At 31.7% G+C, this 57,671-nt stretch carries 52 protein-coding genes, 1 tRNA gene and 1 pseudogene (1 of these 54 only partly in view); 14 read left to right on the top strand and 40 right to left on the bottom strand.

Going from position 1 to position 57,671, the window contains the following annotated elements; genetic code table 11:
• Window positions 1-787: the 5' portion of a zinc-dependent peptidase gene (locus tag NHF47_RS05855; protein WP_252764050.1), read on the bottom strand. 11 nt of this gene lie to the left of the window's left edge; the window shows 787 of its 798 coding nt (coding positions 1-787); it begins with the start codon at window positions 785-787; its stop codon lies off the left edge, out of view.
• A gap of 159 nt (window positions 788-946) precedes the next feature.
• Complete coding sequence (locus NHF47_RS05850) at window positions 947-1,312, bottom strand: MotA/TolQ/ExbB proton channel family protein (protein WP_252764049.1); 366 nt, start codon at window positions 1,310-1,312, stop codon at window positions 947-949.
• A 214-nt stretch (window positions 1,313-1,526) separates the two neighbouring features.
• Between NHF47_RS05850 and NHF47_RS05845 the strand changes: the two genes are divergently transcribed.
• From NHF47_RS05845 to NHF47_RS05835, 3 genes are all read left to right on the top strand, one after another.
• Window positions 1,527-2,576 (top strand): sensor histidine kinase, encoded by a 1,050-nt coding sequence (locus NHF47_RS05845; RefSeq protein WP_252764048.1) that lies wholly within the window; start codon window positions 1,527-1,529, stop codon window positions 2,574-2,576.
• Between the two features lies 1 nt (window position 2,577).
• Window positions 2,578-3,291 carry a LytTR family DNA-binding domain-containing protein gene (locus NHF47_RS05840; protein WP_252764047.1) on the top strand — a complete coding sequence of 238 codons (714 nt, stop codon included), beginning with the start codon at window positions 2,578-2,580 and terminating at the stop codon, window positions 3,289-3,291.
• A 246-nt stretch (window positions 3,292-3,537) separates the two neighbouring features.
• Window positions 3,538-3,999 carry a hypothetical protein gene (locus NHF47_RS05835; protein WP_252764046.1) on the top strand — a complete coding sequence of 154 codons (462 nt, stop codon included), beginning with the start codon at window positions 3,538-3,540 and terminating at the stop codon, window positions 3,997-3,999.
• Window positions 4,000-4,010: 11 nt separating this feature from the next.
• Here the strand turns inward: NHF47_RS05835 and NHF47_RS05830 are convergent, their stop codons facing one another.
• Window positions 4,011-4,526 carry a helix-turn-helix transcriptional regulator gene (locus tag NHF47_RS05830; protein ID WP_252764045.1) on the bottom strand — a complete coding sequence of 172 codons (516 nt, stop codon included), beginning with the start codon at window positions 4,524-4,526 and terminating at the stop codon, window positions 4,011-4,013.
• A gap of 243 nt (window positions 4,527-4,769) precedes the next feature.
• On the opposite strand from NHF47_RS05830, the gene NHF47_RS05825 reads away from it, so the two are divergent.
• Both NHF47_RS05825 and NHF47_RS05820 read left to right on the top strand, forming a co-directional pair.
• Entirely contained in the window at window positions 4,770-5,288 is a 519-nt protein-coding gene (locus NHF47_RS05825; RefSeq protein WP_252764044.1) for a contractile injection system tape measure protein, read from the top strand.
• A 76-nt stretch (window positions 5,289-5,364) separates the two neighbouring features.
• Window positions 5,365-5,775 carry a hypothetical protein gene (locus NHF47_RS05820; protein ID WP_252764043.1) on the top strand — a complete coding sequence of 137 codons (411 nt, stop codon included), beginning with the start codon at window positions 5,365-5,367 and terminating at the stop codon, window positions 5,773-5,775.
• Window positions 5,776-5,902: 127 nt separating this feature from the next.
• Here the strand turns inward: NHF47_RS05820 and NHF47_RS05815 are convergent, their stop codons facing one another.
• The 4 genes from NHF47_RS05815 to NHF47_RS05800 form a co-directional block, all read right to left on the bottom strand.
• The gene (locus tag NHF47_RS05815; RefSeq protein WP_252764042.1) at window positions 5,903-8,014 is read right to left on the bottom strand and encodes a DEAD/DEAH box helicase; all 2,112 of its coding nucleotides are present in this window, start codon (window positions 8,012-8,014) and stop codon (window positions 5,903-5,905) included.
• 1 nt (window position 8,015) lies between these two features.
• Window positions 8,016-8,930: a DUF1837 domain-containing protein gene (locus NHF47_RS05810; protein ID WP_252764041.1), complete on the bottom strand. Its 915-nt coding sequence runs from the start codon at window positions 8,928-8,930 to the stop codon at window positions 8,016-8,018.
• Window positions 8,931-9,540: 610 nt separating this feature from the next.
• Window positions 9,541-9,614 (bottom strand) — tRNA-Arg (locus NHF47_RS05805).
• 107 nt (window positions 9,615-9,721) lie between these two features.
• On the bottom strand, window positions 9,722-10,360 hold the full coding sequence (locus NHF47_RS05800) for a response regulator transcription factor (protein WP_181369146.1): 639 nt from the start codon (window positions 10,358-10,360) through the stop codon (window positions 9,722-9,724).
• A 355-nt stretch (window positions 10,361-10,715) separates the two neighbouring features.
• Here NHF47_RS05800 and NHF47_RS05795 point away from each other — a divergent pair, with 355 nt between their 5' ends.
• Window positions 10,716-11,666, top strand: a complete 951-nt coding sequence (locus NHF47_RS05795) for a hypothetical protein (RefSeq protein ID WP_252764040.1) — start codon at window positions 10,716-10,718, stop codon at window positions 11,664-11,666.
• Between the two features lie 164 nt (window positions 11,667-11,830).
• Window positions 11,831-13,726, top strand: a complete 1,896-nt coding sequence (locus tag NHF47_RS05790) for a sensor histidine kinase (RefSeq protein WP_252764039.1) — start codon at window positions 11,831-11,833, stop codon at window positions 13,724-13,726.
• A 252-nt stretch (window positions 13,727-13,978) separates the two neighbouring features.
• On the opposite strand, the gene NHF47_RS05785 is transcribed toward NHF47_RS05790, so the two are convergent.
• The 14 genes from NHF47_RS05785 to mraZ form a co-directional block, all read right to left on the bottom strand.
• A complete protein-coding gene (locus NHF47_RS05785) occupies window positions 13,979-14,428 on the bottom strand; it encodes a GatB/YqeY domain-containing protein (RefSeq protein ID WP_252764038.1) in 450 nt (149 codons plus the stop codon).
• A gap of 178 nt (window positions 14,429-14,606) precedes the next feature.
• Window positions 14,607-16,574 carry a cell division protein FtsZ gene (gene ftsZ, locus NHF47_RS05780; protein ID WP_252764037.1) on the bottom strand — a complete coding sequence of 656 codons (1,968 nt, stop codon included), beginning with the start codon at window positions 16,572-16,574 and terminating at the stop codon, window positions 14,607-14,609.
• An 11-nt stretch (window positions 16,575-16,585) separates the two neighbouring features.
• Window positions 16,586-17,944 carry a cell division protein FtsA gene (gene ftsA, locus NHF47_RS05775; RefSeq protein ID WP_140997060.1) on the bottom strand — a complete coding sequence of 453 codons (1,359 nt, stop codon included), beginning with the start codon at window positions 17,942-17,944 and terminating at the stop codon, window positions 16,586-16,588.
• Between the two features lie 9 nt (window positions 17,945-17,953).
• Window positions 17,954-18,679 carry a cell division protein FtsQ/DivIB gene (locus tag NHF47_RS05770; RefSeq protein ID WP_252764036.1) on the bottom strand — a complete coding sequence of 242 codons (726 nt, stop codon included), beginning with the start codon at window positions 18,677-18,679 and terminating at the stop codon, window positions 17,954-17,956.
• Window positions 18,666-20,015, bottom strand: a complete 1,350-nt coding sequence (murC, locus tag NHF47_RS05765) for a UDP-N-acetylmuramate--L-alanine ligase (RefSeq protein WP_252764035.1) — start codon at window positions 20,013-20,015, stop codon at window positions 18,666-18,668. The genes NHF47_RS05770 and murC overlap by 14 nt, the downstream gene beginning before the upstream one ends.
• Window positions 20,016-20,055: 40 nt before the next feature.
• Complete coding sequence (gene murG, locus NHF47_RS05760) at window positions 20,056-21,147, bottom strand: undecaprenyldiphospho-muramoylpentapeptide beta-N-acetylglucosaminyltransferase (protein ID WP_252764034.1); 1,092 nt, start codon at window positions 21,145-21,147, stop codon at window positions 20,056-20,058.
• A 1-nt stretch (window position 21,148) separates the two neighbouring features.
• On the bottom strand, window positions 21,149-22,429 hold the full coding sequence (locus tag NHF47_RS05755; RefSeq protein ID WP_252764033.1) for an FtsW/RodA/SpoVE family cell cycle protein: 1,281 nt from the start codon (window positions 22,427-22,429) through the stop codon (window positions 21,149-21,151).
• Window positions 22,430-22,435: 6 nt separating this feature from the next.
• Window positions 22,436-23,767 carry a UDP-N-acetylmuramoyl-L-alanine--D-glutamate ligase gene (murD, locus tag NHF47_RS05750; RefSeq protein ID WP_252764032.1) on the bottom strand — a complete coding sequence of 444 codons (1,332 nt, stop codon included), beginning with the start codon at window positions 23,765-23,767 and terminating at the stop codon, window positions 22,436-22,438.
• Between the two features lies 1 nt (window position 23,768).
• Window positions 23,769-24,986: a phospho-N-acetylmuramoyl-pentapeptide-transferase gene (mraY, locus tag NHF47_RS05745; protein ID WP_252764031.1), complete on the bottom strand. Its 1,218-nt coding sequence runs from the start codon at window positions 24,984-24,986 to the stop codon at window positions 23,769-23,771.
• Window positions 24,987-25,016: 30 nt separating this feature from the next.
• Window positions 25,017-26,480: a UDP-N-acetylmuramoyl-L-alanyl-D-glutamate--2,6-diaminopimelate ligase gene (locus NHF47_RS05740; protein WP_252764030.1), complete on the bottom strand. Its 1,464-nt coding sequence runs from the start codon at window positions 26,478-26,480 to the stop codon at window positions 25,017-25,019.
• Complete coding sequence (locus tag NHF47_RS05735; protein ID WP_252764029.1) at window positions 26,477-28,459, bottom strand: penicillin-binding protein; 1,983 nt, start codon at window positions 28,457-28,459, stop codon at window positions 26,477-26,479. Before NHF47_RS05735 ends, NHF47_RS05740 begins: the two co-directional genes overlap by 4 nt.
• Complete coding sequence (locus NHF47_RS05730) at window positions 28,450-28,809, bottom strand: FtsL-like putative cell division protein (RefSeq protein ID WP_252764028.1); 360 nt, start codon at window positions 28,807-28,809, stop codon at window positions 28,450-28,452. Before NHF47_RS05730 ends, NHF47_RS05735 begins: the two co-directional genes overlap by 10 nt.
• A 25-nt stretch (window positions 28,810-28,834) precedes the next feature.
• Window positions 28,835-29,743: a 16S rRNA (cytosine(1402)-N(4))-methyltransferase RsmH gene (gene rsmH, locus NHF47_RS05725; protein ID WP_252764027.1), complete on the bottom strand. Its 909-nt coding sequence runs from the start codon at window positions 29,741-29,743 to the stop codon at window positions 28,835-28,837.
• Entirely contained in the window at window positions 29,718-30,188 is a 471-nt protein-coding gene (gene mraZ, locus NHF47_RS05720; protein ID WP_252764026.1) for a division/cell wall cluster transcriptional repressor MraZ, read from the bottom strand. Before mraZ ends, rsmH begins: the two co-directional genes overlap by 26 nt.
• A 362-nt stretch (window positions 30,189-30,550) precedes the next feature.
• On the opposite strand from mraZ, the gene NHF47_RS05715 reads away from it, so the two are divergent.
• Window positions 30,551-31,306 carry an alpha/beta fold hydrolase gene (locus tag NHF47_RS05715; protein WP_252764025.1) on the top strand — a complete coding sequence of 252 codons (756 nt, stop codon included), beginning with the start codon at window positions 30,551-30,553 and terminating at the stop codon, window positions 31,304-31,306.
• Window positions 31,307-31,344: 38 nt separating this feature from the next.
• Window positions 31,345-31,965, top strand: a complete 621-nt coding sequence (gene yihA, locus NHF47_RS05710; protein ID WP_140997073.1) for a ribosome biogenesis GTP-binding protein YihA/YsxC — start codon at window positions 31,345-31,347, stop codon at window positions 31,963-31,965.
• Window positions 31,966-31,998: 33 nt separating this feature from the next.
• Here the strand turns inward: yihA and gldC are convergent, their stop codons facing one another.
• Together gldC and gldB are read right to left on the bottom strand one after the other, a co-directional pair.
• Window positions 31,999-32,331, bottom strand: coding sequence for a gliding motility protein GldC (gldC, locus tag NHF47_RS05705; RefSeq protein WP_157504181.1), 333 nt, complete (start codon window positions 32,329-32,331; stop codon window positions 31,999-32,001).
• Window positions 32,331-33,287, bottom strand: coding sequence for a gliding motility lipoprotein GldB (gldB, locus tag NHF47_RS05700; protein WP_252764024.1), 957 nt, complete (start codon window positions 33,285-33,287; stop codon window positions 32,331-32,333). The genes gldC and gldB overlap by 1 nt, the downstream gene beginning before the upstream one ends.
• Before the next feature lie 100 nt (window positions 33,288-33,387).
• Here gldB and nadE point away from each other — a divergent pair.
• Window positions 33,388-34,195: pseudogene (gene nadE, locus NHF47_RS05695) on the top strand (NAD(+) synthase).
• Between the two features lie 96 nt (window positions 34,196-34,291).
• Window positions 34,292-34,921, top strand: a complete 630-nt coding sequence (locus tag NHF47_RS05690) for a response regulator transcription factor (protein WP_252764023.1) — start codon at window positions 34,292-34,294, stop codon at window positions 34,919-34,921.
• On the opposite strand, the gene dnaG is transcribed toward NHF47_RS05690, so the two are convergent.
• The 9 genes from dnaG to NHF47_RS05645 form a co-directional block, all read right to left on the bottom strand.
• Window positions 34,918-36,900: a DNA primase gene (gene dnaG / locus NHF47_RS05685; protein ID WP_252764022.1), complete on the bottom strand. Its 1,983-nt coding sequence runs from the start codon at window positions 36,898-36,900 to the stop codon at window positions 34,918-34,920. The genes NHF47_RS05690 and dnaG overlap by 4 nt on opposite strands.
• Window positions 36,901-37,004: 104 nt before the next feature.
• Window positions 37,005-38,291 carry a hypothetical protein gene (locus NHF47_RS05680; RefSeq protein ID WP_252764021.1) on the bottom strand — a complete coding sequence of 429 codons (1,287 nt, stop codon included), beginning with the start codon at window positions 38,289-38,291 and terminating at the stop codon, window positions 37,005-37,007.
• Window positions 38,292-38,573: 282 nt separating this feature from the next.
• Complete coding sequence (locus NHF47_RS05675) at window positions 38,574-39,857, bottom strand: hypothetical protein (RefSeq protein ID WP_252764020.1); 1,284 nt, start codon at window positions 39,855-39,857, stop codon at window positions 38,574-38,576.
• A 338-nt stretch (window positions 39,858-40,195) separates the two neighbouring features.
• Window positions 40,196-41,476, bottom strand: coding sequence for a hypothetical protein (locus NHF47_RS05670; RefSeq protein ID WP_252764019.1), 1,281 nt, complete (start codon window positions 41,474-41,476; stop codon window positions 40,196-40,198).
• 178 nt (window positions 41,477-41,654) lie between these two features.
• Window positions 41,655-42,758 (bottom strand): hypothetical protein, encoded by a 1,104-nt coding sequence (locus tag NHF47_RS05665; protein WP_252764018.1) that lies wholly within the window; start codon window positions 42,756-42,758, stop codon window positions 41,655-41,657.
• Window positions 42,759-42,800: 42 nt separating this feature from the next.
• Window positions 42,801-43,538, bottom strand: coding sequence for a hypothetical protein (locus NHF47_RS05660; RefSeq protein WP_252764017.1), 738 nt, complete (start codon window positions 43,536-43,538; stop codon window positions 42,801-42,803).
• Window positions 43,525-44,094 carry an RNA polymerase sigma factor gene (locus NHF47_RS05655; protein WP_252764016.1) on the bottom strand — a complete coding sequence of 190 codons (570 nt, stop codon included), beginning with the start codon at window positions 44,092-44,094 and terminating at the stop codon, window positions 43,525-43,527. Before NHF47_RS05655 ends, NHF47_RS05660 begins: the two co-directional genes overlap by 14 nt.
• Window positions 44,095-44,459: 365 nt before the next feature.
• The gene (locus NHF47_RS05650) at window positions 44,460-45,443 is read right to left on the bottom strand and encodes a polyprenyl synthetase family protein (protein ID WP_252764015.1); all 984 of its coding nucleotides are present in this window, start codon (window positions 45,441-45,443) and stop codon (window positions 44,460-44,462) included.
• Window positions 45,444-45,523: 80 nt separating this feature from the next.
• Window positions 45,524-47,011, bottom strand: coding sequence for a hypothetical protein (locus tag NHF47_RS05645; RefSeq protein WP_252764014.1), 1,488 nt, complete (start codon window positions 47,009-47,011; stop codon window positions 45,524-45,526).
• Window positions 47,012-47,098: 87 nt separating this feature from the next.
• Here NHF47_RS05645 and NHF47_RS05640 point away from each other — a divergent pair, with 87 nt between their 5' ends.
• Window positions 47,099-47,830: a DUF3575 domain-containing protein gene (locus NHF47_RS05640; protein WP_252764013.1), complete on the top strand. Its 732-nt coding sequence runs from the start codon at window positions 47,099-47,101 to the stop codon at window positions 47,828-47,830.
• A 55-nt stretch (window positions 47,831-47,885) separates the two neighbouring features.
• On the opposite strand, the gene rlmN is transcribed toward NHF47_RS05640, so the two are convergent.
• On the bottom strand, window positions 47,886-48,926 hold the full coding sequence (gene rlmN / locus NHF47_RS05635) for a 23S rRNA (adenine(2503)-C(2))-methyltransferase RlmN (RefSeq protein WP_252764012.1): 1,041 nt from the start codon (window positions 48,924-48,926) through the stop codon (window positions 47,886-47,888).
• 50 nt (window positions 48,927-48,976) lie between these two features.
• Window positions 48,977-50,677, bottom strand: a complete 1,701-nt coding sequence (locus NHF47_RS05630) for a carbamoyltransferase C-terminal domain-containing protein (protein ID WP_252764011.1) — start codon at window positions 50,675-50,677, stop codon at window positions 48,977-48,979.
• 79 nt (window positions 50,678-50,756) lie between these two features.
• Between NHF47_RS05630 and NHF47_RS05625 the strand changes: the two genes are divergently transcribed.
• Window positions 50,757-51,401 carry an O-methyltransferase gene (locus tag NHF47_RS05625; protein WP_252764010.1) on the top strand — a complete coding sequence of 215 codons (645 nt, stop codon included), beginning with the start codon at window positions 50,757-50,759 and terminating at the stop codon, window positions 51,399-51,401.
• Here the strand turns inward: NHF47_RS05625 and NHF47_RS05620 are convergent.
• The 6 genes from NHF47_RS05620 to NHF47_RS05595 all read right to left on the bottom strand — a co-directional run bounded on the left by NHF47_RS05620 (window position 51,398) and on the right by NHF47_RS05595 (window position 56,823).
• Window positions 51,398-51,973 carry a phosphatase PAP2 family protein gene (locus NHF47_RS05620; RefSeq protein ID WP_252764009.1) on the bottom strand — a complete coding sequence of 192 codons (576 nt, stop codon included), beginning with the start codon at window positions 51,971-51,973 and terminating at the stop codon, window positions 51,398-51,400. The two genes, NHF47_RS05625 and NHF47_RS05620, sit on opposite strands and share 4 nt — an antisense overlap.
• Entirely contained in the window at window positions 51,973-52,332 is a 360-nt protein-coding gene (locus NHF47_RS05615; protein ID WP_252766062.1) for a twin-arginine translocase TatA/TatE family subunit, read from the bottom strand. Before NHF47_RS05615 ends, NHF47_RS05620 begins: the two co-directional genes overlap by 1 nt.
• Window positions 52,333-52,431: 99 nt before the next feature.
• The gene (locus NHF47_RS05610) at window positions 52,432-54,699 is read right to left on the bottom strand and encodes a M1 family metallopeptidase (protein ID WP_252764008.1); all 2,268 of its coding nucleotides are present in this window, start codon (window positions 54,697-54,699) and stop codon (window positions 52,432-52,434) included.
• Between the two features lie 16 nt (window positions 54,700-54,715).
• On the bottom strand, window positions 54,716-55,219 hold the full coding sequence (locus NHF47_RS05605; RefSeq protein WP_252764007.1) for a DUF6702 family protein: 504 nt from the start codon (window positions 55,217-55,219) through the stop codon (window positions 54,716-54,718).
• A complete protein-coding gene (locus tag NHF47_RS05600) occupies window positions 55,209-56,060 on the bottom strand; it encodes a carboxypeptidase-like regulatory domain-containing protein (RefSeq protein ID WP_252764006.1) in 852 nt (283 codons plus the stop codon). The genes NHF47_RS05605 and NHF47_RS05600 overlap by 11 nt, the downstream gene beginning before the upstream one ends.
• Window positions 56,047-56,823: a hypothetical protein gene (locus tag NHF47_RS05595; protein ID WP_252764005.1), complete on the bottom strand. Its 777-nt coding sequence runs from the start codon at window positions 56,821-56,823 to the stop codon at window positions 56,047-56,049. The genes NHF47_RS05600 and NHF47_RS05595 overlap by 14 nt, the downstream gene beginning before the upstream one ends.
• Window positions 56,824-56,937: 114 nt before the next feature.
• Between NHF47_RS05595 and pepE the strand changes: the two genes are divergently transcribed.
• Complete coding sequence (gene pepE / locus NHF47_RS05590) at window positions 56,938-57,645, top strand: dipeptidase PepE (protein WP_252764004.1); 708 nt, start codon at window positions 56,938-56,940, stop codon at window positions 57,643-57,645.
• Window positions 57,646-57,671: the final 26 nt, after the last annotated feature.

The raw sequence follows: 57,671 nt of genomic DNA, 5'->3' as shown, positions 1-57,671 counted from the left end.
TAAAATTAATCATCACTTTAACTTTTTCAAATAAGGGAGGAAATTCTTTCTTGAATTCTTCGGGTGTTTCAAAGAAATGTTCCAAGATCACAGCGATAAACTCAAATTCATTGGTATAGGCATAAATTCTAAAATAATTGGATTGCAATAATTTAGAATAATTGGCAGGATATTTTACTTCTTTAATAATTTGCTCATAGGTAACGGCAAAAATGGTAGCCGAAGTATCGGAACTTTTTAATCCTTGATAATGCAATACGTGACCAAATTCATGCAATCCTAAATTCAAATTATCGTTACTAATTTGGTAACCTTCTAAAAAATGCTTCCAAGAAAAAACAATAGCTTTCATTCTCGGATTGAATTCTCCTTTATGATACTCTTGGTTAAAAGTTGAATAATACACATCGGGATAAATAATAATTTTATCAATAACCGTAAACAAATAATTTCGCATACCAAAGGTCAACATCACAGCTGTTGCTGCAATAAGTACCTTCATTTCATCGGTTACTTCCAATCCCTCTTTTCCAATAAAAGGATAATTTTGAATAAAAGTAGCGACTCGGTGTTCAAAATACTTTTGTTGAAGTGGTGGTAATTTTTGATAAAAATCAAATTGGTCATGCAAAATTTGCATTTGCGGTAAGCTTAACTTTTTAGGAAACCAATACCAATGCACATAAATGGGCTTTCTAAAAAAGAAAGCATAGATGGGCTCAATAATTACATTATAAGCAAATACTAAAAAAAAGACAATTCCTAAAGCAAGTAATATATAAGCCACTAGTTGAGATTTGGGAAAAACGAATATACAGAATATAACCTAATTACAAAAAAAGAAAGCCTCCTATTCTTTCAAACGGGACACTTTCCTTTTTCTTTTTGACTTTTGACTTTCGACTTTTGACTTTCGACTTTTGACTTTCGACTTTTGACTTTCGACTTACCCCTTCTGACTTTTATCTAAAACCGTTAAGATAATAATCCCTACACGGCCTATCAAAAACGTAAACATCCCAAACACCACGGTCAAAAAAGTGACTTTCAAACCACCTGCCAACATTTCATTAGTTATACTTCCCATCGATTGTATGGCATCAAAAGCACCTATTAATCCGATGGCCTGACCTAAAAATCCCCAAACCAAAACAAAAAGACTTAAGGAGGCAATCAACTCTTTACACTTGTGGAGGTTTTCTCTTTTCAATAAGGCCCAAACCAACAAAACTAAAATGGCAATTAGAATAAAAACAATTGGCACCATAAAAAAAGGACCGCCTTCATAAATTCTGTCTAAAATAACTTTCATAATTCTATATTTTTTTGGATTTATAACATCACAAAGCTATTTTTTAAAACAAATCTTTAACTTTTTATGCGACGTATGAACCTTTTCCTTCCCTTTTTAACCAAATTGAAACGTGAAAAATACAATTTAAGATTTATTTTGACAAATAGGGTTCGAAACCGGTTATCTGTCGCAATTTTAAAAACATCACAAATATTTAGTTTATCTTGCTACCATGTTTTCAAATTGGTTCCAAACAACAAAATCCCTACTCCTCCATTGCTTCTTTTGGATTGGAGTTTGGTTCTTTTTTGTGTATTTCTTTAGTTATAATTCAAACGATACGGTTTATATTACTTGGTTCTCCAGCTTACTATTACCCATAACGCTTCTCACTACTTACATTACCATTTATGTGCTTATCCCAAAATACTTGCTTACAAAAAAATATGCGCAGTTATTCTTATATGGTTTTTATACTCTAGCTATGAGTGTTTATCTGATTACTATGGCTATTTATGGAAGTTTTATTTTCATTACCAAGCTCGATATTGCCAAAGTACCTCCTATGGGTCGGAATTTTATTTTCATTCTTATTTTAGTGTACCTCATTGTGGCTGTCATTAGCTTTGTGTATATCTTAAATCATAATTTCAATGTGCAATCGCAGTTTAAAGCTTTGGAAAACAAAATATTGGAAACCAATTTACAAATCAAACAACAAGAACTCAATTATTTAAAAAAACAAATACATCCGCATTTTTTATTCAACACCTTAAATACGATTTACGGTTTGTCTTTGAAAAAATCGGAATACACACCCGATGTTATCTTAAAACTTTCCAACTTACTCGATTATATTTTGTACCAAGTTCAGAAACCTAAAGTCGTCCTTTCAGAAGAAGTAGCACACATTCATGAATATATCGATTTGGAAAAAATACGGTTTCAAGATCGGTTGAAAGTTGATTTTACTACTGCAATTGAAAATGAAACCCTTTTGATTCCGCCCATGCTGTTTTTGCCCTTTATTGAAAATGCTTTTAAACACGGTAATATTATCAACCATTTTTTAACTGTTTCTATTCGATTGCAAGCTACAAAGGACCAACTGAACTTTTATTGTAGCAATAGTGCCTATTTAAAAGAACAAGAAAGCAGCACAGGCATTGGTTTGGAAAACATAAAAAAAAGATTGGCTTTGCTGTATCCTGAAAAGCACGAATTGAATATCGTAACCACAACAGATAACTTTGCTGTTGCTTTAGAAATTAAATTGGAGTAAGATGAATACCTACAATTGTTTGATTATAGATGATGAAATTACCGCACGTGAAATTTTAGAATCGCATGTGGCTAAAATTAATGCATTTCAGTTGTGTGGCAGTTGCAAAAATGCACTGGAAGCTTTTCACCTCATCAATACACAGAAAATTGATTTGATTTTTTTAGACATCAACATGCCTGAAATTAACGGTTTATCTTTTGCCAAATCGATTAATAAAAACATCAAAATTATTTTTACTACCGCTTATCGCGAATATGCCATAGCCGGTTTCGATTTACAAGCGGTGGATTATTTATTGAAACCCATTTCGTTTGAACGCTTCTTACAAGCCGTGAATAAATATTTAGACGAAAATATTCAAATAGACGTTACTCCTATTACGGAAAACCTATCCTTTGAAACGGATTTTATTTTTGTAAAATCGGACCGTAAAATGGTTAAAATCAATTTCGACGACATCTTATACATTGAAAGTGTGAGCGATTATTTAAAAATCGTAACTACCCAAAAAAACTGTATTACTCGAGAAACCATTTCCAATATAGAAGCTAAGTTGCCCCAACACAAATTTTTACGCATTCATCGTTCGTTTTTGGTTTCAGTAAGTAAAATTGATTCTTTTACCAATGAATATGTGGAAGTACATCAAAAAGCATTACCCATTAGCCGAAGTTATAAAAAAGGCGTTTTGGAACAATTAGAAAAGTTATAATGGGTTTTTATTTTGGGTTTTCACCAATGCAAATTGAGTTATTACTCTATCAAAGAGAAACCACAAAAGCACCTTCATGAGAGAAAATTCTTTCAGCAATTGCGGTTGTAAGAAAAAAATCTTAAAAAAATCTTAAAATTTTCTCGTTTTAGTGAATTTATAAAGCCAACTTTCTAAAAAAAGAAGTACTTTAGAGATTGCTATTACCAAAGGAACACAGTTGTAACCATTTGTAATACTAGCATCATGAACTTACCAGAAATCCCTCGTCTTGGAAAAGCCTCATCCAAACGTTTTCCTAAAGCGTTCCGTTTTTCAAAATATGTAAAAACCGTGGGGTTATTATCACTTATGATTTATGTTTTCATGGGATTTACCACCTTATCTACATCCGAATGCGACATTGCCCACGAAGGAACTTTTATTTACTATTTTGAAGGCAAAGAAGTGAAAGTTAGTATTCACAAAGACCTGCATACCGAATACCATGAAGGAGGTAAATACATCATTCAATCGAAACTGGTATGGGTCAACGATTGCGAATTCATTGCAACTTGCATTAAAAACACCTTTCCCAATCCAGCATACACGTTAGAAGACCAAATGTATGTGAAAATTGAATATGTGTATGATAACGAAATTTATTTTACCTCCACTATTAACCGTTTTGAATGGAAAGGAAAAATGATTAAGGTGAAGCAAGGTTAATAAATTGCAACTTACTTTATTTCTTTTTCCAATTGTTTTTGGTAGGATTTAAGAGCGCGCAAGTGGCGTTGGTATTGGGCCTGCAAGTGTAGACCATTTTTTTCAACTTGAGTCAGGGCTCTATTTTTTACATTTTGCAGGATACAAACTTCTTGTTCGTTGAAATCTCCCAGATTTTCATGCACGCTTATAAACTGAAGCGTGTTTTCGGCTTCTTGAAACTGCTTTTGCATTTTTGCTAATTTCCTTTCTACCACTTCCGTTTCCCATTTGTTTTTTGCCAATTCTTCTTGTAGCATCTTTTTTTTCTTACCTTCTTGAACGGTTCTATGAGAAAGCTCTAGAGTAGCCAACGGCAATTGTGCTGCACTTTGTAGCAGTTTGGCTAATTTTAGGGTGGCTTCAGTAGGAATACTACGTAAACCCGAAACATACATCGACCAGCTACTTCGCGTAATCCCTAACAATAAAGCCATTTCTTCTTGAGAAAATAATAAAGGCGTTTTAAAAATTTTTCTATCTTTCATAGCGTAATCCTATAAATTAAAAACAGCATAACGTTGTGTCAATTTTTTTGTGTCATTTTATTTGACACAAATAGTTTGCCACACTTTTTGTGGCAATGGTTTTTTTAAAAAAAATTTGACACAGAAACTAATAAAACCTCAAAAATCACTAACTGCACCACCCTATTTTAAAATGCAATATTCTTTCTATCTTAGCAAAAAGTAGTTTTTTACAAACAACACTTTCACATTAAAGTTAATCCTATGGCTCTTGTTCAAATTTTTCCAATTAAAAATGCAGGAATTGTAATTCTAAATAATTACATTCAAATGTTGTTTAAACGGTTGCAATTAACAACAGAAGACCAATTTGTAACTCCAACTGCTCAAGAAAAAGCCGTCTTTTGTCTACAATATCTTGCCACTGGACTAACAGATACGGAAGAAATTTTCCTACCGCTAAACAAAATCCTCTGTGGCTTACCCTTAACCACTCCACTTCACAACACAGCTATCACGCTAACCGATACCGAACAACAACTAATAGAAAGTCTATTTCAAGCAGTTATTGGTCATTGGCCTGCCATTGGTTCTACTTCTATAGAAGGTTTTAGAGGAAATTGGTTGGTACGTGACGGGAAATTACAAGAAAACGAAGAGCGTTGGGAAATGACGGTTGAAAAGAGAGCCTATGATCTCTTATTGAACCAATCACCTTTTTCTTTTTCTATCCTAAAATTCCCATGGATGCCAAAACCTTTACATGTTACATGGTCGTATTAACTAGAATGTTAAAATAGAAATTGGGTTTTGAAAAATAATGTGTAATTTCGTTTACCAATGCTAATTTGATTCTGCCATGCAAGACCACTATGCTTTTTCGGATACTGCTTTTGAAGCCCAATTTAAAGCAGGCACTTTTCCAGCTGAATTATTCACACATGAAGCACATTTTCGATTGGCCTGGATTCACATTCACCGCTATGGTGTAGTGCAAGCGGAAGAAAACATTGTACAACAATTGCAAGACTATGTCGCGCATTTGGGTGCTACAGATAAATTTAACATGACGCTCACGGTGGCAGCGATTAAAGCAGTCGCGCATTTTAAAGCGAAAGCCAACCACACCCGTTTTAAGGATTTTATCACAGCCTTTCCTCGTTTGCAAACGCATTTTAAGGAATTATTGGCACAGCATTATCAAAAGGTGAATTACACTTCTGAAGAAGCGAAAAGGGTGTTTGTGGAATCTGATGTGATGGGGTTTTGAGGGGTTAGAGTATTTGTAAGGCTAAGCTTTATTAATATAAAAACAATCAACTAATTATCCAAGTAACAATAGAAACTATATTCCCTTCTTCGTCCATAGTTTCATCAAATTGATTTGAAACAAAAATCTATACTATTAAATTATTATTTATCTTGATTCCATCATAAAAATAATCCAAAATATATTTATCAAACTCATCAAGATTAACCTTTTCTTTAATTACTTCAACCCCTATTTCATTAAATATTTCAATTGTTCTATGTATAGTAAGTTCTCTATCATAAAAGTTAATTATTTTGGCTGCATGAATTTTTTTTGAAATTATTCTTGGAAGTCCATATTCTTCAAGCTGAAAAACAACTGAAGGCAAAAAGGCATGGGAAACATAAGTTACAAAGGGAGAGATGTCATAGTTTTTACTTTTCAATATTTCCTTTTGAAGTGTATTTACATCTTTTACAAGAGAAGAAAATTTGAATGATACATTTCTTTCTAATTTAAAAAAATCATCTATACCAACATTATGAGGTTCTAATGATTTTAATAATTCGGGTATGCTCTTGAACCAATTATCCCTAAGAACTTTGATAAACGCAACAAAAGTACTGCTTTTAGTTTCCCAGTAACCTGGTTTTAAATTTATTATTCTATATATACTTTTATCCCATTTATCTCTGTTGGAAGAATTCAAATATGAAAGCCCATTCCATTCGCTTGGATTATTTGCCATATCTACAGCAATATCTTTAATAAATTCTGAATCACTTGATTGAAAAACTCCTTCGTTTTTTAGCTTTTTATAAATATCAACACCTAAAATATTTGACATTTCTTCTTGATAGTATTGAATTTTAGCAACTTGTTCTTTTGTCAAAACTCCTATGTCATTTTCAGAATCTAACCCACCTAAAATTTCTTCTGGAAATGGCAAATCTAATTTTGTTTGCTCACTTGCAGGTGGCTTGTCCAATATATAAATCTTTCCTATAAAATGTCGAAACATTCTACCACCTCTACCAATAATATTTCGATATGTAAAATCATTTAATCCTGAACGTCCATTTTTATTCATCCAAAGAATTACGTTTTCAGCTGAAGTATTTACACCTTCAATAATAGATGAAGTTGAGATTATATTATTAAGTCCGTCTTCTTCTTCAAATAACTTTACTTGTATTTGACTAAGTGAACGATGTAGACGCCCATTATGTATACCTGTTCCTCTTTTTACAGAATTTGTTAGTGACCAATTATAACTGTAATTTTTAGAAAGCCAATTTGAAAAGTTATTGAGTAGTACACTGTTTTTTTCTTCAAAACGAATATTGATAATATTTGACAAAACATCAATATTAGAATATGTACCAGCATAAATTAAAGACTTTGTATCTTGTGCTTTTAATATACCTATAAGTTTTTCAGTTTTCAATTCTTCATTCTTTCCTATTTCTAGATATATCTCATTTACTTCTAGGAAAACAGTATTGAAATCAAGTTTAATAAATTCCATTTCTCTTGTAAATGGATTCTCCTCCAATGACGAGATGTTTGGCGCTAAAAAATATCTTTGTTTTGATTTATTTCCAAGTTGTATAATCGCTTTTATCAAACTTGGAGATCGTTCTTTGTCAAAGTTTTTACTTGCTTTATAAAACTCATCTATTATCATAATATCAAAGCTTTCAACTTTATTTAAATAATTGATTGCTCGTTCTTGTGGAAAGATAAAAATATTCTTTTCAGCTAATTCAACTTCTGTAGTTGTAATTATTTTATACTCAGATGCAAACTTCTTGTACAAACGCCTTCTTGTTTCATCAGTTAAAGCAATTGTTGGCACAATAATTAAGACATTTTTAGGCTTTTTAATTTTTATAAAAGCATCAATTACAAAACTTTTTCCAAAACTCGTTGGTGCGCTTACAGCAATATTTTTGCCATCTAAAAGTTTTTTAAGAAGTAATGATTGTTCCCGATGAAGGGTTAATGGTTTTTCTTCACCAACATCTACTTTAAAAACATCAAAAACAAACCTTTCCTCCCAATTAGATGTTTTAGGTTCTAGATAAGGAAAAAGACCTGTTTCTCTAATTAGATGATTTAAAAGTGGTGTGTATTCTATTTTATTTGATTCATGAAAATCAAGAAGTCTAATAAGCTCTTGTCTTGCTTCATTCTCTTTTTCAGCAATCAATAAATTATTCACAATTTGACAACGTTCAAAAACTATATCTTCCATATTATATCCTATGAGCTTTCGCTTTTAAAATGAATGTTTCAACAATCTTTTCCTTATCAGCAACAGGGAAAAGGATAATGTGGAAATTGATTTTTTCATACAGGTGAATTTCTTTACATTTCTCAATTTGTCTTTTAAAATATGCTGTTGCTCTATTCTTATGATTTTCAATAATATTTTTTTTATATTCATCTGTCATTGACTTTTGCTTTTTAGTTTCTCCACATTCATATAAAAGTAAGATTGGAATATTCAAAATTGGTTTTATTTTGTCAATTGATTCATCTTGAGACAAGCTTGATTTGATTTTAATTTTCAGCTCTTCAGAAATTTCCTCAAAATCATTAATATCACTCAAATTAGTAATTATACTATTTTCCTTTTTTAATTTATCTAGACTTATTGAATCATTTACGGATTTAACAATTTCATCTAGTCTTGCGTTTTCAATATTATTATAAAATTTAGATTCACCAAACCATAAAGAAAAAGAGTCTTCTGATTCAACAACAATATGAATGCTGTCAGCTCCTTTGGCTTCATCCTTTTTGTTTTGCTTATAAAATATTTTAGGTACAATTGGTAAAGCATTGTAATGTCTTCGCATAATTCCATATAGCACTATTTCTCCAATTTCACTACCACGTGCATTTGTAGTTTCAATTAGTCTAAGATTTTTTGCAGATTCAGACAAAATAGAACCTTCTCCTTTATCTATTAATGATTTTCTTTCTTTTTGACTTAAAGCAGTTTCTTTTATATTATCCCATATGAAATTCTGAAATTTATCAAATCTCCAACTACCATTTTCAAAATCATTAATAAATCCAAGAACTTTTTTATTCAGAGTCGGAGTTAAATATGAATCAAGCTTAAGGTTATCAAATAAGTCATTTACTAATATTTCAAATTTCATTCTTTTAAATCATTTATTATTATTTATGTAATTATTGTCAATATATACTTGACATAATTTAGACATACCCACCTTAATCAAAGATAAATGTCTAATAAATACTATTTCAATTTCTCAAATTTAACCCTTCAAATGTTAAATTCCTATACGTATAAATACGTATTTTGAGCTCTTTTTTGTACGTATTTATACGTAGTTTTTAACAAATACTACAAATTATCTATACAAATTGTAAAAAAGAGAGAAAGACTAAATAAGATGTGAATGTTTTTTAAACGCTGTCACGAAGCAGGGTTGACTCCGTCTTCCCTGTAAAGCTCCACTTTGAGAATAAAACAAAAGCTAAAAAACATTTAAAGTAAACTTAGTATTAGTACTAGTAAGTTATTACGAAGCAGGGTTGACTCCGTCTTCCCTGTAAAGCTCCGCTTTGAGAATAAAACAAGGGCTAAAAAAACATTTAAAGTAAACTTAGTATTAGTACTAGTAAGTTATCACGAAGCAGGGTTGACTCCGTCTTCCCTGTAAAGCTCCGCTTTGAGAATACTTTAAAAATAAAAAAAACAGCTTAAGCGAGCTTGCTGTTTTTCATTTTTAAAGTATTCATTCGTGACCTCGGCAGGGTTCGAACCTGCAACCAACGGAGCCGAAATCCGCCATTCTATCCAGTTGAACTACGAGGCCATTGCAATTGTGGTCGCAAAAATACCAAATTATATGGGCTGTTGTATGGCTTCAACTATTTTTTTATTTCGATTTTATATAGAATATTGATAGTCAACCGAATACCCTTACCAAGTTACTAAAGCGTTTTCCACAGCATACCGCACTAAACCCACTACATTTTTGGAACCCGTTTTGCCAAACATGCTGCTTCTATGGGTTTCAATCGTACTCACACTTATAAATAGCTTTTCGGAAATTTCTTTATTGGAATACTCCTTGCAAATCAAATCTAAAATTTCCATTTCTCGAGTGGTTAAATAATTGGAAGACACATTACTTTCCGAACTGTTTTTAATAAGCTCCATCATAATAGCGGTAATTTCACTACTATAATACGTGCCTCCATTGACAATCTTTTGTATGGCTTTGCACAATTCTTGCTTACCCGCAATTTTTAGCATAAAACCTTCAGCACCTGCATTTAAAATTTGCTTCACTTCTTTGCGGTCGCAATCCATACTCAAAACCAAGATGGGAATCTCGGGTTTGGCTTTTTTAATTTTCAAAATCAAATCCACCCCACTAATGTCGGGCAAATTCAAATCGGTAATCAAAAAGTCAACGTCACTATTTAAAATAATGTCGAGCGCTTCTTTTCCTCGGGTAACCGGTGGCAACAATTCTAATCCTTCGTGGGATTCTAAAATAGAACCAAGTCCGTCTAAAAATAACATGTGGTCGTCTACTAGCAGTGTTTTTAACATTCTTTTACACATAGTTGAAAGATTAAACGTATTCCAATAATAATTTTAGTAAACAGCAGTAATTACAAGAGAAAAGAAGATACATAGTCATAACGCTACTGCTAAAGTAGCCTTATGTCTTACTCAAATGTAAGAAATATATCTTATATTTTTCATTCCATTTGGGGCAATTTAATAAGAAAACCCAGAAATTTCTTTGCGGGCAAATGATGAAAAAAACATCTTAGTGTTAAGAAATTATTTTCATCTCAAGTACACCTCATGGAAAACCACGAGGCAATTTCATGGTAAAACGCTATTCCTTTTTTCGGTATAAAATTTCAATTTTACATCAAACAAATAAATACTTAATAACATGAAAAAACTTTTTTTAAACAAGCTACACCTAGTGTTGGCTTTAGTCGTATTCTCATTGGTGAGTTGTGAAAAAGAAAATGATGACATTACTTTGGATCAAGAGCAAGCAACTGCAACTGTTGAAACTTTAAAAGCTGCTTTAGTAGCACCAACCTCGCAAGAATTACCAAAAGCGGTAGGTGACCAAATTAACGACAGTAAAGCAAACTTGGCTTTATATGCTAACAGCGGAATCGAAATTGCGGAAGTAAAAGTATTAGGAACGATTAGTTCTGAGGCAACTTTAAACTTATCAAAAGAAGTAGTTTCGGGTTCTGAAAGTGTAGTCGCTTCTGGTGATTTAACACAACCTAATTCGATTACGACAGGAAAATTAAAAAATGTATACACTGGAAATGAATTGGTAGAAGTACAAAGAAACATTCAAGAAGTGGTTACTAACGAAGTAAACGTTAACGATCAGGTTCTTGAAATTACTTGGAATATCCAAAATCAAAAAGTAAAAACGTTATGTTTCTACAATAACGATGGAATTGTTTGGGATAACGTAATCGGTGGTTTAATCATTTCAACTGATGTAACAATTGACGATAGCGAATCATTTGATACACAATCTAGATTGTCTTCAAGATGGAGAAGCTTAACGTGGACGGCTAACTGGCTTTGGGGTTCTAAAAGAGGTGAAATGGGAGCGAAAATCACTATTTACTATTCTGGATCAACTGTAAGCAGCACAGACCGTTCTGATTGGGCGTATATTTCTTTAGGTAAAGCAAAAAGCGAAAGTAAAACTACTAAAAACAGTGGTTCGTATGGAAAAATCCAATATGCTTTAGGACTTTGTACTCCAGTTGGTTCTTTAAGCTTCAATAGCAGCAACTTTACTGTAAGTTTCTCTGGTTTAGGAAGTAATGTAGTGGCAAATGGTACTATAACTTTATATCCATAATACAAAAGGCGTTAAAGAAGGGTTGTCTGATGAGTTATTCATTGGGCAACCCTTTTTGCATTTGTTTTTCAGTATGATTTAAAAATGATATATTTAAACTATAGAACTAAAAACTGCCCGTTAACCTACTTTGAAACTTATTCTATCTTTTCAATTACGATGGCATGAAAAAAATATTGCTTTGGGCACTACTCTTATTTTCTTCTGTTGGGTTAACCCAAAAACAAATAGATAAAACAAGTTTATACCAACAAATAGACACGCTTCGTCATTATATCCAAGAGAACCAAATGGGTTTTGCCAATGAAAAAACAGCTGCCATTCAAAAGCAAGCGCTATCCTTTGATCTCAATACCCAATTGGATATTGCGTATAAATTGAGTTTGTCGTATTTGCATCATAGTTATAATGAGGAGGCCAAAAGAATCCTCTTAGCAAGTGTCCCCAAAATTAAAAATGGTACAAATCACGAAATCAACGGAAAACTGTTTAAGCAATTGTGTTACATTGGTATGGTGGAATATGATGTGCCTTCTGCAACCAAATACTACGAATTAGCAAAAGACAATTTTAGTAAAACTAAAGACACTAACTTACTGTACAATTTGGATTTGTTGGTGTTTAAAATGTATTTGAATCTCAAAAAATATGATTCTGCCTTAGCAATTGCTTCCACTTGCTATGCACGAAGTGTGCAATCGAAAGACAGCACCCAAATGATTAATGCGTTCTCTTCCTTAATTGATTATTACAAAGCAGTCAATGATTATAAAAATGTTTTAAAATATGCTAAAAAAGGAGCCCATTTAAGTGCCAATGGATTTCAGAATTCGCATTCTTATTTTTTAGAAGAACAAGCCAATGTGTACATTCATTTGAAAAAGTACGATTCTGCAACACTATTTTTCAAGAAAGCTGATGATGCTGTGGTTAAGGATACGTCTTCCTTTCATAATTATAAAACTTGGCGTATAAATAAATTAGGAGCCGAATTGTATGCGCTTTTGAATAACAAAGAAAATGCCTTGAAATATTTAGCGTTAACGCGTGATTATCCTTTTGAAAATAATTTGAAAGAACAAAGTGAGTATCTTTTTTTTAAAGCAAGTATTTATGAAAAATTAGGTGATTATGATTTGGCGCTCAAAAACCTTAGACTCTATTTGAATTTGAAAGAAGAAATTGATAAAAAAGAAGCCCAACGCTATTTAATCAAATACACTTCTTTGTATGAAAGCATCGAAAAAGAGAAGAAAATAAATGCGTTAATTAAAGAAAATCATGAGAAAGAAAATTTAATTTACAAAAGTGATTTAAAACGGAAATTCATTTTGTTTTACTTTTCGATACTCTTCTTATTCTCCATTTTATCGTTATTGGTTTGGTATCGGTTTAAAACCAAAAAAATTCTCATTAAGGCAGAAAATTTACGCTTTCAATCGGTGATTGATGCACAGGAGAAAGAACGCATTCGCATTGCTAAAGATTTACACGATGGTTTGGGCCAAAATATATGCGCTATTAAAATGATTTGTTCCAATAGCTTGGACTTAGAAGACCCCTCCAATAAAAAACTCACGCATATTATTGATGAAACTTATGAAGAAATTAGAAGTATTTCACACAACATGATGCCTAGTGTTTTGATTAAAAAAGGATTGGTTCCAGCCCTTCAAGAAATGATTCAAAAACTGGAAGACCATAGCAACATTCATTTCGATTTCCAACATGATTTTCCAAATACGATTGAAGAAAACATTGCCATTTCTATTTATCGTATTGTTCAAGAAGCACTTTCTAACATTTTAAAACATGCCAAAGCCAGCAAAGTAACGATTCGTTTAGGCAAAGAGAAAAAAAATTATATCCTATTTATACAAGATAATGGAATAGGTTCTAAAGAGTTGGCCCAATTTCATTTAAGTAGTGATTTGGAGCATAAATCCCAACCAACAGGCATTGGTTTAAAAAATATTTTATCGCGTACCAAAATGATTGAAGGAACTATTTTTATAGATAGTATTCTTAATGAAGGTACTACTTTGAAAATTATTTTTTAAAAGAGTTTCGTTTTTTTATTAAAACGTCAGTTCGAGTATTTTTGTGAAGTAAATGGAACAAAAAAATATCGAGAACTGCTTTAATAGTCATTTTTCTTGTTCTCGATATATTTTTCTAACGAAAAACACTTGAACTGACGAAAAATTAGCATAAAAATAAAATAGATTATGCTTGTTTAAAAGTAAAAAAGGTATAAAATACCATTTAAAACAGTACGTTATACCTTTATATATCATTTGAAAGTAAAAGAATTATACTAATAATTTCTTTACAATTCCAGAAATTACTTTTCCTTCCGCTTGTCCTCCAATTTGTGCAGACGCTAAGCCCATTACTTTCCCCATAGCAGCAATTCCATTAGCTCCTGTTTCAGCAATAATTTTTGAAACAATCGCTTCAATTTCAGCTTCTGATAACTGAGCAGGTAAAAACTTCTCAATTACTGCAATTTGTGCCAATTCTGGTTCTGCTAAATCTGCACGACCTTGATTGGTATAAATTTCAGCACTGTCTTTACGCATTTTTACTAAACGCTGTAATAATTTAATTTCATCCGCTTCAGATAAACCATCTGATGCACCTGCTTCTGTTTTGGCTAATATAATAGCTGCTTTAATCGCTCTTAATGCTTCTAAGGCAACTGTATCTTTTGCTTTCATGGCCTCTTTCATTTGATCCATAATTTTTGCTTCTAAACTCATATGCTTTTTATTATATGTTGGATGTTATTTTTATTTTATTTTTTTTAAGGCATCTCGACTGCGCTCGATGTGAAACCTATGCTAAAGCTGTTTTTTGTAAAATCTGTTGCAAAAATAGTAAAAAAAATCCCGAAAATGTTACTTCTCGGGACTAAGGTTAGGTTAGTTATAAGCAGATTTAATCTACGTTATCATGCAAGAATGAATTGTTAGATCGCAATTGTAAATCGTCATTGCTATCTGTCCCTAGTGACATTCTTGATTTTGCATTAGAATCGGTAGGTGCAGAGGTTACATCAATTCCCATTCTTTTATATGCTGGCTCTTTTTCGATTTCATCGATATAAGTTGCACTATTGTTGAACTTATAATTAAACTCTTTCATTTTACGTTTGCGTTCTTCAGAACGTGCTTTTAGCGTTTCTTCAATCGTCATTTCGAAAGGAGATTCGGTTTCAAAAACAGGTGTTTTTTTAACTTCTGGCTCCGTCTTTTTAACTGCAAAATTCAATTCTTCATCGATTGGTTCTTTTACTTCCGCTACTGGTTTAGAAGACAATAATTCGTCTTCTTTTTGTAAATAATCCTCTAATGAATATTTGATAACGCCTTCTTTATTTACTTCCGTTACGGGCACCACATTAATGGGATCTTTAACTTCCATTTGTTTGGTTTCTTCCGTTAACTGGAATTTCTTCTTAGGCTCTTCTTCTATGGTTTCATTCGCAAATAAATCTAACGAAAAAGAGAATTTATCTTCTTTTACTACAAATTCAGGATCCACTACCTCCATATTTTTAATTTTTGGAGTTATGATTTCAAAAACAGGATCCACCATTTCTTCTTTAGCAGCTACAATTTCAAAAGTAACATCTAAGTTTTTAATCCATTCCGAAGTAGGTACTAAATCCATGGTTGGAGTAACCTCCTGAATTTCAAACTGAATTTCTTTTTCTTCCACTTCCTCATCTAAATTGAAGATCACTTTATCTTCCACTTTAGTTTCCGCTACAGGTTTCTTTTCTTCTTTAGGAGCTGTTGTTTCAAAAACAGGATCATTAACCACCATATTTGCAATGGTTTTGTTGGTTAAGTCGTGTACAATTTTTTGATCGTCTTCTAAAGAGTGAATTATTTTTTTAGGTTCAGAATTTACAATTTCAGCTTGTTGTTCAATATTAAAGCCCGTTGCAATAATCGTTACCGCCACAGCATCACCTAAAGTTTCATCTTCACCCACACCCATAATAATGTTGGCATTGAAACCAGCTTCCGCTTGAATGTAATCGTTGATTTCACCAATTTCATCAATGGTAATTTCAGAAGTACCTGAAACAATTAATAACAATACATTTTTAGCACCGGTAATTTTGTTATCATTCAATAATGGTGAATCTAATGCGCTCATAATCGCTTCTTTAGCTCTATCTTCTCCAGAAGCTGTTGCAGAACCCATGATTGCCGTACCACTATCTGCTAATACGGTTTTAGCATCTTTTAAATCGATATTTTGAGTATAGTGATGCGTAATAACTTCTGCAATACCTCTAGCAGCAGTTGCTAATACTTCATCCGCTTTTGAAAACCCAGCTTTAAAACCTAAGTTCCCATATACTTCTCTTAATTTATTATTGTTAATTACGATTAAAGAGTCCACTTGTTTGCGCAGTCTTTCCACACCTAACATCGCTTGTTCCGAACGCACTTTTCCTTCAAATTGGAAAGGGATTGTTACGATTCCGACTGTTAAAATGTCTCTTTCTTTCGCTAACTGAGCAATTACAGGAGCAGCACCAGTACCTGTACCACCACCCATTCCGGCAGTTATAAAAAGCATTTTTGTATTGGTATCCAACATTTTTTCAATGTCCATAATACTTTCTAAGGCAGATTGTTGCCCAACTTCTGGATTTGCACCAGCACCAAGACCTTCAGTCAAACTTACACCCAACTGAATTTTATTTGGCACCGCACTATTTTCAAGTGCTTGTGAATCGGTATTACAAACAATAAAATCTACTCCTTTTATTCCTTGCTTAAACATGTGGTTGATGGCATTACTACCACCTCCTCCTACTCCAATAACTTTGATAACGTTGGATTGGTTTTTCGGTAAATCGAATGATATGCTTTTAAAATCTTCCATAGTTGTACTTTTTATTCTGCGTTATCTAAAAACTCTTTAATTTTTTCTATATACTTGTCAAAAAATGATTTTTTGATTTTGCTTTCTGTTGTTTCTATTTTTTCTACTTCTTTTTCTTCTTCCTGTTCTTCGATTGTTTCTGCCACATTTTTTGGCTCGAAAACAGGCTCTTCTTTTTTCATTTCAACTAAAGGTGTCGCACTTTTTGTATTGTTACGAATACTATTCATTACCAAACCTACCGCTGTAGCATATAACGGACTCGATAATTCTTCATCTGAATTACCTGCTAAGTGCTCGTTTGGATATCCAATGCGCGTATCCATTCCAGTTATGTATTCCACCAATTGTTTGATATGTTGCAACTGAGAACCACCTCCTGTTAAAACAATACCTGCAATTAGTTTTCGTTTGGGATCTTCATGTCCATATAATTTGATTTCCGCATACACTTGCTCAATGATTTCCACTACGCGAGCATGAATAATTTTGGACAAATTTTTTAACGAAATTTCCTTCGGCTCTCTTCCTCTTAATCCAGGAATAGAAACAATTTCATTGTCTTTATTTTCTCCTGGCCAAGCTGAACCAAAACGAACTTTTAGTAACTCTGCTTGTTTTTCAATAATCGAACAGCCTTCTTTAATATCTTCTGTAATGACATTTCCTCCAAAAGGAATAACCGCTGTATGACGAATAATCCCATCTTTAAAAATGGCTAAATCGGTAGTTCCACCACCGATATCAATTAAAGCTACACCTGCTTCTTTTTCTTCCTGACTTAAAACCGCATCGGCAGAAGCCAACGGTTCTAACGTAAGCCCAGACAATTCCAATCCTGCACTTTTCACACAACGTCCTAAATTGCGAATAGATGCTGCTTGTCCAACCACTACATGAAAACTCGATTCCAATCGACCTCCATACATTCCAATGGGTTCTTTAATTTCTCCTTGTCCGTCCACTTTAAATTCTTGTGGCAAAACATGGATAATTTCTTCTCCAGGTAACATGGCTAATTTGTGTACTTGTCCAATTAAAGCATCAATATCTACATCATTGATTACTTCTTCGGCATTAGGTCTACTGATGTAATCGCTGTGTTGAATACTACGAATGTGCTGCCCGGCAATACCTACAACCACATCGTTTATTTTATATCCTGAATCGCTTTCTGCTTCTAAAATAGCTTGTTGAATGGATTGAATTGTTTGCGTAATATTGTTTACAACACCCCTATGAACACCTAAACTTTTGGATTTTCCAACACCTAGAATTTCCAGTTTCCCGTATTCATTTTTCTTACCAATCATCACTACAATTTTTGTAGTTCCGATATCTAATCCAACTGCAATATTATCTTTGTTCATAATTCACTTCTATTTCTTACAAACTACTTGTTCGGTAAACATTACGTTTACTTCTTTATAATTCTTAATCAATGTATCTTTAACCGCATGCTGAAAAAAAGCTTTGTAATTCTTTAATTTCTTTTCAACATAAACTGGTTTACCAAAAATTATTTTATAATTATAATTTCTGCTGGTCAAAATAACGCTACCCGAAGGCAATACTTTTATACCGGTGATGTTCTTTTTCAAGAAATCATCTTTGTAAATTTCGTTACACAACAAGACATAATTATCTTTCTCTTTTTCATTAAAAGTGCCCATAAGAATAGGAACTCTCGCAGAAAAGTTTTCAGACAAAGGTATTTCAACACCTTTATTGTCAAGATAATACATTGTATTACCTGACACATATCGTACAATTGGGGTCTTTTGTGTTATATTAGCATTTAGAGAACCATCTATTGTTGAAAAAATTTCACATTTTTCAATCATCTTGTGATTATTAAGAGCAGTTTCTAAAGACTTCAAATCTACTTCTTCTTTTTTAATAGTTAACGAGCCTCCTAAATTTTGTTTCAACAAGTTATTAACCATTTCGTGAGTTATGAACAAATTTTCTTCTCCTCCATAAAAAGAAATAGTAACACTTTTTAGCTTTCTTTTCTCATTTCTATATGATGAAAAAGAATATAAAAACACCATTACGATGAGTATTAAAATTAAGCGTATATTTTGCCAATTAATACTTTTCATACAATGCTTTTTTTATGTCCTTAACTAATTCCCCAATATCTCCTGCACCAATGGTAACATAGACATCCGCCTCAGTATTTTTTAAATGTCCTACCAAATCTTCTTTAGCAATCAAAGTCTTTTTTTCATTGGTAATTTTATCTAACAACCAAGCTGAAGTTACCCCTTCAATAGGCAATTCTCTTGCCGGATAAATATCCAACAAAATGATCTCATCAAATTGAGACAAACTTTCTGCAAATCCATCAATAAAATCTTTCGTTCTTGAAAACAAATGAGGTTGAAAAGCCGCTACAATTTTTTTATTGGGATACAACTCTCTAACCGCTTGATGCACTGCATTTATCTCTGTAGGATGATGCGCATAATCATCGATATAAACCAATTTCTCGGTACGTATCTGAAAAGAAAAACGCCTTCTTACTCCTTTAAATGAGGCTAAAGCGTCTATTATTTTTTTATTTTCAATCCCATAACTTTTAGCCATACCTAATGCAATTAAAGCATTGGATAAATTATGGTGTCCTGGTAAACCAAATTTAACATTGGTAATCAATTCATTAATCGTTTTTACATCAAAAACATAAAAACCATTTTCTATGCGAATATTTTGAGCGGTAAAAGTAGCTTCTTCTTGTATACCAATGGTATTTCCTTCCAAAGGCAAACCTTTAGCTACAAACAAATTTTCAGGAGTTACTTTATGAGCAAACTCAACAAAAGAAGCCTCAATAGAAGCGGTATCTCCATAAATATCTAAATGATCGGCATCCATGGAAGTTACACAAGCTAAATTGGGATGCAAATGCAAGAAAGAACGATCAAACTCGTCTGCTTCCACAACGGTAACTGTTTTTCCTTCACCAATAAGATTGGAATTGTAATTTTCAACTATTCCACCTAAAAAAGCAGTTACATCTACTCCACTTTGAAACAATATATGTCCTAAAATACTTGACGTTGTTGTTTTCCCATGTGTTCCTGCTACTGCAAAACAGAAAGTATCTTTGGTTATCAAACCTAAAACAGCAGCTCTTTTCTTTACTTCAAACCCATTTTCAAGGAAATAATTCCATTGTGAATGCGATTTTGGAACAGCTGGCGTGATGACCACCAAAGTAGTTTCTTTATCTAAAAATGGAGTAGCAATTAACTCGAGTGTATCTTCGAAATGAATCGGCATTCCTAAAGCTTCCAATTCATCAGTTAATTGCGTTTTTGTTTTATCATAACCTGCTACATTTTTACCAATATTCATAAAATAACGAGCCAGGGCACTCATTCCGATGCCTCCGATTCCTATGAAGTAGATATTTTGTATTTGGTTAAGATTCATTTTTTTTATTTGTTGTTGTTTTGATTTTTTATTATTTCTTTTAGAGCAATTTTTCTATTTCATCTACAATTTCATTCGTTGCATTTGGCAAGGCCAATTTGTATATTTTCTTACTTAATTTGGCTTGTTTTTCATCGTTTGAAATAAGGTCGGCAAAGATATTCTTAAAATCGATATCCAGATCTTTTTCTTTCAACAAAATAGCTGCTTTTTTATCCAAAATAGCTTGTGCATTCTTAGTTTGATGATCCTCAGACACATTAGGTGAAGGAATAAAAATGGTAGGCTTACCTACAATGCATAATTCGGATACCGAAGAAGCACCAGAACGTGAAATAATGACATCTGCAGCCGCATAAGCAAAGTCCATTTTATCAATAAAAGCAAAAACATGTACGTTTTCTTTTGTATTAAAATGGTTATATTCTTCAAAATATAATTTTCCGCACTGCCATATGATTTGAACTCCCAAAGCCAATAGAAAATCAATTTCTTTAGCGATAAGTTGGTTAATTCTTCTCGCACCCAGACTTCCGCCTAAAACCAACAAAGTCCTTTTTGTACTGTCCAATTCGAAATAGGTTAGTGCTTCAAATCTTTTATCATCACTATTTAATAAATCCTGACGAACTGGATTTCCTGTTATGATTAATTTTTCTTTTGGAAAGAATTTTTCCAAACCTTCATAAGCCACACAAATGGTATTGACTTTTTTTGCCAATAACTTATTCGTAATTCCTGGAAAAGAATTTTGCTCTTGAATTAATGTGGGTATACCTAACATAGTAGCCACTTGCAAAACGGCCCCACTTGCAAAACCACCAGTACCAATCACTACATCTGGTTTAAATTTTTTGATGATACGGTATGATTTCCATAAACTAGAAGTTAGTTTAAAAGGAAACATTATGTTTTGTAGGCTTATTTTTCTTTGGATTCCAGAAATCCAAAGCCCTTTGATATCATAACCTGCTTGAGGTACTTTTTGCATTTCCATTTTATCTTTGGCTCCCACAAATAGAAATTCGGCATCATGAAAACGATATTTTAATTCGTTTGCAATAGCAATTGCAGGATAAATATGTCCTCCTGTTCCACCACCACTGATTATAAATTTCAATTTCTTTTCCATATTACTGATTCAAAATGGGTTCTAAAGGGTTAGCCACTTCATTTTCCTCTTCTTTATGTTTATTGTCTTCTAATTCTATTTCTCTATCAATAATACGTTGTAAAGCTTCTTCTCTTTTCTTTTTTTCCGCTTCATCTAAAGCTACTTCGGCTTCTTTTTTGGTTACGCTCAAAATGACACCCACAGCCACGCAGGTCATCCATATAGAAGTTCCTCCACTACTAATAAGCGGCAAGGTTTGTCCTGTTACTGGTAATAACTCTACAGCCACAGCCATATTAATTAAAGCTTGAAAAACAATTGGAAACCCTAAGCCAATGATTAATAGTTTACCAAATAATGTAGGAGCTTTTTGTGCATTTATAATAAACCTAAAAAACAGCAACAAGTACAAGAATAAAATTCCTACAGCTCCAAGTAGACCGTATTCTTCTACAATAATGGCAAAAATAAAATCGGAAGAAGATTGAGGAAGAAAGTTTTTTTGCACACTTTTCCCAGGGCCTAACCCGTAAATTCCTCCTGAAGCAATTGCAATTTTTGCTTTTTCAATTTGGTAATCATCTTCATTGGGTTTATCATCTAAGAAACGTTCAATTCTATTTCCCCAAGTATTTACCCTGCTAAACAATTTATTAGTTGGGAATGCTTTGGCTAATAATAAAAATAATAATAATGCAGCAATCCCTAAACCTATTACTGTTGCTAAATATTTTAAAGGATAGTAACCAATGAATATTAACATACATACCATAGAAAAAATAAGTGCTGTAGTTGAAAAGTTCGTTGGTAAGATTAAAACCAAAACCCCAAATACGGGTAACCATAATTCTAAAAACGACTCTTTAAATGTATATTCTTTATCACTTACTTTTGCTAAATAACGCGCTACATAAACCATTAAAACTGTAAAAGCTAAAGTAGACGTTTGAAAGCTTACCCCTACAAAAGGAATTTGAATCCATCTACTGGCATTTGCACCACCAATAGTTGTACCTTGAAACAAAGTATAGAGTAAAAGAACAATTACTAGTGGGATTCCAAAAATGGACAAAGCTCTAAAATAATGATAAGGTACTTTATGTACAAAATAGATAATAGCAAACCCTAGGAACAAATGTCCAAGATGTTTCACTAAATACCCCATGGTAGATCCTTTACCAATTACATAAACTAAATTAGTACTAGCACTGTAAACGGGCAAAAAAGAAATGAGAGCCAATAGAAAAACTATTGCCCAAATTACTTTATCTCCTCTTAATCTAGCTACTAATGCTTTCATTTTTTGTTATAAATTATGTACTGCGTTTTTAAATTGACGGCCTCTATCTTCGTAATTTTCAAATAAATCAAAACTTGCGCAACAGGGTGACAACAATACGGTATCCCCTTTTTCAGCCATTCTCTGTGCAATTTTAACTGCCTCTGTCATGGAAGTAGTTTCAATCATTACATCTACCACATTATTGAAAGCGTTAAATAATTTTTGGTTATCTACACCTAAACAAATAATACCTTTTACTTTTTCTCTAACCAATGGCATTAATTCATCATAATCATTTCCTTTGTCAACACCACCTACAATCCAAACCGTTGGACCTGTCATACTATCTAATGCAAAAAAAGTAGCGTTTACATTGGTTGCTTTGGAATCATTAATGTATTGTACATTTTGTATTTTCAACACTTTCTCCAAACGATGTTCTGCACCTTGAAAGTTACTTAGACTTTCTCTTATCGTTTGTTTTCTTACTTTCATTAACTGAGCAACCGCAGTTGCAGCCATGGCATTTTTAAGATTGTGTTTTCCTTCTAAAGCTAATTCGTTGATTGGCATGGTAAATAGGTCGTTATTAATTTTACTGTTCAAATTGTTATTTTCTTCAAATCCTCCTTCTTCTACTGATTTAGTCACTGAAAAAGAGAGTTTTTTTGCTTTTGTTTTATTATTTTGAAACCATCTATTGATTTCAACATCATCATGGTCAACAATTAAAAAATCGTTTTCTGTTTGATTTTTTGTAATTCTAAATTTAGAAGCGATATACAAATTATAATCATAGGCATAACGATCTAAATGATCTGGACTCAAATTGGTAATTACAGCTATATCTGGTCTATAATTTACAATCCCGTCCAATTGAAAACTGCTTAGCTCTAACACATAATAATCGTGATTATTTTCAGCGACTTGCCAAGCAAAGCTTTTTCCAATATTTCCTGCTAATCCAACATTTAAACCACCTTGTTTTAAAATGTGATAGGTTAACAAAGTGGTGGTGGTTTTTCCATTACTTCCTGTAATTCCAATGGTTTTAGCATTGGTAAACGGAAAAGCAAACTCTATTTCAGAAATTACTGGGATATTTCGTTCCAATAATTTTTTAACAATAGGCGCTTTCTCTGGAATTCCTGGACTTTTCATGACTACATCTGCATCTAAAATCAAAGATTCGGTATGCTTTTCATCTTCCCAAGGTATTTGATTAATGCTAAGAACTTCTTTGTAATTTTCTTTTATTTTTCCAAAATCAGACACAAATACTTCGTATCCTTTTTTCTTTCCTAAAATTGCGGTTCCTACTCCGCTTTCTCCTCCTCCTAAAACAACTAACTTCATGCTATCTTAGTTTTAATGAAACCAATGAAAATATAGCTAAAAGAATTCCAACAATCCAGAAACGGGTCACAATCTTACTTTCATGAAACCCTTTCTTTTGATAATGATGATGCAAAGGTGACATTAAAAAAACACGCCTTCCTTCTCCATATTTTTTCTTCGTATATTTAAAATAACTTACTTGTATCATTACCGATAAATTTTCAGCTAAGAAAATACCACACAAAATGGGAATCATCAATTCTTTACGAATAGCAATCGCAATAACAGCTATAATACCACCAATGGTTAAACTTCCTGTATCTCCCATAAACACTTGAGCTGGATAGGTATTGTACCAAAGAAAACCAACTAGAGCTCCTACAAAGGCTGCTATATAAATGGTCATTTCACCTGAATTTGGGATATACATAATATTGAGATAATCTGAAAAAATTATATTTCCAGAAACAAACGCAAAAATACCAAGAGTAAGCACAGAGATAGCGGAAGTACCAGCGGCTAAACCATCTATTCCATCTGTTAAATTAGCTCCATTAGAAACCGCAGTAATGATGATAACCACCATAGGTATAAAAATAAGCCAAGCCAAATTTTGATAACCGTCGCCTAAAAAAGACAACACCTCTGCGTAGTCAAATTCATTATTTTTTAAAAAAGGTATGGTTGTAGCTGTTGATTTTTCTTGCAAACTGGTTGGATCAATATTTTCAATTTTTACTCGTTCCCCTATCGTATCTTTACGAATGGTTACGTTGGGATGCAAATACAAAACACAACCTACTATTAATCCTAAACTTACTTGTCCAAATACTTTAAAAATTCCTTTTAAACCTTGTTTGTCTTTTTTAAACACTTTAATATAGTCATCAATAAAACCAATGGTTCCCATCCAAAGTGTGGTCACAATTAATAAAATGATATAGATGTTTTCCAATTTTGCCAACAAAAGCACCGGGATAAGTGTCGCTAAAATAATGATGATTCCACCCATAGTAGGCGTACCTGCTTTTTGACTTTGCCCTGCTAAACCTAAATCACGAACGGTTTCACCTACTTGTTGTTTTCTCAAAAAGTTGATGATTTTTTTACCATAAATAGCAGCTATTAGTAAAGACAAAATAAATGCAAAAGCCGATCGGAAAGTAATATATTGAAACACTCCTGCCCCAGGAACATCAAATGTTTTGTCCAAATATTGAAAAATATAATATAACATATCTTTATTTTTAAATTCTGTTTTTAAAAATTACTTTCCTAATTCTTGCAACAATGTTGTTACAATTTTTAAATCATCAAAATCATGTCGTACACCGTTAATTTCTTGATACGTTTCATGTCCTTTTCCTGCTATAAGAATAATATCGTTTGCTTCCGCTAATTGACAAGCCGTTTTAATGGCTTGCTTTCTATCTAAAATGGAGAGTGTTTTTTTATAATTCTGTGGTTCCACTCCTTTTTCCATTTCTTCTAAGATTATCGTTGGATCTTCTGTCCTAGGATTGTCTGAAGTAAAAATGGCTTTAGTACTCAATTCTGAAGCAATTTGGGCCATGATTGGTCTTTTCGTTTTATCTCTATCACCTCCACAACCTACAACAGTGATTAATTGTTCATTTTTAGTACGAATATCTTCTATAGTTTTTAATACGTTTTCCAATGCATCTGGTGTATGCGCATAATCCACAATAGCTGTTATTTTACTCGAAGAAACAATATATTGAAATCGACCTGAAACACTTTCTAAATCAGAAAGCAATCGTAAGGTTTCTTGTTCTTCAATCCCCAATTCAACAGCCGCGGCATAAATCGCTAATAAATTATACGCATTAAAAGAACCTATCAATTTTGTCCAAACTTCATTAGTATTAATTTTCATCAATAAGCCCGTAAATTGATTCTCTAAAATTTGAGCTTTATAATCAGCATAGGATTTCAAAGCATAGGTTATTTTCTTGGCTTTGGTATTTTGGAACATAATTGCTCCATTTTTATCATCTATATTAGAAATGGCAAAAGCCGTTTTAGGCAAATCATCAAAAAATTTCTTTTTTACATCCCTATATTCCGCAAAAGTCTTGTGGTAATCCAAATGATCGTGTGACAGATTTGTAAAAATGCCACCTTGAAATTGAAGTCCTTCCGTTCTCTTTTGATGAATTCCGTGCGAACTGACTTCCATAAAACAAAACTCACAACCCAATGCTACCATTTCATTTAAATAGTAATTAATACTCAATGAATCTGGAGTGGTATGCGTTGCTTTGTATTCGGTTTCATCCACAAGAATTTTAACTGTAGAAAGCAAACCTACTTTATAACCTGCTTTTTTAAACAATTGATACAATAAAGAAGCAATAGTTGTTTTCCCATTTGTACCTGTGACTCCAACCAATTTTATTTTTGAAGAAGGATTTTCATAATAATTTGAAGCCATGAAAGCTAATGCTTCATTTGAATTTGCAACTTTAATATAAGTTACTCCATTTACAATAACTTCTGGGAATTCTTCACAAATAATAACACTCGCACCTAAGCTTAATGCTTTTTCAATAAAATCATGCCCATCGGAAACAACACCACGAATTGCCACAAAAATATCATTCAATTCAATTTTTCTAGAATCGAATTCAATTTTTTGGATAACAACATCAGTAGCTCCTTTAACGGCTTCTATACCTACTTTATACAATATGTCTTTTAAGACTTTCATGACAATTCTATTGTTATGGTTTGATTTTTTTGAATTTTTTCACCTGGTTTCACCGATTGAGAACTTACTTTACCAATTCCTCTTACCGTTACTCGTACTCCTAAATTTTCCAATAATGCAACTGCATCCATTCCATCCATTCCATTTAGATTCGGTATTAATGAAGTGGCTTTATCAACTTGATTATAATAGGTATTATAGGCCTTTTCAGTTACCCCAATTTGCTTTTCTAAATCTTGTATATGATTGGTAGGAGGTGAATCGGTATAAATTTTTTGAGCAATACGTTTAAAAACCGGTCCCGCCACGTCTGCTCCAAAATAACCAGCTGAAACATTGGGTTTATGAATGATTACAATACAAGAATACTTCGGATTGTTTGCAGGAAAATAGCCCGCAAAAGAAGAGATATAATGCAATTGAGATTTGTCGCGATAGTTAGCTTGAGCCGTTCCTGTTTTTCCTGCCATTGAAAAATCTTTAGAATACAACTTAGATGCTGTTCCTTTCTTTACCACATTTTCTAAAACCGCTCTAACTTTTTCCAAAGTTTCATCTGATGCAATTTTAGGATTGATAATTTCTGTATCGTATTTCTTTATCGTTTTATTCCATTCTTTAATTTCTTTTACAAAATAGGGTTTCACCATAACTCCATCATTGGCAACTGCATTATATAAAGCTAGGGTTTGTAAAGGGGTTAATGAAATATTATATCCGAAAGCCATCCATGGTAAAGTGGTACCATACCATTTTTTATCACCTGGTTGTGGTACGTAAGGTTTTCCTTCTCCTATTAATTGTAAACCTAAAGGTTTGTTTAAACCATAGCTATTAATCCTATCTACAAATTGTTTCGGATCATCTTTATAATTATCGTATACAGCTTGAACTAAAACCGTGTTAGAAGAAACTTCAAAGCCTCGAGCTAAAGATATTTTACCATAACCTCCTCTATGAGAATCCCTTACTTTCTTTTTATAATATTCGACTACACCTTCATGTGTATCATAAATCTTACTGGTATCTACTTTTTTATCATCTAAAAGGGCTATTAAATCAAACAATTTAAATGTAGAACCGGGTTCGTGTGATTCTGCTACGGCATAATTTTGAGTTTCATAATAAGATCCATTATTGGCTCTACCTAAATTAGAGATGGCTTTAATTTCACCTGTTTTTGTTTCCATAACCACAACACAACCATGATCTGCTTCATAAAATTCTAATTGTTTCAACAAAGCATGATGCGCAATATCTTGCACATAAACGTCAATGGTTGACACAATATCAAATCCATCTTGTGGTTCTAATTCATTATTATCATTAATTGGCTTCCATTGATTTTTTGCAATTTTTTGCATCATTCGATGCCCATTTTTCCCATTAATGTATTTTTTAAATGCAAACTCTAAACCTTTTCCATCGCTTTCGGTTCTCTCATAACCAATTGTTCTTTGAGCAATTAACCCAATCGGATGTTCTCGAACCGTTTTTTGCTCAACAATAATTCCTCCTTTATAGGGGCCTTTATTGAAAAGAGGAAAGCTTTTAATTCGCATATAGTCGGTATAACTTAATTTACTGGCAACTAAGTAATATCTGTTTTGATTTGATCTTGCTTTTTGTAATGCTGCTTGATAATAACCCGTGGACCTACCAAACATAGCCGATAAAGAATCACTTAAAGCTTTAATATTCTCTTGAAAATTTTCTTTAGAAGGAGAAAGCGCATCAAAACGTATGGTATATTCAGGAATTGAAGTTGCAAGCAAACTGCCATCAGCAGAATATACATTTCCTTTATTTGCAGGAATGACAAAATTCTTAACCGTTCTTTCTTTAGCCAATTTACGATAGTAATCCCCTTCTAACCATTGAATATTATTGAGTTTTATCATAACTAAAATAGCCATCACAAACATGGTGAAAGCCACTAAATACATACGGTAGTTACTATTTTTCTCTTTTACTGCCATATTTTTAATTTGTCTATAAAACTCTTTTTATCTTCTTTTTTAGTTTTTACAATAATTTTTGTAGGAGGAACATCAGCTGGAAAAATACCTCTAACTTCCATCTTCTTCGCTACTGTAGATTCCATCTTTAATTTCATCAATTCAGAACGCCTATCTACAAATTCCGAACGAAGCTCTTTTACTTTATTCGTTAATTCAGTAATCTTATAATTTTTCGCATCATATCGATGATTATTAGCAATCATTATCATGGCTAGAAAAATTAAAAAAACAATGAATTTCCAGTTTTTTAAAGCATCATCACTTACAAGAAATTTTGCTTTGAGTAAACTATAAATACTGTTTTTCATCTTTATTACGATTACAAATCTTACTTTATTTTTTTTCTGCCACCCTTAACTTGGCACTTCTTGCCCTATTATTACTCGCAATTTCGGTTGCGTTTGGCACAATCAATTTTTCAATAATTTTAAAGGGAACCTCATAATTACCAAAAAAATCCCTTTCAGGCTCTCCTTCAAACATTCCATTTCTAAAAAAACGCTTTACCAGTCTGTCTTCTAAGGAATGATAGGAAATCACACTCATTCTTCCACCTATTTCTAATATTTCAAGTGATTGCTCTAAAAACTCTTTTAAAACCTCCATTTCTTGATTGACTTCAATGCGTATAGCTTGGTAAATTTGAGCTAAAATCTTATTGCTTTTATGAGCAGGTAAAAATTTAGCTAAAACTTGCTTTAAATGCTCCGAATCTTTTATTTGTCTTTCTTTTCTAGCTGAGACAATTACATTTGCCATTGCCCCTCCATTTTTCAATTCTCCATATTCCAAAAAAACGCGCTTCAAATCTTGTTCATCATACTCATTCACTACATGATAAGCGCTGATTTCACCTTTTTGATTCATTCTCATATCTAATTCTGCATCAAAACGAGTGGAAAACCCTCTTTCTGCAACATCAAATTGATGTGACGAAACACCTAGATCAGCTAATATTCCATCTACTTTTTTAATACCATGAAATCGTAAAAAACGTTTGATGTTTCTAAAATTTTCATTAATCAACAAAAAGCGATTATCATGAATTGCATTTCGCAAGGCATCTTCATCTTGATCAAAAGCAATTAATTTTCCATTTTCACCCAAACGAGACATAATTTCTCGAGAATGACCTCCACCACCAAACGTCACATCCACATAAACTCCATCAGGCTTTATATTTAAACCATCAACCGTTTCTTTTAATAAAACCGGATTATGATATTCCATGCTCATCATCATTTAAATTACCCATTACTTCTTCCGCTAAATCTGCAAAATCATCAGTTGCATTTTCAATTACGTTTTCATACAAATCTTTATCCCAAATTTCAATAATATTTACTGCCGATGACAATACAACATCTTTTTCAACCTTAGCAAAAACGACTAAGTCTTTTGGAATCAACAATCTACCATTTGCATCAATCTCAACTATTTTAACTCCAGCTGTAAAACGACGTATAAAATCATTGTTCTTTTTTACAAAACGATTTAATTTATTGATTTTCTGCATCATTGTATTCCATTCATCCATCGGATACAATTCCAAACAAGGCTGAAAAACAGAACGTTTCAACACAAAGCCCGCTTCCAAAGAACCAAATTGTTTCTTCAGAGACGTGGGCAGCATTAACCTTCCTTTAGCATCTACCTTGCATTCATATGTACCAATAAATGACGTCAATTGCACATTTTTAATTAGAATATGGACAAATTTAAAAAAAAATTACCACTTTTTACCACTTACTCCCACTTTGTTAATAAGTTTTTACACTTGTACGAATAAATGAAATTCCTAAAAACGAACTCATTAGTACTGAAATAAAGCCAAAACACCCTTGACAAATGATAAAAAAAACAATAAGCCAATACAAAAACCCCAATAAAAAACTACTATTATTTAGTAAATGTGTTGAAAACTAAAAACTTAACCCTCTACAGTATCTTTAAAAAAAGGTTTTCAAATAGTTTTTTTCAATTGCTTTTAATTCCTATATAAAATCTTATATTTGTCAAAATTTCAGAAATAAATTTGAGATTCATTTTATGTTAAAGAAAGAAAAGAAATACACCTATTTTGAAGCTGGTGAAGGCACCCCAATTATCGTGCTACATGGTTTAATGGGTGGTTTGAGTAATTTTGAAGCTGTAGCTGATTTTTTTCCAAAGAATGGATATAAAGTAGTAATACCAGAACTACCTCTTTACACACAAAACATTCTTAAAACCAATGTAAAAGCTTTTTCAAAATTTGTAAAAGATTTTATTATTTACAAAGGCTATGACAAAGTAATTTTACTTGGTAATTCTTTAGGTGGGCATATTGCGCTTTATCACGCAAAAATGTATCCAGAATTAATGAAAGGATTAGTAATTACTGGTAGCTCAGGTTTATATGAAAGTGGCATGGGCGAAAGTTACCCTAAAAGAGGTGATTATGAATATATCAAAAAGAAAAGTGAGGATGTATTCTATGACCCCAAAGTAGCTACTAAAGAGATAGTTGATGAAGTATTTGCTACAGTAAATGACCGAATTAAGTTAATAAAGACTTTAACCATTGCTAAAAGCGCGATTCGTCATAATATGGCAAAAGACTTACCGAATATGCAAACACCAACGTGTATTATTTGGGGAAAAAATGACAAAGTAACCCCTCCAGAAGTAGCTGAGGAGTTTAATAAATTACTACCCAATTCTGAATTGTTTTGGATTGATAAATGCGGTCATGCAGCCATGATGGAACATCCAGATGAATTCAACAGATTATTGTTACATTGGTTAGAAAAAAATAATATTTAACAAATTCCCCTTCTTGGGGAATTTCACTTTTAAAAAAGATGAAAATAACAAGTGCTGAATTTATTATTAGTAATTCCGATGCTAGTAAATGTCCGAATGAACCCTTACCAGAATATGCTTTTATAGGAAGATCCAATGTGGGTAAATCTTCTCTAATAAACATGTTAACCAATCATAAGAATTTAGCCAAAACATCAGGAAAACCTGGAAAAACGCAACTAATCAATCATTTCAAAATTAATCAAAACTGGTTTTTAGTAGATCTACCAGGTTATGGATATGCCCGAGTTTCCAAAAAAACAAAAGAAACTTTTCAAAAATTCATTACCGATTATTTCGAAACGAGAGAACAATTAGTTTGCGCTTTTGTACTAATAGATATTCGATTGGAAGCTCAAAAAATTGATTTAGAATTTATCAATTATTTAGGTGAAGCAGGTGTTCCATTTTGCATTATTTTCACAAAAGCAGATAAAATTGGAAAAGTAAAAGCGCAACAAAATGTAGCCGCTTATAAAAAGAAAGTACTTGCCAATGGCTGGGAAGAAATGCCTCAACATTTTATTACCTCATCTTCAGATGGAACTGGAAAAGAAAGTCTTTTAACGTTTATCGATCAAATTAACGAAGGAATATTCAAAGAAAAAGGGTTTATTTAAAAACCCTTTTTTTATTTATTCTTTTAACGAAGTTTACTTTAGCTCTAATTTTTCGGCAAAATAGTCGCAAAAATCTTTCATTGTAGCAGCCATTTTTTCGTCGTTCGTAGCTCTTTCAAATGTATCAGCCATAGCTACCAAAGTTTGATGAAAAAACACTTTCATTTCATCCACAGGCATTTCTTTGGTCCACAAATCAATACGAAGTGTTTCTTGTGCTTTTGCATCCCAAAGGGAAACCATCATCGCCTTCGCTTCTTCTTGCTCTACACCACCATCTTGTGCTGTCCAAGTTAATTTCTCTGGTATTCTATTTTCGTCAAGTTCAACTAAAAATTTTATTTCTGACGTTATTGTTTTTGCCATTATTTATTAGGTTTATATTTTGATTTTTCAAAAATGGTTTTAGCATCGGTAACTAATAATTGATCTAAGGAAACCTCATTATTTTCCATATAACTTCTTACAATTTGCCAACCTAACCATTGTCCGACTCTTCCAGGTGATTCATTGTCAATTTCTAAATAAAATTTAGAAAATGGAGCTTCATTGATAAAGCGAAATTCATTTTTAACGTTACTTTCGTAAAGCAAATTATTTTCAATAAAATAACTCCACATGTAGTATTCATTTTCTTTGCACCAAGCTAATTGTTGCTCGGTGTAACCAATTTTAGCTGCATCTGAATATTCTGGAATTAATTTATCTTTCAAATACAATTCTTTACCATAATAAATCATAATGGAAAGTAGTGTTCTATCTAAAGGTTTACTGATTTTCCCATAACTAAAACTAGTAACCAAATCGGGTAGTATTTGATTTTCTTCAAATCCTAAACGTTGGTAATCGGAAAAATCAACATAAAATGGATGCTCTTTTCCTAAATAACAATCTAAAGAAATTAACGCAATTGAATCTGCATAAATAGCTTTCGCTTCTCTATCAACCTCAGAAATTACAGCTATTACTCTAGGGGTTTTATATTTTGGAAAATAATATTGAACGTGTTGAAACAACGCTTCTAAATCCTTGTCAATTTTAGCTGTAGTGGGATATTTTTTTATCACCTCTTTGTACAAATCTTGCAATAAAGGATTTTTCAGTTTATTCAACCAAACTGAATCCTCATTGCCTTCTGGAAATAAAAAAGGGTATTTTTCTTTAACAGCAGGTAAATTAGAAGCATCAGATTCGTAAAACATTTTATCAAATCGTTCCACTTCAAAAGCAACAGGAATAGCAGCCACTTTCTCTTCAATTTTATTTTCTTGCTTACAAGCAATTATCAAAAGCAAAAGACAAGCCAAAAAAAGCTTTTTCATATGGGGTATTTTTTATAATTTTAGACCAATTAAGAATGATAAATTCTTTGAAAATAAAAGCGCAAATATACAGTTTACACAATTAAATTCTCTTAAAAAAATGACAAATTCAACCTCTTTCCATGCTGAAAAAATCAATCAACATATTGTAAAATGGTTATTGGACTATGCTACTAACGCAAAAGTTAAGGGATTTGTTGTAGGCATTTCAGGTGGAATTGATAGCGCATTAACTTCTACCTTATGTGCACAAACTGGATTGCCCACACTTTGTGTAGAAATGCCAATTCATCAAGCAGAAAGCCATGTTTCAAGAGCAAATGAACACATTCATCAATTAAAAGAAAGATTCTCAAATGTAAGTAGTGAGCGAGCCGATTTGACTCCCCTTTTTGAAACCTTTAAAAAGCAAGTTAGTACTACCTCAGATGAAAAAGCGCTTCATTTATCTCTTGCCAATACTCGTGCAAGATTAAGAATGACAACCTTATACTATTTTGCAGGAATTCATGGGTTATTAGTTGCAGGCACAGGTAATAAAGTTGAAGATTTTGGTGTTGGTTTTTATACCAAATATGGAGATGGTGGTGTTGATTTGAGTCCGATTGCCGATTTGTTAAAAAGCGAAGTACGTTTACTTGCGAAACACTTACATGTTCCAGAAAGTATTTTGAAAGCCAAACCAACCGATGGCCTTTTTGGTGATGACAGAAGTGATGAAGATCAATTGGGAGCTAATTATGACGAATTAGAATGGGCGATGCAAGAAGCTGAAAAAGGAAAAACAACTGCAGATTTTTCTGGTAGAGAAGCTGCCGTTTTTTCCATATACAAAAGATTAAACCAAATCAATCAACACAAGATGAATCCTAATTCCAGTATGCCTTATTCCAGAAGAATATAAATGATTTTCAGTAGATTACTGATTAATTAACAAGTAATTACATTTTTTTTTATTAACTTTGAATATAAGTTCACTATTTTTTAATTAACACTTTAGAGTCATGATAAAAATTTGTGTTGCTGATAACCAGCCTGTGGTTGTTCAAGGTGTAAAATCCTTTTTTAATAATCATCCGACCATTCATATTATGGCTCATGCCTATGATTTAAAAAGCTTAATTACCCATTTACAATCCAAGCCTATTGACATTGTTTTGCTCGAATTTGAACTTTCAGGAATCACAAGCATTAGAGATATAAAAGCGTTATTAAAAGAATTTCCTACTACAAAATTTATCCTTTTCACCTCGGTTTCAGAAAAGATGTATGCGCCTACAGCTATTAAAGCAGGTGTTTCGGCTTATATCCAAAAAACAATTACTTTAGAAGAATTAGAAAACGCCATTATTAAAGTATATCAAGGGGTAGTTATTTTTAGCGAAGCGGTAAAAAAGAATATTGATATTTTATCTAAGGGAAAAAAATCGGATCGTTTGTTTAAAAAACTATCTACTCGAGAGATTGAAGTATTACGTTATTTAAATGATGGCAAAAAAAATAAAGAAATAGCTGAAATTTTAAGTTTGGATGAAAAAACCATTAGCACCTATAAACTTAGACTTTTAGCCAAATTAAATGTCACGAATCTCGTTGATTTACTTACGAAAGCAAAAAGCCTAGAAATCATCTAAGAATATCTACTCATTACGCGACCTAGTTTTTTGGAAAACATATTGGTTAAACCTAAATAATCCATAACCATCGCTAATGTTTCAGCATTATCTTCTTTATTTTGGGTAACTACTTCAGTTTTTAATTCGTCAATAATTTTATTTACCCAATACCATCTTAACGTCAATATTGTTTCCGTTACATATTGACCAATGGTTTTATCTTTGAGCTTTACAATAATTTGTTGTGATTCCCAATTATGTAAAACCTCTCTTTCTTCATGCATTAAAATAGACGTTACTTCATTGGCTATTTCTGGATTTATTTGTTTCAAATAGTCTTCGATTACAAAATGCTCCGTTTGATTATAATAGGTAATAATATCGTTATATATCGATTTAAAAATAGGATTAGCCAGTTCTATTTCATCCTCTTGCAAGCTCAAATAAATGCGATGAAATACCTTGTAAAGATTCTTCTCTTTCACCTCTATTAAATCGCCTTCCTCATTAGCCTTAAGAAGTACATCCTCAAATTCCTCCTCTACACTTCCATACAATAATAATATTTCAATTATTTTTCGCTCCAGCTCATCTTGTATATCAATTTTTACATGAGCATTTGTCCCCTCATTTTTAACTACTTCAAATGTTTTTGACAGCTGCTCTTCTTTCAGTTTTTTACCTGTATCAGCCAAATCTTTTTTATCAATTTGAGCCAATGTATTAAACAAGACATCTTCCGAAATATCCATAATTCTAGAACATTCCTGTAAATACACTTCTTGTTTAATTCGATCTGGAATTTTAGAAATACTGACCACCATATCTCGAATTAAATCTGCCTTTTTAATAGGATCATTCTTCGCTTCATTCATTAAGAGAGACGCTTTGAATTGGATAAAATCTTTAGCATTATCCTCTAAAAAAGCAACTAATTTTTCGTAGGGTGTTTTTTTTGCAAAACTATCTGGATCTTCTCCATCAGGAAAGGCACAAACTTTTACATTGACACCTGCTTCTAAAATTAAATCGATACCACGAATCGAAGCTCTTAAACCTGCAGCATCTCCATCAAAAAGTACGGTTATATTTTTGGTTAAACGACTAATTAATCGAATTTGATCTGGAGTTAAAGCGGTTCCAGAAGAAGCAACCACATTTTCAATACCCGCTTGATGAAATTGAATCACATCGGTATAGCCTTCAACTAAATAACAATTATCTTGTTTTGCAATCGCTTGCTTGGCATGATAAATCCCATATAGTACTTTGCTCTTATGATAAATCTCACTTTCTGGGGAATTCACATATTTAGCTGCTTTTTTATCATTTGTTAGTATGCGTCCACCAAAACCTAAAACTCTTCCACTCATACTTTGAATCGGAAACATCACACGGCCTTTAAATCGATCAAATTGTTTATCCTCTTTTACAATGGTTAAACCCGTTTTTTCAAGAAATTCAAGTTTATAGCCCTTACCAAGAGCTTCTTTCGTAAAAACATCCCAAGAATTTGGAGAATATCCCAAACTAAATTTAGCAATAGTATCATTGGTAAACCCTCTTTCTTTAAAATAAGTTAAACCAATGGCTTTCCCTTCTTCAGTATGAAGTAAAGTGTTATGAAAATAAGAATTCGCAAATTCAGAAACCAAATACATACTTTCTTTTTCATTAGCTACAGCTAATTCTTCATTATTTGGTACGGTTTCTTCAATTTCAATATTGTATTTTTTAGCTAAATATTTTATTGCTTCAGGATAACTAAAATGTTCATGTTCCATTAAAAAAGTAACCACATTTCCACCTTTGCCTGAAGAAAAATCTTTCCAAATTTGTTTTACAGGAGACACCATAAAAGAAGGTGATTTTTCATCAACAAAAGGGCTTAATCCTTTAAGATTACTTCCGGATCGTTTGAGTTGAACAAAGTCGCCAATAACTTCTTCTACCCTTGCGGTTTCAAATACATTTTCTATGGTTGTTTTAGAAATCAATTTTTTTTCTGTTTTTTTTTAGATAAGTAGCAAAGATACAAAGTTGAAAGCAAAAAAGCACCTCTCGTAAGAAGTGCTTTTTTTATGTTACTATCAATTTATTCTTATTTATTATTCAATACTACATTACTAGTGTTTCTTTGAATTTTAAGATATCTAAAATCTGGAGTTATAGAAAAATCTGGAGTTTTGAAGTAATCGTTGATTAAACCATCTGAAGTTTCGATTCCGTTTTTAGAAGTAATGTAATCGGTATCTAAACCTAATCTTTCCCCATTCATGCTAGAGAAAATATTAGTACAGTGACCTACTACTAGATTTTTAAGTTTTACAAATTTTTCGAACTCATCCATCATTGGGTATTGATCTAACATTAAGAAATCTCTAAAGCCATAAACCACACTATTCGATAAATTTAGATTTGCCTCATTAGACACATAAACCGCTTCTTTGATAAGACCTTGTTTGTTATCTTCCACATTAACTAAAGTAATGTTGGTTGCTTTAACATTTGTTTTACTTCTTTGTGGATCAAATTTTTCAATTTCATTATAGGATTTTACTTCCATACATCTTGGATTCCCTGGATTAGAAGAAAAAGGGTGTCTTAAAGCGATACTATTAGAAAATTCAGCTTGAACTCCTTGTGTAAAGTCGAAATCATCATCAGCAGCTCTAAACGAAACTAATTTTTGTGCTTTTACATTTCCACCATAGAATTCAAAAGAGTCGTTATCTGAATAACTTACTTGAATCCCTTCGATAACAGTTCCGCTTCCTACACCAGCAAAAGTAATTCCAGCAATTTGTCTTTTTGTAGCCGATTTTCTACCAGCATATTCCACACGAATATGTTTTAGTACACCAGCAGACCCTAATTTATTTTCTCCACCAAAACGATTGTATTGTGGCTCTAAGTCATAATTAAGAACGCTCATGCCTCCAAAACCACTTACTGGAGCATCACCCATAACGATGATACCACCCCAATCTCCTGGCTTTCTAGAATATTCGTCATTATTTGAAGTAAATACTATAGGAAAGCTTTCAGAGCCTTCAGCCATAATTTTTGCTCCTTTAGTAATAATAAGTGTACCACAAGTCTTAGAATCACCTCTTAAAAGTGTTCCTGGCTCAATTGTTAATACTGCGTTATTAGTTATATATACATTACCTTGTAACAAATAAGTATCTCTGTTAGATAATGTAGTATTTTGAGAAATAACACCTGTTAAGATTTTTTGAGGATCTCTATAGTCTTCTTTTTTAGGATTGAATTCTGTCCAATATCCTAACCAATTTTCTTTTTCACTAATCCCTAATCCAGACTGCGCATAACTTGCAAAACAAAAGTTGCAAATAACTGCTAATAAAAGTAGGTTTCTTTTCATAATAACAAATTTTGTAATTAAACATATCCTGCACTGCTACAAAATTCAAGTGATTTCACCTGGAGTTTTCAATACATTCGGCTTTACTACAAATTCAAGTATGGGCAATACTCATATAGAATTCTATTAAGCTGTAACGAAGATACGTAATCTTTTTTAGATAATCAAAAAAAATCATCGAAGAAATGCACTTTTTTTCGTTAAAGTGTTAATTGACCCTTATTTTCTTACAAATACTGGTTGTTTATTAAGAAAAGAAACCTGATCTTTTTAAAAAAAATATTATTTATTTACCAAATTATTATTGGTTCTTTCAATTTTCAAGTATCTAAAATCTGGTGTTTGTAAAACATCAGAGTTCATGAAATAATCCTCTATCTTTCCATCAGAAACTTTTACATTATTTCTAGAAAATAAATAATCTACATCTAGAGTAAGTAAATCTTTAGGTTTCAAACTTGAAATGGTATTATCACAGTGACCTACCACTAATTCTCTCAGTTTTATATGTTGCTCAAATTCTTCCAATATAGAAAAATCTCTTAACATTAATAAGTCTTTAAAACCAAAAACAACACTATTGGTAAAGTTTAACATGCTTTCATTAGAAACAAAAATAGCTTCTTTAATAAGTCCTTGATTATTGTCTTCGGTATTCACCAAAACCATATTCGATGCTTTTACATTGGTTTTTTTACGTAACGGATCAAACTTTTCAACATCGTCGTTTGAATTAATTTCTAAACATCTAGAATTTTCTAAATCAGAAGAATAAGGATTTCTAATGGCAATACTGTTTGTAATGTCAGCCTGAACGCCTTGTGTAAAATCGAAATCATCATCAGAAGCACGATAGGAGATTAGATTTTTTAGTTTCACATTACCTCCGTAGAATTCAAAGGAATCATCATCAGAATAACTTACTTGTACATTTTCAATCTTTGTTTGGCTACCCACGCCTGCAAAAGAAAGAGCATTAAATTCTTTTTTAGAGGTTACTTTTTTTCCAGCATACTCTACTCTAACGTATTTCAACACACCAGCCGAACTTTCAGGATTTGCTCCACCATATCGATTGTATGTTGGGTCCAAATCAAAATTTAAAATACCTACACCTCCAAAATTATTAATTGGAGCATCGCCCATAATTATGATTCCTCCCCAATCTCCAGGTTTTCTGGAATAAGTATCTTTATTAGTTGTAAATACGATAGGAAAACTTTCAGTCCCTTCCGCAATAATTTTTGCACCTTTAGTTATTACCAAAGTACCGCAGGTTTTAGCATCACCACGAATTACAGTTCCTTGCTCGATTGTTAAGACTGCATTATTCACAACATACACGGTACCTTCTAATAAATAGGTTTCTCTACTTGAAAGGGTTGTATTTTGAGAAATATAACCTGCTAATATTTTTTTAGGTTCTCTATATTCTTTCTTTTTGGGATCAAACTCGGTCCAATATTCAAGTATGTTTTCTTTTTCGTTCAATCCAAGTCCAGATTGCGCATAGATAGAAAAAGACAGACCGAAGACAATAGTCAGTACTAGTAGGTTCGTTTTCATAATGGTTTTTTTTATAGTTTTTTTTTGCTTTATTTTTAACAATTTAGATCGGGCAAAGTAAACTGTTGTTTTGTTTCTGTAATAAATTAAGCTATAACAAAGTAACCAAAAGGGATTGAGTTGATTTTACAATAAAATTAGAAAAAATGTTAAAATTTAAAACGTTTTCTTAATATTTTAAAGCTTGTAAAAATAATTTTAATTACCTGTAAATCAATTATTTAAATATTTTTATCTCGATTATTTACAATAAAAAATCTGACAAAATGTTAAAAAACAGAATGTCAGATTTTTCAAACAACCTTTAAACGACTAATATTACCGTTTAAAGAATACAATTATTTATTTACCACAGGGTTGAAGTTTTTCTCCATTTTTGTATATCTAAAATCTGGGGTTTCATCGAATAGGGGATTTTTAAAGAAGTCTGCTATCTTTCCATCTAAAGTAGTTATACTATTTTTTGTTAAGAAGTAAGAATTTATAGCAATACTTCCATCTCCTTTTAAAGTTCGTAAACTATTATCACAATGCGCAATAACAAGATTTTTCAATTTTACATATTCTTCTACTTCATCAATTAAAACATAGTCTTTTACCATTAAAAAATCTTTAAAACCATAAATTACGCTGTTATTTAAAGTAAAATAACTATCGGTAGCCACATAAACCGCTTCCTTTATCAAGCCTTGATCGTTATCTTCTGTATTTACCAAAGTAATATTAGCTGCTTTAACATTGGTTTTATTTCTTTGAGAATCAAATTTTTCAATCATATCATACGAGTCAATCTCCATACATCTAGATTTTTCAGCATCAGTAGAATAAGGATGTCTAATAGCAATACTATTTTTAAGATCAGCTTGAACTCCTTGCGTAAAATCGAAGTCATCATCTGAGGCTCTGTAGGAAACTAAATTTTCCATTTTTACATTTCCTCCATAAAATTCGAAAGAGTCATCATTAGAATAACTTACTTGAATGTTTTCAATTTTAGTTTTATTCCCTACTCCTGCAAATGAAATTCCATTTAATTCCTTTTTTGCACTTAATTTTCTACCGGAATATTCAATTCGAACATATTTTAAAGATCCTGATGAACTTTCTACATTATCGCCTCCATATCGATTGTATTTTGGATCCAAATCAAAATTTAAAATTCCAATTCCACCAAAAGTATTTACTGGAGCTTCTCCCATAACAATAATACCTCCCCAATCTCCTGGTTTTCTAGAATAGGTGTCTTTATTTGTTGTAAATACAATCGGAAAACTTTCAGTTCCTTCCGCCATTATCTTAGCTCCTTTAGTAATTACTAAGGTTCCACAAGTTGCGTAATCCCCTCTTATAATGGTTCCTGGTTCAATGGTTAAAGTTGCATTATTGGTTACATAAACCACACCTTGAAGCAAATACGCCTCTCTACTATATAAGGTTGTATTTTCGGTAATGTAACCTGTAAGAATTTTCTTTGCTTCTCTATATTCTTTCTTTTTTGGATTAAATTCGGTCCAATATTCTAAGGTATTTTGTTTTTCATTGATACCCAAACCAGATTGTGCATAGATAATGACAAATGAATTAAGAAAAAAAGCGACAAAAAGTAAATACTGTTTCATGATACTAAAGATTGATTTGTTTTGCATCCCAAAACTATTACTAGTCCTTTATTATAATCTTTCTTTTATTTTATGGTTTTGTTACCTTCTTTTAGGAATATGAAATAATTATTAAATTAAAAAGATGCCTTATTTTCATAAGACATCTTTTTGTATGAAACCCTAACCCAAATTTATTTTAATTAAAATCGAAACGCACTCCTAAGGAAATATTATTTTGATCTACTACATTATTTTTAAAAACAGGATTCAAATCATATTTTACATAAATACTAGTTTGACGATATCCTAGATAAGCACTTAAACCATATATATAATTTGACATATTGAAATCCCCTTTCTGTTTGTCTTTGATTTTAGTATCATCTATTTCATATTTTAAAATTTGCTTCGTTTTAATACGCACACCTCCATAACCTCCTAGACCTAGCCTAAAAGATTCATGAGTTCTAAAATAGGTTTTACCGTCTTTATTGGTTTTTTTAGGTGTAAAATCAAATTCCAAATGTAGAGGCGCCACCAAATAAACATTTCGAATACGAGATTCATTAAAATCAACCACTCCTGTTTGTAATTCGGTTTGTGCTCCATTTTTTACAAAATACCTGTTTTCCGTTGGTCTTAAATTATTATACATTACTGAAAAACCATACTTAGCATGAAGTAAATTATTGTTGTCAAAAATTCTAGTATTGTAGGTTAAACCCCATTCATAAAAATGCGACCCCCAAACACGGAAATCTGAATTTTCAAAGTCTTCCCCTTCTGTTATTAAATTATTCAATCCTCCTGCAAAAACAAACTGAGAAGTAGTTCTTTTTGATTTTCTTCTTATTTTTTCTTTTTCTCCATTATAAATTTTAAAGGAACCTAAGTTTATTTCAGTAACATCGCTAATTGAATCAGTACTACTACCTATAATAATGGTTGTACCACTTCTTTTTTTAACGGTATCATATTGAACTAACCCATTAATTTTGTCTTGAATAAGTATTTCCAATTTTTGTTGTTCCAAACTTACTTTTTCCTCTATCGCTTTAGCAGAGTCGTCAGCCGCTTTTTGCTTTAGATTCATCGCTTCACTTTTGTTAATAATACCCTCTTCTAAGTTTTTATCGATTATATAAACTTGTTCTTTTAAAGCCTCTTTTTCAGCTTTTACAATAGAATCGATTCGTTTTGAGATTAGCTTTGCTCTTCCTTCAAAAGAGTTTTCTTGAGCCATTCCTTTCGAGATTAAAGTCAGCAAGAAGATTCCTGCATAAAAAATAATTTTTTGCATAACTGTTCGTTTTTTGATTAAATGATTATTTGATTGAGATGATTACTCTTCGTAATTTCTATTGGCCAGTGCCGATTTTACTTGTTTAAAATTTCTAGACAATTTATCTAAAGTAGTTTCTTTATGATTTTCATCTAACTCTTTTTCAACTGTAGTTAATAAGTTAGACGTATTGACTCTTATTTTTGTTTGCATTTCAGTATTTAATGTTTCTTTTTTTTCCAAAGGTCTATTTTCAACTGCTGCTAACATCATTTCACCAGTAACATATTTATTAGTAGTTTTCTCAATTACTGAAATTTCCTGGATTTTATTTTTAGCATCTACCTCAGCTACAGTAGTTACTTCTATTCTATTAAGGTTTATAGTACTATTATTATCAATTTCTTTTCTCACTTGCTTTTGTAAAGGCACTTCAACCACCACATTTTCCTCTTGGAATATTTTATCTTGTTCTTTATAGTGTTCCAACACATTATTATCTATAATCTCTTCATTATCCAACTTCTTCTCTTCTATAACCACATTATTTTTTGGTTGTATCGGAATATCTAAAGAATTATTGACATTGGCTTGGTATAACCAAAATCCCAAAGAAATAAAAAGCAAAAAAGAAGCAGCGATTGCAATATATTGATATATACCAAACCCTTTTTTAGGTTCTTTTTTTTCTGCTAAAGAAAGCATTGCATCTAATCGATCCCAAGCTTGATCAGTTGGCTTGATTTCTCTTGAACCTAACCCTTCTCTTATTTTAGTATCTAATCTATTTGGTTCCATTTTCTTTTTGCTTTAATAGGTTAATTTGATTTTGAAGCATTTTTCTTGCATGCGACAATTGCGATTTTGAGGTTCCTTCACTTATATTAAGCATCTTAGCAATCTCATGATGCTTATAACCTTCGATAGCATATAAATTGAAAATCATTCGATACCCATCTGGCAAGCTATCAATTAACAATTGTATATCATCTACTGAAAATGTATCTATTTCAATACCACTTTCACTTTCAGAGACCACTACAGTTTCTATTTCCTGATAATTAAAAATATTCTTTTTAACTCTAACAAAATCAATACACTCATGAACCATAATGCGTCTTATCCAACCTTCAAAACTTCCTTTGTGTTCAAATTTATTCAAATTGGTAAAGACTTTCATAAAAGCGGTAATCATAACATCCTCTGCATGATGCAGATCTTTTATATATTGTCTACAAACACCTAACATTTTAGGAGAAAATTGTGCATATAATTGATGTTGGGCTTGTCTATTATTTAAAATAGCTTGCTCTATCAATTGTTTTTCTTCTCTATGTAAGTGTATGACTTTCATTTTTAAAATTTAGAAATTAGAATTCAGAATCTAGAATTGTATTTCTTTTTTATATAGACGAGATGGTTTTTAAAAAGGTTGTATCAAAATTAAAAAAATTAAATAAGCCTTATTCATCCTTTCTACTACTAAAGACGAGATGACTTAAAAAAAGGTTGTATGAGAACTTAAAATTCAACTAAAGAAATTCAAATTCCAACAGACCATTTTAATAAAATACTCCATTTATAGAGACGAGATACGTTTTAAAAAAGTTGTATGTAAAGGTGACTATTTGTCAATGTGTCAATTTGATGATTCATAAAAACTTAGTATCTATCGACAAATTGCCCAATTGATACATTCGAAACAGTACATTCAAAAAATTATATTTTACGTTCAATAACGTAATTGACCATCAATACTAATGCTTCTTTATAAGAGGAAGCAGGAAAGTTTTGCAACAATGTTAAAGCTTCTTGTTGAAATTGTATCATTTTTTGTTCGGCATATACCAATCCGTTTTTGTCTTTCACAAATTGTATGACTTCTTTCACTCTTTTTTTGTCTTTATTGTGATTTTTAACCGAATTAATTACCCAACTTTTTTCTTTTGGAGTACAATTATTTAAAGCATAAATTAGAGGCAATGTCATTTTTTGCTCTTTAATATCGATACCGGTAGGTTTACCAATCGCATCCTCAGTATAATCGAATAAGTCGTCTTTAATTTGAAAAGCCATTCCAATAAGCTCTCCAAATTTACGCATCCTTTCTACGATTTCTTTATCTTCAGGAACTACTGAACAAGCTCCTAATGAACAACATGCAGCAATAAGAGTTGCTGTTTTTTGACGAATGATTTCATAATAAATAGCTTCAGTAATATCTAATCTTCTGGCTTTTTCAATTTGCAGCAATTCCCCTTCACTCATTTCTCTTACAGCAACTGAGATAATTTTTAACAAATCGAAATCATTATTATCTATGGATAATAATAAGCCCTTAGACAACAAATAGTCACCAACCAATACTGCAATTTTATTTTTCCAAAGTGCATTGATTGAGAAAAAACCGCGTCTTTTATTACTGTCATCAACCACATCATCGTGTACTAATGTTGCCGTATGGATTAATTCAATAACGGAAGCACCACGATAAGTACGTTCATTAACTTCATTACTATTTGCCACCATTTTTGCAGTTAAAAAAACAAACATAGGACGCATTTGTTTTCCTTTTCGGTTGACAATATAATGGGTAATTCTATTTAGCAAAGCTACTTTTGAAGACATCGATTCTCGAAACTTCTTTTCAAAAAGTTCCATTTCTTTAGCTATCGGTAGTTTTATTTGCTCTACTATTTTCATCGCGATAGCAAAAGTAGCATTATTTTTTATAATAAAAAAAGAGGTTAGAACCTCTTTTTTTATTATAACTCTAATATAAATTATTTTATTTCTAAGATCCCTAATTGATCATTTGCATTTAATAAAATTAATCCATCTTCAATCACTCTACTTCCTAAAATGAAAGGTTGAATTTTAGACTCTTTATAATCGTAGATGATTTCTTTTCTCATTTCACCATTCTTTTCGATTGTTAACAAAAATAATGCGTTTTTTGAATCTGAACTAAAAATAGATTTTGTACTTCTTTTAGTTTTCTTATCATCAGTTGCTTCAATGTTTTTTGTTAAATCTTCATAAATAATATATGTTTTATCATTTTTAACTGTAGAAATTATGGAAGGATTTGAAGCGTTTAATTGATATTTTGGCATTCGAGTTACTGAAGTTACCTCTAATGCCTCATCTGTTTGAATACAAGCTATATCACAATAAAAATATCTATAACTGGTTGTTGTCATACCATTTGCAGATGTATGAGTACTAACAATTAATTTGTATTGCTCAGCAACTACAGTATATCCTCCATCTTTTCTTTCAAATATATTTCTGATCTTATAAGGAACATAATCTTGAACCTTCTTTATTTCATCTGGATATAAACCAGGAACTTTCAGCATCTTTGAATCAGATAAAGTAAGTGTTTTACAATCTAAACTCGCAAAGAACATCTCATCAGAAATCATTTTTTCTTTTCTACCTTTTAAATTTGTTAAAAAACCAGCACAAAAAAAAGTGTCGTTTTTACCAGGTAAAATATCAATATAAGATATATCGTTATCTGGATATTCAAAATCAAATTCTTTTATCGACTTATCTTTAGCAAATACAATTAATTTATAGTAATATTTACTATTGTCTTTCGCTACTTCTTTCATTTCTTTATAAACTTTAGCTAAAATATAAACATTACCTATATTATCCACTTCTATGTTTTCAGTAATAAAATTTTTAGATTTTATAGGTAAAGATGCTGCTCCCTCATTAACTACTTCAGTTAAACTTGAGTTATATACCTTGTAAACTAAAATATCTGGATCTTTTTTCTTACCTCTATTTTCATGATAAATAACTATTTTAGTGGAATCAGGTGAAATACTTCTTTCCCCAAAACGTCTTGGATTATTGTCATCAATTTCTTCATCTAAAATATTTAAAGTTGAAGATGTAACAAGTTTAGAATCACTAATACCAGAATATAAGTAAGAGATGTCTTCTTTTCTTTTATAATCCTTAATAAAATGCAAAATTTGATTATTTAAAAAATAAGCTCCTTGATAAGAATACTTTTTATCATCTAAATTAAAGTTGATAACTTTCTCATTAGTAAAGCTCATATTAGAATCGTAAGTTCTACCTACTAACTCATTATCATTATTAACATGTGTGGTGTAATAAAGACCATTTTTACCACCTAAAATACTCACTTGCCCCTTAGTTTTTATTTTTTCAGCCCAACGCAAGTTTATATCTTGTGCCGAAGCTGTAAAGAGTGTGAATAAGAATACCAATTGTAATGTTTTTTTCATAAATTTATGATTTAGGGTTTTTTATAAAATTGTTTTAGAAATAATTCTATATTTGCGGCAAATATAAAATTATTTAAATAAGTCCCAATGAAAAAAACATTACTTTTATTATTACTTTCAAATTTTTGTTTAGCTCAAACAAAAGAAACTAAAGAAACTAAAGAAACAGAAGAAACTAAAGAATCTAGAGTTATAAAAGTTTATACTCCTACAACTTCAGCAAAGTATCAATCAGACAATTCTTACAAATGGGCTGTAAAAACCGATTTATTCAGTTTTATCTCTGGTGAATTCCCAATTATTGGTGAATACAGAGTTTCAAAAAAAATAAGTGTGGAAGCATCTGTTGCAGCTACATATAGTTTTTACGAGAATTTTTCAATTTTAGGAGATGAAGAAGAAGATTCCTATACTACATTTGAAACAAAATCAGCAATGGGAAGTGCCTTTAGAGCTGGATTTAAGTTTTATCCTTCATCAGATTACGATGCGATTGAAGGTTGGGCTTTTGGAATTCAACTTTTCAAAAGAACAAACAATAGAGATTATAGTGATGATGATTACAGTGGTTTTGACCTAAGCAGTTTAAAAGATCAAAGAACAAAAACAGGTATCGCTTTAACTATTTCTAAACAAGTTTTTTGGGATTCTAACATCACTTTTGAATATTTAATTGGTTTAGGAATTGCAAAAATAAATCATGATTATGCAATTATCGATTACAACAATGACACAAATACTCAATATTTAAGAGAAATCTCTTTTGAAAAAACGGTTCCAAACTTACAATTAGGTTGTAGAATTGGTTTTGGTAACTAAAAAAAATTATTAAAAAAGAGACTAAACTTTAGTATTAAAGTTTAGTCTCTTTTTTTTAGGATTTATTGGCCAATTGCCCGCAAGCCGCATCAATATCTTTACCTCTACTTCTTCTAACTTTTGCTACTATATTGTTTTTTCCTAACGCAGCAATATAGGCATCAATTACTTGAGGAGCTGCTTGTTGAAATTCGCCATCATCGATAGGATTGTATTCTATCAGATTGACTTTACAAGGAACATATTTACAAAATTTTACTAAAGCATCAATTGATTTTTTATCATCATTAATTCCTTTCCAAACCACATATTCATAAGTGACCTTACTTTTGGTTTTTTTGTACCAATATTCCAAAGCTTCACGCAATTCATCTAACGGAAAACTTTTCGTAAAAGGCATAATTCGATTTCGGGTTTCTTCGATAGCAGAATGCAAGGAAACGGCTAATTTAAATTTCACCTCATCATCTGCCATTTTTTTAATCATTTTAGAAACTCCAGAAGTAGAAACCGTGATACGTTTCGGTGACATACCTAATCCTTCAGGGGAAGTAATTCTATCAATGGCTTTCATAACATTAGGATAATTCATTAAGGGTTCTCCCATTCCCATGAAAACAATATTGGAAAGTGGACGATCATAATACAAGCGACTTTCATTATCGATAGCCGCAACTTGATCGTAAATTTCCCCTGGTTCTAAATTTCGCATTCTTTTTAGACGAGCCGTTGCACAAAAATTGCAATCCAAACTACACCCAACCTGACTGGAAACACAAGCTGTAGTTCTTGTTTCTGTAGGGATTAAAACCGATTCTACAATTAAATTATCATGCAAACGAACAGCATTTTTTACCGTTCCATCTTCACTGCGTTGCATGGTATCGACTTTAATGTGATTAATGACAAAATTAGCTTCTAACATGGCACGTGTTTCTTTAGAAAGATTCGTCATATCTTCAAAAGTATGAGCACGTTTCTGCCAAAGCCATTCGTATACCTGATTTCCTCTAAAAGCCTTGTCTCCATTAGAAACAAAAAAATCTCTTAATTGTTCTTTGGTTAAAGCTCTAATATCTTTCTTTGTCGTTTGCATGGTGCAAAAGTAATGAATTTAGAGTTTAAAAGTAAGTGCCTAAGAAATGTTTAGTTTTTCAAAAAAACAAAATTTTCGATTATCAAAACATCTAACGCAGTCTCTTTAAATAAACAGAATGCTTCTTTGGGTGTTTCCACTATAGGCATCCCTTTTTTATTAAAACTTGTATTTAAGACAACTGCAATACCACTTAACTTATAAAATGCTTGTATTAAATTATAAAATTTTGGATTCCAAGAAGCTTCAACCGTCTGCACTCTTGCCGAACCATCTTCATGAGTAACATTTCTTAAGTTTTCTAAATGTTCCTTTTTAGTCCTATCTACTAAAATCATGTACGGACTATTTCTTCCTGCTTCAAAATAATCTTGAACTTTTTCTTGTAAAACAGCTGGTGCAAAAGGACGAAAATCTTCTCTAAATTTAATATTGGTATTGATATGGTTTTTCATGCTTTCAATTCCTGGATGTGCCAAAATACTTCTTCTTCCTAAAGCTCTAGGACCAAACTCAGAACCAGATTGAAACCACCCAATAGTTTTTCCGTGTAGCAATGCTTCTGCACCATAATGTAACAGTTCGGGCTCTTCAAAGAAGTCTATCATTTTGAAATCTAGTTGGTGTTCTTCATACGCTTCTAAAATAGCTTCCTTTGTATATCGCTTACCAAAACAAGTACTTCCATTACTTTCTTTTTTAGGCTGTTTTAAATACGATAACCAGCCATAAAAAGCACAACCAAGAGACAACCCATTATCACTTGCAGCAGGCTCAAAATAAATCGAGTTAGCTACATTACTATCTTCTAATTTTGCATTTGCAACAGCATTTAAAGCCACACCACCGCTATAACATAAATGAGTATGCGGAAATTGCTTTGTTCTTATTTTTATACATTGTAAAACGGCTTTTTCTACTTGCTCTTGTGCCCATTTTGCTACATTGGCATAATACTCAAAATGTTCTTTAAAAAAAGTATATCCTAAAGAAGGTTTGTTTAAAAATAGTTTCCAATCTTCTTTGACAAATAATCGGTCGTTAATGAACTCAAAAACATCATAATCATATACACCACTTTTCCCGTAAGGTGCCAATCCCATTAACTTACCCACATCATCCATGTTCCCAAACACATAATTACTAATGGTCGCGTAAAAACCTCCTATGGAATGTTTGGTTGTAGGTAATGTTATTTCAGATAAAGAAAGATTAGACATCTCACTAAAATCTTTAAACAAAGGAATCATGTCTTGACCATTGAAATGATAAAAACTGTCTTTTTCACATTGCATTTGTATAGTATTAAAAACATCTGACGCAATACTTTCCTTTTTATTTTGATGCAATAGTAAATACTGCTCTAATGGGCTTCCACAACCATCAATTACCATCACATTGCAAGTGGTAAAAGGTGAAGTCCCAACCGCGCTGTAGGCATGTGCTAAGTGATGTGAAATGCTGATGAGTTTTGGTTCTTTATTTCCTTTAAACAACCTTTCTCCTCTAAAAAAATCTCTTGAAGGAATTTCAAAATTTTCGCATTGCACTACTAAATCTATATCAGATAATTGGATTCCTTCTGTTTCTAAACAATATTGAATGGCTGCCGTATCGTTTCCTCCGTCATGTTTTATTCTAGTAATTCGCTCTTTTTCTATGGCAACACATATTTGACCGTCTTTCAATAATACTGCCGAACCATTATGAGAAAGTCCCGTACCTAAAATATAAATAGGTTTTTTGTTCATTGTTATCTTTTGATAATTTACGGAAAACTACAAAAAATAATTTGATAACTTTGACCCAAAATTAAAACTCCTTGTTATCATGCATTTTATTTCAGAAGAATTAGAAAATTATGTTGCCAATCATAGTCAGGACGAACCCGAATTATTGACCAAATTAAATAGAGAAACGTATCAAAAAGTATTGCAACCTAGAATGCTCAGCGGTCATTTTCAAGGACGTGTTTTAAGCATGCTAGCCAAAATTATTCATCCAGAACATATTTTAGAAATTGGCACATATACTGGTTACGCAACTTTATGTATGGCTGAAGGCTTAGCCCAAAACGGAACAATAGATACCATAGATATTAATGAAGAATTAGCTGAATTTCAAAAGAAATATTTTGATGCTTCGGAATGGAAAAATCAAATTTTTCAGCACATAGGGAATGCTTTGGAAATTATTCCAACGTTAAACAAAAAATTCGACTTGGTTTTTATTGATGCTGACAAAGAAAACTACATTCATTATTTTCATTTAATTGTTCCAATGATGCGAAAAGGAGGCATTATTTTATCTGACAATGTCCTTTGGAGTGGAAAAGTAATTGAAACTTTGGATCCAAAAGATACGAGTACAAAAGTATTACTAGAATACAATGCTTTATTAAAAAATGATCCAAGAGTAGAAACCGTTTTACTACCCATTCGTGACGGATTAACAGTAAGCAGAATAATTAACTAATCTTGTGTAATCGCAGGAAAATATTTACTTAGAAAATAAAGATAGAGCTTGTAAAAAGTAATACCAGTTAGTAATCCATACGTATACCCAACTAGAATATCTAACGGAAAATGTAGTCCAAGATAGATTCTACTGTAGGCAAACACCAAAGGAAACAAATAGATTACAAAAGCATATTTATAGTATTTTCTCAGGATTAAAAATAAAAAAGTCATGGATGCACAAGAACTAGAAGCATGTCCTGAAAAAAAGCTGAGCGTATCACTATGCTTCACGATTCTTATAATTTCTTTAATCTCAAAATCATTACAAGGTCTCAAACGTTGAAAATAATATTTGAAGAGATTGGTAGTTTGGTCTGTAAAAGCAATTAAAAGCGCAATAAAAAGAAGTGCAATTCCTAAATTTTTCCAACCAATTTTACGCTGAAGAATAAATAGTAACAGTAAAAAATAAGGAGTCCAATTGAACTGTTTGGTAATTATTAGCCAAAAAGCATCATATTTTTCGGAACCTAAACCATTAAGAAAAACAAATAATTCTTTATCTAAAGATACGATATGTTCTAACATTAAAATTGTCTTTTTATAGGTCCTGAAAGATTTTCGATATCTTCTTTTACCTCTTGAATGGGTTTATTTATATCTTCAACGATTTCAGATGACATATCTTTCAAAGGATTAATAGCGCTAGATATATCTTCTTTAGCTCTTTTTATTTCTTCAGAAATACCTCCTGTAAACGAATTCACATCAACACCAGTATGCTTTGCGCTATTATGAATTTCATTTTTAATTTCGTTAGTCGCATTTTTTAATTGCGCCATAGTTTTTCCTAAAAAACGTGCCATTTGAGGAATCTCTTTCGACCCAAAAAGCATTAAAACGGCTACAAGCACAAATAAAAGCTCTGAAAATCCGATACCAAACATGTGTTTTAAAATTAATTGTGACAAAGTTACAAAGAAAAAAATAACCTATGCCAAACTTTTATATTTTGACATAGGTTTAACTATTTTACAGTAGTTATATTATTTATCTAATTCATCAAATTTTGAAGTAGCTGCTTCCGCTGGCCAAACATTATTTGTTGTATCAATATCTGCCGTTTCTAATTTTGGATCCAATTGTATTTTTACAATTTTCTTATCTGTTGCAAAAACACGTTTTGCTGTATCATTATTTTTTCTCCAAATTTGAACTGGGAATTTCTGCATTTCAGTAGTTCCATCTTCAAAATGCAATTCTACAATAATTGGCATCATTAACCCACCTGGCTTACTAAATTCTACTTCATAAAAATATTTAGGAGTTGCCAATTTTTGTTTTTCTTCTGCAGAATAATTTTTAGAGACGTATTCGTCTAGAATTTGCACATCTTTTACTTCAAAAGCTTTTTTCGTACTTGGATTAAATTCTTTGTGATTTTCGTCAATTAAATAAATAAAAGGTCCTGTATCGCGTAAAAATCTACCTCTTCTTGCTACAAAATCTTTCATTTCTTGAGTAGGTTCTAATGAAACATAATACTGTTTTACGTCATTAATTCCTAAATCAACATAATCTGTTGAATAGAACCAACCTCTCCAAAACCAATCTAAATCTACTGCAGAAGCATCTTCCATAGTTCTGAATAAGTCTTCTGGAGTTGGGTGTTTGAACATCCATCTTTGTGCATAGGTTTTAAATGCATGATCAAACAATTCTCTTCCCATAATAGTTTCACGAAGAATATTTAAACCTGTTGCTGGTTTCCCATAAGCATTGGAACCAAATTGGAAAATATTTTCAGAATTTGACATAATTGGTGCAATAAATTGCTGGTTTCCTTTCATATAAGGAACAATTTTAGCTGCTGGCCCTCTATCTGTAGGGAAATTAGGATCAAATTCTAATTCTGTTAAATATTCTAAGAACGTATTTAATCCTTCATCCATCCAAGTCCATTGTCTTTCATCCGAATTGACAATCATTGGGAAGAAGTTATGACCTACTTCATGAATAATAACACCTAACATACCATATTTCACTCGGTCAGAATATTTTCCATCTTTATCAGGACGTCCAAAATTCCAGCAAATCATAGGATATTCCATTCCTTGGTCTTGAGCAGAAACTGAAACTGCTTTTGGATAAGGATAGTCAAAAGTATGCTTAGAATATGTTTTTAAAGTTTGCGCCACTGCTCTTGTTGAATATTCTCCCCAAAGTGGATTCGCTTCTTTAGGATAAATAGAAATAGCCATTGGTTTTTTGGTATCCAATTGAACTGACATCGCATCTAACATAAACTTTCTTGAAGTTGAAAAACCAAAATCACGTACATTTTCAGCTTTAAACTTCCATGTTTTTTTAGCATCAGAAAAACCTTTTTCAGCTTTTTCAGCTTCTTCTTGAGTTACTATAATAACTGGCTTATCAAAAGTAGTTTCAGCCTGTGCCCATCTTTTCATTTGATCAGCTGTAAAAACTTCTTTTCTATTAGTATTAACTCCCGTTCCTTCCATAATGTGATCTGCTGGAACTGTAATACTTACATCAAAATTTCCAAAAGTAAGTGCAAATTCACCTCTTCCCCAAAATTGCATATTTTGCCAGCCTTCTACATCACTATAAACCGCCATTCTAGGATAAAATTGAGCAATTACATACAAACGATTCCCGTCTTCAAACTCTTCATATCCTGAACGGCCACCATCTACCTGATAATTATTAATATTATACCACCATTTAATAGAGAAGGTTACTTTCTGTTTCGATTGTAAAGGCTTGTCTAAATTAATACGCATCATGGTTTGATTGATGGTATAACTGATATCTTTACCTGCTTTATCTTTTACATATTCAATATGAAAACCACCTTGAAAAGGTTCTTCCATAAATCTTTTCGCAAATTTATCCGGAGCTAAAGCTGGATCCATTCTTTGACTTTCCACTAAAGGCGTTTTAGAGTCAGCAGCTCTAATATTTTGATCTAGTTGAACCCATAGATACTCTAGTGGTTCTGGAGCATTATTGTAATAGGTAATTGTTTCTGAACCATATAACTTTTTATTTTTGTCATCTAATTCTATATTCATTTTATAATCTGCTTGCTGTTGATAGTAAGCAGGTCCAGGTGCTCCAGATGCTGTTCGAAACATATTAGGAGTAGCCATCAGATCATACATCTGACGAAATTTATTTTCGTTGTAATGACCTGGTTCTCTTTTTTTGTCCTCAGTTTTGTTATCTTGAGCTGTAGTACTTAAAACAGCTAGAAAAAGAAAAACAGAAGAAAATAAAATTCTTTTTTTCATGGTAGGCTAATTAATTTTAAAATTCTAGAAAAGCAGTAGTTTCTGAGTTGGTTAATAAAAAACTACTCTTTTCATTATTAATATTTGTATGTACTAAATTTTGTTGTTCTCTGAACATTTCAGTAAGAACTGAATTTTCGATTCCGAAAGTAGTAATTTTTTCAGAAAAACTAACTTTTAAGTAACAAATTAACACATCATTATCAATTTCAGTTCCTAAAAATTGTAAATCGTAATCTTTTTGATTAATCCTTACTTTAATTTTTTCTTTAAGGTAGCTTTCAACAAGTTTCGTAGCACCTTCAATTTGTCTGTTAGATGCCAAATAAATTTTCTTATTATATCTTTTTTCGAGTACCTTATTGAAATCATCAATAAAGACTCTTGAGGTAATCTCTACTCTTTTTTTAGAAGGTACATAATCAACTTGAGTTACTGAAACATAAAATTTATGCATCCCAAAAGATGACAATAAAACGAGAATGAAAAAACTTAAAACGACTATTTTATTATTTTTCATGATGCAAAAGTATTGATTCTTCTTTAGTTTCTTCATAAAATGAATTTGCTTTTTTTACTAAATGCTCTATAAGTTGTAACTCATTCTCTGGTTTCAAAAATTCTGCCAATTCTTCGCTCGAAACTTCTGCATAAGCTAAAAAACGAGTAATATCATCTTTCTTTATCCTTAAATTAGAAACAAAAAATTGATATGAAAAACGTTCTTTCATATGATCCGCAAAGGATTTAACTTGAATATCATGCAATCTTCTTTCAGCCATAACGCGAGTTGCATTTTTTTTAGGATCATTTTTAATTCCAATCCATTTTCCAATCTGTTTCCCAATGGCTTTCAAATTGATTCCTGATCCAGTAGGCGCAAAATGATCAGGTGAAGTCGTTATCTTAGTACCTTTTGAAAAGCGGGCGTCTTCATAATTAACAACCTTATTTATATCTACTGGAGATAACTCATATGTTTTTATTTTTCGACTATCCGCTTTTAAATTTCCAGTTAAACTAGCTGGAGTAATTACTACTTCTTTAAGCTCATTTATGTTTACATTTAATTTAATTTCCAATTCCTCAGCCAAAATATCATTCTCGGTTATAATATACTTTTTAGAAACAAAAGCCAGTGCTTGAAAAAACAAGGTATCAGATACTCTTGCTTTTATTGAAAACTTTCCTTTAAAATCTGAAACTGCACCCACATTAGAAGAAATATTAAAAACAGTGATATTTTCAACATCTAAAGAATCTGAAATTATTTTTCCATTTACAACCTCTCTTTCTTTACTTTGAGAAAATAAAAACTGAGTCGCTATAAAAAAAACTAGTAGTAGATTATTTATTTTCATCCTTTACTTCTTTTTCATCTAACGCTTTTAATTTCAGATATTCATCTGCTAACTGACTCAAAATAAAAGTTGCCATGGTTTTATTATCTCTCTTCATTTCAGTTGTAAATCGAGTATCTTCAACCACATAAAAAAGAAAACCCTCTACATAGTCTTCTGGAATATGTAAGGTATTCATTATATATTCTTTGGTAAAAATACTAGTGGTTTTTTCTTGTAGCATTTCTTTACCTTCAACCACCAATTCTTTCTTAAGCATTGCAGTTCTACCACTTATCGCATTAACTAGACCATCAACACTCATTCCTCCTACAGGAATCAATAAAGGACTATACCATTTAAAATCCCCTGCCGTTACTAACTTTCGTTCCGCTGGAGTATAGGTTCTTTGTCCTTTTGGGACAATTCCTAATGATTCTGCATTTATATTTTTATATTTTATAAGTGTAATGCCCGCCAATTGGTTTTCATAAATCTCCATAGGAATAAAAACCAACTCTTTTTTAAAGTCTTCAGGAACAACTATTCTTTGATATCCTTTCAAATGCACCGCACTAAACATAAGGGTATCATTTATAGAGGCGAGAATTTTAAAATAACCTCCTCTTTCAGATAAAACTCCTATTTTTTTAGAGACATTAATAATATGAATATCCTCTAAGTAATTCGACTCAGATACAATTTTACCTTTAAAAATGGTATCATTTTGAGACCAAATTAGTAAAGGAAATAATAAAAGTAAAAAAGGTAGTTTTTTAATCATTATTAAACTTTGAAAAGTATAATGTAAAAATAATGGATAGACCTGCCAATTAAATACTAACAAGATTATAAACTTTTGTTAATTGAAAAATAGTAATTTTGAAAAAAAATAATCATGAAAAACATTATTATAGCAAGTACTTCGACACTACACAACGGAAGTTATCTAGACTATTTATTACCTGAATTAGAAGAACATTTCGATAAAGCAACAACCATTTTGTTTATTCCATATGCAAGACCAAGTGGAATTTCTCATGATTTTTATACGGACAAAGTAAAAGAAGCTTTCACAAAAATAAATAAAAAGATTATAGGAATTCATGAATTTCAAAATCCTATTGAAGCCATTGAGAATGCACAAGGAATTTTCACAGGAGGAGGCAATACTTTCGTTCTTGTAAACGAATTATATAGAAACAATATCTTGGACGTATTAGAAAAAGTAGTTAAATCTGGCACCCCTTACCTTGGAACAAGTGCAGGAAGTAATATTTGCGGACTTACTATGAACACGACTAATGATATGCCAATAGTTTACCCACCAAGTTTTAGAACTTTAGGATTAGTTCCTTTTAACATTAATCCACATTATTTAGACCCAGATTCCAATTCCACTCATATGGGAGAAACGAGAGAAACGAGAATCAATGAATTTCATTTTTTTAATCCGCAACCTGTAATTGGACTTCGAGAAGGCAGTTGGTTAAAAGTAGCAGGCGATTCTATTAAATTAAAAGGAAATTTAACAGCAAGAGTATTTCGTAAAAATCAAATTCCAGAAGAAGTGCTTCCTGAAACTGAACTTAAAGATTTAAAATAAAAAAAACCTCAAACATAGTTTGAGGT

The sequence above is a fragment of the Flavobacterium sp. NRK F7 genome, assembly GCF_024054195.1.
Taxonomy (GTDB): Bacteria; Bacteroidota; Bacteroidia; order Flavobacteriales; family Flavobacteriaceae; genus Flavobacterium.
Note: the sequence above shows the minus strand (reverse complement) of the source record. Positions and strands in the feature narration are given on the sequence as shown.

What these genes read in the sequence shown, in the direction of transcription:
- NHF47_RS05850 (WP_252764049.1), bottom strand. Translation starts at nt 1,312, where the DNA reads ATGAAAGTTATTTTAGACAGAATTTATGAAGGCGGTCCTTTTTTTATG.
- NHF47_RS05845 (WP_252764048.1), top strand. Translation starts at nt 1,527, where the DNA reads ATGTTTTCAAATTGGTTCCAAACAACAAAATCCCTACTCCTCCATTGC.
- NHF47_RS05840 (WP_252764047.1), top strand. Translation starts at nt 2,578, where the DNA reads ATGAATACCTACAATTGTTTGATTATAGATGATGAAATTACCGCACGT.
- NHF47_RS05835 (WP_252764046.1), top strand. Translation starts at nt 3,538, where the DNA reads ATGAACTTACCAGAAATCCCTCGTCTTGGAAAAGCCTCATCCAAACGT.
- NHF47_RS05830 (WP_252764045.1), bottom strand. Translation starts at nt 4,526, where the DNA reads ATGAAAGATAGAAAAATTTTTAAAACGCCTTTATTATTTTCTCAAGAA.
- NHF47_RS05825 (WP_252764044.1), top strand. Translation starts at nt 4,770, where the DNA reads ATGGCTCTTGTTCAAATTTTTCCAATTAAAAATGCAGGAATTGTAATT.
- NHF47_RS05820 (WP_252764043.1), top strand. Translation starts at nt 5,365, where the DNA reads ATGCAAGACCACTATGCTTTTTCGGATACTGCTTTTGAAGCCCAATTT.
- NHF47_RS05815 (WP_252764042.1), bottom strand. Translation starts at nt 8,014, where the DNA reads ATGGAAGATATAGTTTTTGAACGTTGTCAAATTGTGAATAATTTATTG.
- NHF47_RS05810 (WP_252764041.1), bottom strand. Translation starts at nt 8,930, where the DNA reads ATGAAATTTGAAATATTAGTAAATGACTTATTTGATAACCTTAAGCTT.
- NHF47_RS05800 (WP_181369146.1), bottom strand. Translation starts at nt 10,360, where the DNA reads ATGTTAAAAACACTGCTAGTAGACGACCACATGTTATTTTTAGACGGA.
- NHF47_RS05795 (WP_252764040.1), top strand. Translation starts at nt 10,716, where the DNA reads ATGAAAAAACTTTTTTTAAACAAGCTACACCTAGTGTTGGCTTTAGTC.
- NHF47_RS05790 (WP_252764039.1), top strand. Translation starts at nt 11,831, where the DNA reads ATGAAAAAAATATTGCTTTGGGCACTACTCTTATTTTCTTCTGTTGGG.
- NHF47_RS05785 (WP_252764038.1), bottom strand. Translation starts at nt 14,428, where the DNA reads ATGAGTTTAGAAGCAAAAATTATGGATCAAATGAAAGAGGCCATGAAA.
- ftsZ (WP_252764037.1), bottom strand. Translation starts at nt 16,574, where the DNA reads ATGGAAGATTTTAAAAGCATATCATTCGATTTACCGAAAAACCAATCC.
- ftsA (WP_140997060.1), bottom strand. Translation starts at nt 17,944, where the DNA reads ATGAACAAAGATAATATTGCAGTTGGATTAGATATCGGAACTACAAAA.
- NHF47_RS05770 (WP_252764036.1), bottom strand. Translation starts at nt 18,679, where the DNA reads ATGAAAAGTATTAATTGGCAAAATATACGCTTAATTTTAATACTCATC.
- murC (WP_252764035.1), bottom strand. Translation starts at nt 20,015, where the DNA reads ATGAATCTTAACCAAATACAAAATATCTACTTCATAGGAATCGGAGGC.
- murG (WP_252764034.1), bottom strand. Translation starts at nt 21,147, where the DNA reads ATGGAAAAGAAATTGAAATTTATAATCAGTGGTGGTGGAACAGGAGGA.
- NHF47_RS05755 (WP_252764033.1), bottom strand. Translation starts at nt 22,429, where the DNA reads ATGAAAGCATTAGTAGCTAGATTAAGAGGAGATAAAGTAATTTGGGCA.
- murD (WP_252764032.1), bottom strand. Translation starts at nt 23,767, where the DNA reads ATGAAGTTAGTTGTTTTAGGAGGAGGAGAAAGCGGAGTAGGAACCGCA.
- mraY (WP_252764031.1), bottom strand. Translation starts at nt 24,986, where the DNA reads ATGTTATATTATATTTTTCAATATTTGGACAAAACATTTGATGTTCCT.
- NHF47_RS05740 (WP_252764030.1), bottom strand. Translation starts at nt 26,480, where the DNA reads ATGAAAGTCTTAAAAGACATATTGTATAAAGTAGGTATAGAAGCCGTT.
- NHF47_RS05735 (WP_252764029.1), bottom strand. Translation starts at nt 28,459, where the DNA reads ATGGCAGTAAAAGAGAAAAATAGTAACTACCGTATGTATTTAGTGGCT.
- NHF47_RS05730 (WP_252764028.1), bottom strand. Translation starts at nt 28,809, where the DNA reads ATGAAAAACAGTATTTATAGTTTACTCAAAGCAAAATTTCTTGTAAGT.
- rsmH (WP_252764027.1), bottom strand. Translation starts at nt 29,743, where the DNA reads ATGATGATGAGCATGGAATATCATAATCCGGTTTTATTAAAAGAAACG.
- NHF47_RS05715 (WP_252764025.1), top strand. Translation starts at nt 30,551, where the DNA reads ATGTTAAAGAAAGAAAAGAAATACACCTATTTTGAAGCTGGTGAAGGC.
- yihA (WP_140997073.1), top strand. Translation starts at nt 31,345, where the DNA reads ATGAAAATAACAAGTGCTGAATTTATTATTAGTAATTCCGATGCTAGT.
- gldC (WP_157504181.1), bottom strand. Translation starts at nt 32,331, where the DNA reads ATGGCAAAAACAATAACGTCAGAAATAAAATTTTTAGTTGAACTTGAC.
- gldB (WP_252764024.1), bottom strand. Translation starts at nt 33,287, where the DNA reads ATGAAAAAGCTTTTTTTGGCTTGTCTTTTGCTTTTGATAATTGCTTGT.
- NHF47_RS05690 (WP_252764023.1), top strand. Translation starts at nt 34,292, where the DNA reads ATGATAAAAATTTGTGTTGCTGATAACCAGCCTGTGGTTGTTCAAGGT.
- NHF47_RS05680 (WP_252764021.1), bottom strand. Translation starts at nt 38,291, where the DNA reads ATGAAAAGAAACCTACTTTTATTAGCAGTTATTTGCAACTTTTGTTTT.
- NHF47_RS05675 (WP_252764020.1), bottom strand. Translation starts at nt 39,857, where the DNA reads ATGAAAACGAACCTACTAGTACTGACTATTGTCTTCGGTCTGTCTTTT.
- NHF47_RS05670 (WP_252764019.1), bottom strand. Translation starts at nt 41,476, where the DNA reads ATGAAACAGTATTTACTTTTTGTCGCTTTTTTTCTTAATTCATTTGTC.
- NHF47_RS05665 (WP_252764018.1), bottom strand. Translation starts at nt 42,758, where the DNA reads ATGCAAAAAATTATTTTTTATGCAGGAATCTTCTTGCTGACTTTAATC.
- NHF47_RS05660 (WP_252764017.1), bottom strand. Translation starts at nt 43,538, where the DNA reads ATGGAACCAAATAGATTAGATACTAAAATAAGAGAAGGGTTAGGTTCA.
- NHF47_RS05655 (WP_252764016.1), bottom strand. Translation starts at nt 44,094, where the DNA reads ATGAAAGTCATACACTTACATAGAGAAGAAAAACAATTGATAGAGCAA.
- NHF47_RS05650 (WP_252764015.1), bottom strand. Translation starts at nt 45,443, where the DNA reads ATGAAAATAGTAGAGCAAATAAAACTACCGATAGCTAAAGAAATGGAA.
- NHF47_RS05645 (WP_252764014.1), bottom strand. Translation starts at nt 47,011, where the DNA reads ATGAAAAAAACATTACAATTGGTATTCTTATTCACACTCTTTACAGCT.
- NHF47_RS05640 (WP_252764013.1), top strand. Translation starts at nt 47,099, where the DNA reads ATGAAAAAAACATTACTTTTATTATTACTTTCAAATTTTTGTTTAGCT.
- rlmN (WP_252764012.1), bottom strand. Translation starts at nt 48,926, where the DNA reads ATGCAAACGACAAAGAAAGATATTAGAGCTTTAACCAAAGAACAATTA.
- NHF47_RS05630 (WP_252764011.1), bottom strand. Translation starts at nt 50,677, where the DNA reads ATGAACAAAAAACCTATTTATATTTTAGGTACGGGACTTTCTCATAAT.
- NHF47_RS05625 (WP_252764010.1), top strand. Translation starts at nt 50,757, where the DNA reads ATGCATTTTATTTCAGAAGAATTAGAAAATTATGTTGCCAATCATAGT.
- NHF47_RS05620 (WP_252764009.1), bottom strand. Translation starts at nt 51,973, where the DNA reads ATGTTAGAACATATCGTATCTTTAGATAAAGAATTATTTGTTTTTCTT.
- NHF47_RS05615 (WP_252766062.1), bottom strand. Translation starts at nt 52,332, where the DNA reads ATGTTTGGTATCGGATTTTCAGAGCTTTTATTTGTGCTTGTAGCCGTT.
- NHF47_RS05610 (WP_252764008.1), bottom strand. Translation starts at nt 54,699, where the DNA reads ATGAAAAAAAGAATTTTATTTTCTTCTGTTTTTCTTTTTCTAGCTGTT.
- NHF47_RS05605 (WP_252764007.1), bottom strand. Translation starts at nt 55,219, where the DNA reads ATGAAAAATAATAAAATAGTCGTTTTAAGTTTTTTCATTCTCGTTTTA.
- NHF47_RS05600 (WP_252764006.1), bottom strand. Translation starts at nt 56,060, where the DNA reads ATGAAAATAAATAATCTACTACTAGTTTTTTTTATAGCGACTCAGTTT.
- NHF47_RS05595 (WP_252764005.1), bottom strand. Translation starts at nt 56,823, where the DNA reads ATGATTAAAAAACTACCTTTTTTACTTTTATTATTTCCTTTACTAATT.
- pepE (WP_252764004.1), top strand. Translation starts at nt 56,938, where the DNA reads ATGAAAAACATTATTATAGCAAGTACTTCGACACTACACAACGGAAGT.